Raw genomic sequence first — 57,671 nt, forward strand, 5'->3', positions numbered from 1 at the left:
GTGCCGTGGTCATGGCCTTGGCCTTGTCGCCCGTTTGCTTGTAGGCGTGCGAGAGCTCGGCGAGCACGTCGGCCATCGAGACGTTGCTGCCTTCTTCATCGTGTTCCTGCTTTGCCAGCGCCTCGTAAGTGGCAATGGCCGCCTTCGGCTCGCCCTGGGCAACGAAGAGATGCATGCGCAGCGCGATGGCGTTCTCGATAAACGCGCGCCCGGCCTGCGCCAGATGCGGGCTTTCGAACGTACGGTCGAGCTGGGTCTGTGCCGCGGCGAAATCCCCTTGCCGCGCGAGGGCATTGGCGTGATTGAAATCGACGATCACGAGGTCTTCGTCAGGCGCGCAATTTGCGGCAGCCTCATAGGCTTCGATGGCGGCGGGAAAACGTCCCAGATCGGAGCGGTAGTTGCCGAGCAACTGCCAAAGCAGCCAGACGCCGGGCGCATGGGCGACGCCGGCTTCGAGTACCGCGATGGCCTGCTCGATGTCGTCCAGGTCGGCGTAGGCCATCGCCTGAACTTCATAGGCGCCCGAGTACTGCATCGACTCCAGCCGTTTGCCGATCTCCAGGGCCGTTTCGGGATCGCCGGCTTCCAGGTGGGCGAAGGCTTCCGCCATCAATTCGTCTTTCTCGGACATTGCAATTTCTCCTTCGGGAACAGCTTTGGGGGGAAGGCGTACCGGTGGCGATATCGGGTGGCCGTGCAGCGCGCTGCCGCAGCCGGTAACGTCCCATCATATAACAGGCATCGTGACAGTCCGCGTCGTGCACGGCGAGGTGCGGGGCGGGCATGACGGACGACGCCGGTCGGGCGGGGAGGGGGCGCCTCGGCGCAGGCGCAATGAAAAAGCCGCGACGGGTTGTCGCGGCTTTCTCTCGTGATGCGTGGGGCGTGATCGGTGGGATCAGCCGCCGCGGCGCATCAGGTCGAAGAACTCGGCGTTGTTCTTCGTCTGCTTGATCTTGCCAAGCAGGAATTCCATGGCTTCGGCCTCATCCATATCGTAGATGAGCTTGCGCAGCACCCAGATCTTCTGGAGGATTTCCGGCTTGATGAGCAACTCTTCGCGACGCGTGCCCGACTTGTTCAGGTTGATCGCCGGGTAGACACGCTTTTCCGCGAGACGACGCTCCAGGTGCACTTCCATGTTGCCGGTGCCCTTGAATTCTTCATAGATCACGTCGTCCATGCGGCTGCCCGTTTCGATCAGGGCCGTGGCGATGATCGTGAGCGAGCCACCTTCTTCGACGTTACGCGCTGCACCGAAGAAGCGCTTCGGACGTTGCAGGGCGTTGGCGTCCACACCGCCGGTGAGGACCTTGCCCGATGCCGGGATCACGGTGTTGTAGGCGCGGGCCAGACGTGTGATCGAGTCGAGCAGAATCACCACGTCTTCCTTCATTTCGATCAGGCGCTTGGCCTTCTCGATCACCATTTCCGCGACCTGAACGTGGCGCGTTGCCGGTTCGTCGAACGTCGACGCAATCACTTCGCCGCGCACCGAGCGCTGCATTTCCGTCACTTCTTCCGGACGCTCGTCGATGAGCAGCACGAAAAGCTTGGCTTCCGGGTGATTGGCAGTGATGGCATGTGCAATGTGCTGCAGCATCACCGTCTTGCCGGACTTCGGCGAGGCGACCAGCAGACCGCGCTGGCCCTTGCCGATCGGGGCGATCATGTCGATGATGCGGCCCGTCACGTTTTCCTCGCCGCGAATGTCGCGCTCGAGCAGCAGCGGCTTGTTCGGGTGCAGCGGCGTGAGGTTCTCGAACATGATCTTATGTTTCGAGGCCTCAGGCGGGTGGCCGTTGACTTTGTCGACCTTCACCAGCGCGAAATAACGCTCGCCGTCCTTCGGCGTACGCACTTCCCCTTCGATCGTGTCGCCGGTATGCAGGTTGAAGCGGCGGATCTGCGACGGGCTGATATAGATATCGTCCGTACTGGCCAGATACGACGTTTCAGGCGAGCGCAGGAAACCGAAGCCGTCCGGCAGCACTTCGAGCGTACCGTCGCCAAAGATGGTTTCGCCGGACTTTGCGCGCTTCTTCAGAATGGCGAACATCAGCTCCTGCTTGCGAAGACGGTTGGCGTTCTCGATTTCGAGACCGTTCGCCATTTCTAGCAGCTCGGAGACGTGCTGGGACTTTAGTTCGGATAAATGCATACGGAGGTGCCGTCCGCTGGACGACAAGTGAAGGATCAGGGAAAAGTGAGCGAACGCTCGAAGAACTTTGGGATGCTTTTGGGCGGATTATATAGCAAGCAGCGTCATGCGCAAGCACTGCGCTGCCTGCCCGGCGCCGGGGTGTCGCACTGTGGCGACAAAGGCCCCGGCACTTTGTCCCGTCGACGACTTACAGATTGCCGTCGAGGAAGGAGGTCAGTTGCGACTTCGACAGGGCACCGACCTTCTGGGCAGCCACTGCACCGTTCTTGAACAGAATCAGGGTCGGAATGCCGCGAATGCCGAACTTGGCCGGCACTTGCTGGTTTTCGTCCACATTGATCTTGGCGATCTGCACCTTGTCGCCGTACTCCTTCGAGACTTCGTCGAGGATCGGGGCGATCATTTTGCAGGGGCCGCACCATTCTGCCCAGAAGTCGAGCAGCACGGGCTTGTCGGATTGCAGAACGTCCGCATCGAAGCTGGCGTCGGAGATGTACTTGATAGATTCGCTCATGAGTATTGTTGCCTCGTCTGACTATTCGGAAACGTCCGATGAAAATGGCGCCATACGCCGTTTGCTTTCACCGACGCTGGAGATGTCACCCAGCATTCCCGGGCGTGCATTCTCCATATGGAGGCTGCAATCGCGTGCTTCAATAGCCCTCGCCAATGCAGTTTGTGCTCATCTTAGCGGAATTTACCAATGCTTGCCTGAGGCAACCTCAAGTACGGTGGCCCACCCATAAACAGCGGGGCGGGCGCCACTTCGGGTCATGCCCGGGAACCGGCCGTCGGCTCAGTCCTTGAAATGCTCAATGAGTTTTGTCAGTACCTCACGATCCGGGGGCCAACATTTGGCTACAGTTTTATTCCTCTTGAATAGCATGACGGTTGGCGGTTCGGAGACGTTGTGTGACCTGGAGACGACTTCGCATTCGTCTGCGTCCAGCTGGAGAAACTTCACGCTGTCGGCGTATTTGTTGGCGACATCTTCGAAGTCCTGGGCGAAAGCCCTGCACGATTTGGAATATGTTACATAGAAATACGCCACTTGCAGTGCATTGGATTCGGACAGGCATGCCTGGAAGTGCGCGGCGTCGTTTATGGAGGTAATGTTATTCATGGGAGGTACCTCGTCGCAGATTCTGGAAAGTGGGAAAGCCTCTTCTGAAAAGACGGTCTTCGGTGGCAATGGAATGTTGGCTCACCCGCTCTTGTGAAGCTCAATGAGTTCCGTCAGCGCCTCGCCATTTGGCTCCGAGAATTCGGCCACCTTTTGGTTCTGCACATAGAACACGAACGTGGGCGTACAGCAGATGCGGTGGGCGCGCGCGGTATCTTCGCAACGCTCTATGTCGATCTTGAGGAACTGCACGCTATCTGCGAATTTGTTCGTGACATTGACGAATTCCTGGGCAAACAACTGGCACGATTTAGACCATGGCGTATAGAAATATGCCACCTGTAATGTGCTGAACTCGGAAAGGCAAGCCTCGAAGTGTTTGTGATTCTGGATGGCAGTGACGTTATTCATAGCAAGATTGCCTCGTCGCAAATTTCGGAAAAATCGGGAAGCCGTGTTCTGAAATGACGGCTTTCATGGCAACGGAGATTCCGTTCGCGGTGTGGAGCGATTTCCTGGAGGCTGCCGGAGGGGCGCTTGTCCTCGCCTCTTCAAACAGCGCAATTTCATGCTAGACGCAATGTCGTTGCGTTTGCTCCCATCCTGCGGCTCACGGGAAATCGGCGGCCCTTGAGGTGCTGCGAGCCGGAATTTGGTGCGACGGTCTTCTGTTGGCGCGTCGACTCTGGTAGAATCTGTTCCTGACGGGCCTCCTCGCATGGTGGCGCGGCCAATCTGGTCAGGTCGGGAACGAAGCAGCCACAGCCGTTTTCTACCAGTGCCGAGGGTCAGGCTCGTCACCTACCTCCTTGTCTTATCGATCGTCTCGCGCGTTCTGCGCAAAATTTCTCACCGCTTGAAACGTTGCCGCATCACCCCCATGTCGTTGGGCGCGATGGCACTGGCGTCTTGCGTTCCGGCGTTTTGCCCATCGGGCGCGCGCTATGCACACGCGCCTCGCGTGGGGCGGACGGGCTTGGTAGAATCGCGCAACATTTTTTCCTATCGCATCGATAGCCTGCCGATTCCGGCAGACAATTGGTGCCCGGTCGACGCCTGATCGGGCGTTGACATCGGTGCGGAAGCCCAACGCCGAACTGTTACAATTTGGCATGACCTATCAAGTACTCGCGCGCAAATGGCGCCCCAAAGGCTTCTCGACCCTGGTGGGCCAGGAGCATGTCGTGCGTGCGTTGACGCACGCGCTCGAGCAACAGCGCCTGCATCACGCCTATCTGTTTACCGGCACGCGCGGCGTTGGCAAGACGACGCTTTCGCGCATCCTGGCCAAGGCGCTCAATTGCGAGACGGGGATTACCGCCGAGCCGTGCGGTGTGTGCAAGGCCTGCCGTGCCATCGACGAAGGGCGTTTCGTCGACTATGTCGAAATGGACGCGGCGTCGAACCGTGGCGTCGACGAAATGACGTCGCTGCTCGAGAAGGCGGTCTACGCGCCCGCGGATGCGCGCTTCAAGGTCTATATGATCGACGAAGTGCACATGCTCACGGGCCACGCGTTCAACGCCATGCTCAAGACGCTCGAAGAGCCGCCCGCGCACGTCAAGTTCATTCTCGCGACGACCGACCCGCAGAAAATTCCCGTGACCGTGCTCTCGCGCTGTCTGCAATTCAATCTGAAGCAGATGCCGGCCGGGCACATCGTCTCGCACCTCACGAACATTCTCGGCGAAGAGGGTATCGAGAACGAGCCGCAGGCGCTGCGCCTGCTCGCCAAGGCGGCGGGCGGCAGCATGCGCGACGCGCTCTCGCTCACCGATCAGGCCATCGCGTACGCCGCAGGACCGCTGACAGAGACGGCCGTGCGCGGCATGCTGGGCGCGATCGATCAAAGCGTGCTCGTGCGTTTGCTCGACGCGCTCAAGGACGAATCGCGCACCGACCTGCTGGCCATTGCCGACGAAATGGCAGAGCGCAGCTTCTCGTTCGCCGCCGGGCTGCAGGACCTTGGCAGCTTGCTGCACAAGATCGCACTGGCGCAGTACGCGCCCCAGGCTGTGTCCGACGACTGGCCGGAAGCGGCGGACGTTCGACGTCTGGCCGAGGCGCTCTCGCCGGAAGCGGTCCAGCTGTATTACCAGATCGCCACGCGCGCGCGCGGTGAACTCGGCCTCGCGCCGGACGAATACACCGGCTTTTCGATGGCGCTCCTGCGCATGGCGGCATTCACGCCGTTGCTCGCAGGCGGTACGCTCGCCGAGCCGCCGACGCCGCAGGCCGCACGCAGTGCGGCTGGGGCGTCGGGGGGCACGACGGCTGCGTCGCCGCCGCGTGCGCCGATGGCAGATACGCCACCGCGCGCAGCGTCCTCGTTCTCCTCAGCATCTGCTCCATCTGCGCCGGCCGCGCAGTCCGAAGCGCGCCGCGCGCCCGCCGCACGTAGTAGTGCACCGACCGACGGCGCGCCGATGTCCCCGGCACGTGCCGCGCTCGCCGCCCTCAACGCCGGACGCAAAGGTGCAGGCGGGGCGAGCGGGGCAGGTCGCACCGGTGGCGCTGCGAGTGCCACCCGCGGCAGCGCCGCACGTGCTTCGGACGAAGCGCCGGCGGGCGCGGATCCTGAGCCCGAGCCTGCCGGATCTGCGCCCGCAACGGCGGCATCCATGCCCGCCGAGCCGCCGCGTGCCTGCGTCTATCGCGATGCCGACGGCGTCGCGCCGGTGTTCACTGGCGAATGGCCCGCGCTGGCGGCCGAGCTGCCGGCTCGCGGCCTGGCGCAGCAACTGGCATTCCAGAGCGAGTTGACGGAAGTGGCGGGACGCGCGCTGCACTTGCGCGTGCCCCTGCGCCAGTTGGCAGACGCCGCGACGGCCGACAAGCTGCGACAGGTGCTTTCCGAGCACTTCGGCACCGATGTGCAGTTGCACGTCGAACTGGGGCAGGTTGGCACGACCGCGGCGTCGCTTGCCGCAGAAGCGGCCGCGGCACGCCAGCGCGCCGCAGAGCAAGCGATTGCCGACGACCCCGTCATGCGCGAATTGATCGACGAATTCGACGCCCAGATCCTTCCGGGAAGCATTCGCCCGGTACAATAAGCAAGTTCGCTTTCGTAAATGGACCCGGATTTTCGAATCCGGCACCCAAACATGCGTTTGGCATGTGCGCGGCGTGTTCGGCCTACGACCCAAGTCAGTCGCCGCGCGCCCTTGCATGCCCCGCGTGCGCAATTACGTGGCGATTATGGCGCGATTACGAGTTACGCAACGCGACCGGCACCCCACACGTTTGACACAGGAGTCATGATGCTGAAAGGAAATATCGCGGGTCTGATGAAACAGGCTCAGCAAATGCAGGAAAACATGAAGAAGGCGCAGGAACAGCTGGCTCAGATCGAAGTCGAGGGTCAGTCGGGCGCCGGTCTCGTGAAAATTGTGATGACCTGCAAGAACGACGTGCGCCGCGTGAGCATCGATCCGAGCCTGCTGGCCGATGACAAGGACATGCTCGAAGACCTCGTGGCTGCCGCGTTCAACGACGCCGTGCGCAAGGCCGAAGCCACCGCGCAGGAAAAGATGGGTGGTCTGACCGCGGGTCTGCCGCTGCCGCCGGGCTTCAAGATGCCGTTCTGAGCATCCCCGCCCAGATCTCATCAGAACGACGACGCATGCCCCAGCCCCAGCTCTCGAGCTTGCAGGAACTCGTCGACGCCCTGCGCGCATTGCCGGGCGTCGGTCCGAAGTCCGCACAACGCATCGCTTACCACCTGCTTCAGCGTGACCGTAAGGGCGCCGTGCGGCTGGGCGAGGCGCTGGTGCATGCCTCCGAGCAGATTCGCCATTGCGCGCGCTGCAACACCTTTTCCGAAGTCGAAATCTGCGAGACGTGCCTCGATCCCGAGCGCGACACGAGCCTGCTGTGCGTGGTGGAAACACCCGCCGACCAGAACATGCTCGAGCAGACGATGACCTTCAAGGGCCTTTATTTCGTCCTCATGGGGCACCTTTCGCCGCTCGACGGCGTAGGCCCGGGCGAAATCCATTTCGAGCAACTGATTCGCCGCGCCACCGACGGCGTGGTCAAGGAAGTCGTGCTCGCCACGAACTTCACCAACGAAGGCGAAGCCACGGCGCATTACATCGGACAGACGCTCAAGGCGCGCGGTTTGCGTGTCAGTCGGCTCGCGCGAGGCGTGCCGGTCGGGGGCGAGCTGGAGTATGTGGACGCTGGCACCATCGCCCGAGCCGTGCTCGACAGACATACGCTCTGAGCATGACGCGCACGTGACGACGCTCTCCTCTGCGCGTAGGTACTGGTACTCTCATCCAATCGGATTAGCTGTTATTCGCTATATCTGCGCATATCCCCGTCTTCTAGACTGAACCTGCCGACTTGGGTACCCAACGACACGGGGGAACACCATAACGCCCAGGCGGCGTGGGGCCGTATACCTGTCGCGCGGAACCGGTCATCGACCAAAAAAACCGCGTGCAGGCACTGCTTAGGCAGGGAGTTAAGGTATGGCTAACGATACCGGGCGCACCCTGATTTACGCTTCCCGAAAGCACAACGACGGTTTGTTGTCGTTCTTGGGGGAGCAAGGCTGGCAAGTGGTGCCGGCCAAGAGCGCCAGCGACGTGGGTCGCATTCTCAATCCGGGGATTACCAGTGCAGCACTCATCGACCTGGCAAGCGGTTACAGCGACCGCGAGATGGGTGCCTTCGAGTCCTGCATGCAGCCCGCAACGGTAGGCTGGGTCGCCGCGACAACCCCCGAACAACTTACGACGACGTCGATCCGTCGGCTCATCCGCGACTATTGCTTCGACTACGTCAATGTCCCGTGCACCAACGATCAGCTCGCGCATTCGATCGGCCACGCATGGGGCATGGCCTCGCTCTCGGAAGTCCCCATCATTACGCCGCAAGTCGGGGGCGATCAGGAGATGGTCGGTACGTGCGAGGCGATGCAACAGCTCTTCCGCACCATTCGCAAAGTCGCCAACACCGATGCGCCCGTGTTCATCTCGGGTGAGTCGGGTACAGGCAAGGAACTGAGCGCGGTAGCGATTCACGAGCGGTCCCTGCGAGCGAAGGGACCCTTCGTCGCCATCAACTGCGGCGCGATTCCGCCACACCTGATGCAGTCCGAATTATTCGGCTACGAACGCGGTGCTTTCACGGGGGCCAACGCCCGCAAGATCGGTCGCGTCGAGTCCGCCAACGGCGGTACGCTCTTCCTCGACGAAATCGGCGACCTGCCCATCGAGAGCCAGGCGAGTCTGCTGCGCTTTCTTCAGCAGGGCGCGATCGAGCGTTTGGGCGGCCATGAAGTGATTCCGGTCAATGTGCGCATTATTTCCGCCACGCACGTCGATCTGGAAACCGCGGTGAAAGAAGGCAGGTTCCGCATGGACCTGTTCCATCGTCTGTGCGTATTGCGCGTGGACGAACCGCCGCTGCGCGCACGAGGCCAGGATATCGAGATCCTGGCGCATCACGTGCTGCAACGCTTCAAGGGCGACAACCATCGCAAGATCCGCGGTTTCACGCAGTGCGCGGTGCAGGCGATGTACGAATATCACTGGCCGGGCAACGTGCGCGAGCTGATCAATCGCGTGCGCCGCGCCATCGTGATGGCCGATAGCCGCATGATCTCGGCCAAGGATCTCGACCTGCTTCCGTGGGTACCGACGCTGGTGCGCACGCTGGAAGAAATTCGCGCGGAGGCCGAACGAACGGCCATCGAGCAGGCGTTGCTGCGTCACTGTCACCGTCTCACGGACGTGGCCGCAGAGTTGGGTATTTCGCGCATTACGCTGTACCGCCTCATGTGCCGGTACGGGTTGCGCGGTGACGAATCGGGCGTGCCGGCCTGATATCTTCTGGCGAAGAGAGGGCGACCGTCCTGCGATGAGCAGGGCGGTCGTTTCTTTTTGGGGTCCTGAAGATCAAGAGAGATCTCGAATCGAAGGCGCCAATGTTGCGCTCGGTGTCCCGGAGAATCTCATTGAAAGTGTCATTTCGCTGACCTGTTTTCGTTCGGAAATTTCTCCCCGTCTTCGCCCTCGTTTCCCCACATCCACGCGTTTCGCGACTTCTGCCATCGCCAATAACGACGGGCGATTTCGGCCATTTTCGCATGTGTGTCGACGCGCGCATTTCGTACGCAATGCGTTGCCTCGACTTTCGAAGCAGTTCCCCGTCGTGCGCTCCGAGGGTTGACCCGCAGGCACATCAAAGATGAAACATCCGGCGCGTGCAGCGCCGTCCTCGCAAATTTCCAGCCATGTGACGGCCGCATGTCGTTTCCGTCCGATGCACGCAATGTGCCGCATTTCTGTCACGCGAAACCCTTGTAAACCGGGCGTTTGCAGCACGCGTCTCGACTCGCGTCGATATCGTTCGCAGTTCGGAATGTTTTCGCAGAGCAGCGATGAAAGGGTGGGCAGGGTCGAACACACCTCACGTATCAATGCTGAAACGTTTTCGGCTGCCCGCTTGGGCATGCCAACCTCGCGAAAAAATTAACGCCAATGTTTTCAATCACTTAAGGCAGGTGGCACGGAAGTCGCTTTATTGGTCCGGGCAAGGAGGGCAAAGCGATGCGAATTCTCACCACCGAAATGCAGTACCGCGTACGACAAGGCGCAGGCGCTCTGAGCGCAGTCGTTGTCGTGACACTCGGACTGTGTGCCGCTCCGGCACAGGCGCAGGACCTCTCGCGTTCGCCGTTCATGCAGGTGGCGATGCTCACCGGCTCGATGGTACCGGCATCGTTCAAGACGCCGATGTTGCCGTCGGCGCCGATCTCCGACGCCGACGTTGCCACCGTGGCGGTCACTCCCGTGGCCGACGCCGCGTCGAGCGCGACGGCCACCGACGAGATCGCCGAGAACGGTGACAGTCAGACCATCGGTGCCTCGGGAATGCCGCTTGCGGCAGCCCGTATCGATGACGAACAACTTGGGAGCCAGCGCGGGCGCAATCTTCAGGGCGCCGCGATGGTCAAGTCGCCTGGTATGGCGCTCGCCAATGGCGTGACCTTGTGGGACGAACTGCCCGGTGGCATTGCGCCGACGCCGCGTCCGCAACAAGTGTCGTATGGCGTGGGCAACGTCCAGGTGACGCGTGTGACCTACACCACGCGGTGAACGACATGACCCAACTCACTTTTACGCCGACTGCCCTGGTCACGATGCTCGTGGCGATGGCGCCGGTCATGCTGCCCGGCCACGCGAAGGCCGAACCGGCCACGCCGGGCGATCTGGTGATCGAGCGCAACATCGGCCCGCAGATTGCCTATCGCGGCCTGCCTCGCGAACAGAATCCGATCGGCATCGCTGTCCCGGCATTCCCGACGGGACCTTTCAATACGGCGATGGGCGCAGTGAGTCAGGTCACGGATAACGAACTCACCGGTCGCGCCAACGCGGGACTCATCACGAGCTCCGTGCAGTCGGGCATCAATCCGGTCATGGGCGTGCTCGTCGGCAATGCGCGCGGCGGCAACGGTCTGAATACGACCAACGGTGTCGGCGGTGGCTTCGGCGCCGGCTCGGGCGGCGGTGGCGGTATCGGCAGCATTGGCACGCTGGTGCCGTCCGTCATCAGCTCGGCGCTCGCGCCGCTCACCAGCATCGGTGCAGCAGGAGCCGCGAAATGAGCGCACATCGCAACGCAAGACGCGTCATCGCGCTGACGGCCACCACGGTGTTTGCCGCGATCGCCGGCGCCTCGCAAGCCCAGGATGTGTGGATCGTGAACGGTGAGCTTGCGGGCACCCACGCTACCATCGAAAACGGCGTCGCCGTGGGCGTATCGGGAGCACTCGGGGTGAATCAGGCCGCCGGCGTGAACAACGCGCAGGCCAACAGTGCGGTCGTCGCCAACGGCGGCGGACTCACTACCGGTGCGACGAGCACGAATCAACAGGCGTTCGTTGCGACGACGACGGGCGCGGCAAGCGCAGTAATTCAGGGCAACGCATTTTCGGGCACCTCGGGGCTGATGCAAATCAACCAGACGAGCGGTGCCGGCAATCTTCAACGCAACGCGACCGTCATTGTGAGTGGCGATGCGTCTGGAGTGGCGAGCGTATCGGATACGGCACTATCCGCTGCGATCTCCAAGGGTGGCCCGGCTGGCCACAACAACCTCAACGATCAGTTCCGCACGGCATCGATTTCGAATGATGCCTTCCGTGGGGCGAGCGGTGTGTTGCAAGTGAACCAGTCGGCTGGGATAGGCAATGTAACCGCAAATGTTTTTGTGCTCCGTCCCCCGGCGGGCACATCTTTTTAACTGGGTAACTCTCTCGTCAAGGAGATGGTCATGAAAACGAAAGCAATTGCAGCGGCTGCACTGCTGGTAGCAACGGGTACCGCCATGGCGTCACCCAATCACCAGCAATATAGCTTCTCGTTCATCGGTAACGAGACCAACGTTCTGAACCTGGTCGGCATCTTCGGTCTGATTGGCATTCGCGGTTGCGTAACGGTGGACAACACCGGCAACGCCGTCGTGCAGAGCAATCAGAGTGTGGATGTACACGGCGTGAATCTGAAGGGCCCGCTGCTTGGCAACTATGTCACGGGTCACGTGACGTATGGCGTCAATTCGAAGACGACGACGATCACGGATCAGGGCAGCGCTTATCTGGTCGCGAGCAAGACGACGACGCACTTCGACGACTCCACGTCGTGGGTCAATGCAACGGCCAACGGCCACCTCAACACGAGCCAGTCGTTCCAGGCGGGTGCGGGTTATGTGGCAGCGCAGTCGAGCTCCGGCTCGGGTGGCTTCATCGCCGGCGGCGGGTATCAATATTCGAACTATGCGGCAGGCCTCGGCATCATCGGTGGCGGCGTGATTCCGCTGCCGGGCGGCCTCGCCCTGTATGGCGGATATCTCTTCGCCAACGCCGGCGCAGGTCAGGCTTCGGCATGGGGCGGCTATGCCTACGCACAGCAGGCGCAGCAAGCGGCGGGCTTCCTCGCAGCAGGCTTCCTCAATACGCAGAAGAGCTTCGATGCGGCGTTCCACGCCACGCTCAACCACGGAAATGCCTCCATCGAGAGCGATTCGATTGCTGCCGGCGCGCTCTGGGGCTTCTCGAACACCTACACGAAGTCGTCGGTATGGACGAAGGGCGCGATCACGTATCACTTCAACACCGCCCAGTACCAGACGATGGGCGCAACGCTCGGCAACGGCGCGCTGGCTAACGCCAACGGCAACGTCGGTGTGAACGTGGCGGCAGGTGCCGACAACGCTCAGGCCAACAGCGTCGCGATCGCTTCGCTCAACGCACAGCCGGTGTATGCCTCGGCGCAGGTCTTCGCGAACCAGTCGTCCAAGGGTTCGGCCAGCATCTCGCAGTTCATGGTCAACGCCAGCGTGGGTGATGGTGCCCTCGCAGGTGCGACCGGCAACGTCGGGGTGAACGTCGCATCGGGTGTCGGCAACGTGCAGGGCAACAGCCTGGCTGCGGCCGTCTCGCAAGGTGGACATGGCTGGTACAAGGGCGGCGCTGCCAACTCGACGGCACAAACCGACCAGATGGCCGGCATGCACGCCTCGGGTGACTTCGTCGCCAATGCCTCGCTCGGCAACGGTGCGTTGCAGTGGGCCAGCGGCAACGTGGGTGTGAACGTGGCGGCCGGTATCGGCAACGTTCAGGCCAACAGCCTCGCCATCTCGGCAATCAAGTGATGCAGTCGACCGGTCCGGGAATCTTCCCGGACCGGTTTTTTCATGAGGTGTGTCATGAATGATGCGCGTCGTGCCGCAGTGAGGATCGCTACTGTTTGCGCTCTGGCGTGCGCAAGCGTGGCCGGGCACGCGCAGTATGCATCGGTGAACCTGGAGTCTTCGACCGGAGTACCGGCGGTCAAGAAGATGCGCTCGTTCAAGTCGATGCACTACGTGAATCTGGTCCAGCAGGAATACGACTTCAGTTGTGGGTCCGCAGCACTGGCAACGCTGCTGCGATATGGCTACGGGATCGACATTCCCGAGACCGAAATGATTCAGCGAATGATGGCGTTCTCCAACCCGGAAACGGTCATCAAGAACGGCTTCTCGATGCTCGACATGAAGAAATTCGTGGAGACGCTAGGACTCGAGGGGCGCGGTTTCAAAGTTGACGTCAGCGCGCTTTACGACCTGAAGATCCCGGTCATCGCGCTCATCGATGTCAACGGCTATCAGCACTTTGTGGTCATCAAGGCAGCGAAGGACGGGCGCGTGTTCGTCTCCGATCCGGCGCTGGGCAATCGCATCATCGAGCAGGCCGATTTTGCCAGGCAGTGGAACGGCTTGGTGCTGGCGGTCATCGGCAAGCCGTTTCTGGAGGATTCACCGCTGCTCAAAGGAAACGAATCCCTGGCGTCCAAGCTGCGCGACAGCGCGCTGGCCACCGGGACGTCACCGACCCCGATGGTGGACTTCGGCATCATCCGGGCGGACCTGTTTTGAGACCAGACCATCATGAATCGATATGTCCCGATGCTGGCGATCCCGCTGTTCGCAAGTGCCGTGCCGGCGTTTGCGTCGAGCGTGGTGCCCGAGAGCTGGACGCCTGTGAGCGATGAGGTGCTCTCGCACGCGACCGGCAAGTACGCACAGCAGAACATGATCACGGGCTTTCAGCTCGTCATGCAGTCGCAGTGGCAAATGCCGACCGGCGCCAGCCTGATGGCTACCGGCGTGCTCGGCGTGACCAACGGTCAGGTACAGACCGGCAGTTCGACAACCATCATCCCCGGCGTAGTGAACGCGGTCGCCCCGACCACGCAGACCGTGAGCGGCGCCGCCAAGGTGTTGATGAATGGCGTCGCGCAAGTCACGCAGGTGGCGGGCGACGCAAACAACGCATTGAACAAGGCCATCATCCAGTACGGCCCCGGCGTGGTGGTCGCAACGCTCGTGCCGATCAGCAACCAGAGCAACAGCAGTTCATCGACGACGGTCGGCAATCTGAGCGCCAGCGTGGCGATTTCCTCGGCGGGCATGCAACTCTCGCTCAATACGCCGAATGGCAACCTCGGGCAGAGCATCGCCGGCGGGGCGGGCGGCGCGATGAATCAGATCATGCAGGTCGTGCAGGTCGCAGGCAATGCGCAGCAAGTGATGAACACCCTGCAACTGAACCTGCAAACGAACGCGCTGACGTCTGCCGGTCTGCGTCAACTCGGCATTCAGAACGCGATGGCGAACATGGTCGCCGTGCGGCATTGATAACAACAAGAAGTGGGGCGCCGCCGCAGTGGCTTTGCGGCGTACAAGAAGGTGACGTCGGCAGGACCCGGTCCGGGTTTCGCACGCGTCACCCCGCAGTCGAGCAGCAAGGACAACCGTTGTCGGCTTCACGTGTTGGTTGGATTGCGCGCGGACGCCCGTCCGCTTTTTCACCCGGGGGGGATCATGAACACTCACCGCTTTTTTCCCGTTGCCGCTATTCCGTTGGGGGTACTGCTTTTCACGCTATCGGCCCAGGCTCAGGAGCATACGAACCCATCGCCGGATGACCGTCTCCAGATGTTGATGGACATGGTCGACCGGCAGCAGCGGGAAATTTCTTCTCTCAAGAAGCGCCTCACGGATATCGAGATGGCGCAACGCGGGCGCGGCCTGACCGCATGGGACACCGCGCAGATCGCGCAGGTCTCGCCCGGCGATGGCTCTGCCGCCGGTTCGGCCGGCACCCCAGGCGGCGGCGCTGCCGGGGCGGCCGGACCGCTGTCCGCCACGCCCATCGGCGAGACGCAGCAGATGCAGAAGAGCGAGACGGAATCGCAGCGTACGCCGGCGGAAGAGGCCGTGGTGCAGGCCCAGCATGCGCCGTTGTTCGACCGCAAGCTGACCATCGATGCCGGTATCAGTTACAGCTACTACGACCGGCGTCAGCTGGTGTTGAGCGGTTTCCTCGCGCTGGACGCCATCTTCCTCGGTCAGCTCAATCTCGGCCAGACCAAGGCGAACGTGTGGACGTTCGACGTGAACACGCGCTACGGGATTACCGACCGCATGAGCGTGGCGTTCGACGTGCCGTATCTCTACCGGAATTCGGACTTCATCTCCGGCGGTGTGGGCGGTGCGGCCTCCTCGGTCAGCGACATCAGCAAGAACTCGGCGAATATCGGCGACGTGAACCTGTCGCTGTACTACCAGATCGTCAAGGAGAACGCGAACTGGCCGGACATCGTGGCGTCCTTGCGCGTGACGGCGCCAACGGGAACGTCGCCGTTCGGCATCAAGCTCGGCACGCCCGATCCGACGAACAACAACCTCACGACGCCGTCGCGTCTGCCCACGGGTAACGGCATCTGGGCGATCACCGCCGGTCTGTCGTTCCTGCGCACGTACGACCCGATCGTGTTGTTCGCCAACGTCGCTTACACCTACAACGTGGCCAAGTCCTTCGACGACATTTCGACCATCGAGGGCACGACGCAACCGGCCAAGGTGAAGCTCGGCGACATCGTGCAGGTCGGCGCGGGCATGGCGCTGGCGCTCAACGACAAGACGGCGCTGTCGATCTCGTATTCGACGGCCATCTCGCGTGCCACGAAGACCGCTTCGCCGGGCGCAAGCTGGACGACCGTGGCAGGCAGCACGACCAACGCCGCGTCGCTCAACTTCGGTATCAACTACGCCATCAACAAGCACTGGACAGTGAACGGTTACGTCAACGCGGGCATGTCGCCGGACGCGCCCAACTACGTGATCGGCGTTCGCTTCCCGTACACCTTCTGAGGATCGCTGCCGGTGAAACCCGGCAAATGCGGTGTGGCGTGAGGGAGGAAAACGGCGAGGCGCGTCGCCGGAAGCGCAGGCGCGCACTCGTTCGTTCAGATAAGCATCACGCCGTTTGAAGTGGCAAGCGGGTCGCCGATCGAAGTTTTGCCACGCTGTGGCAAGGCAAGGCCGAGGAACGTGCCGCTCAGCGTGCGCCGGGCGTCATGCGCGCGACGCTCGCGCCCGCACTGGCCGTATTGGACGTATTGAACTTCATGCTCGTCTGCATCAAGGCAGGCGTCGTTGTCGGTATCTGAGCGACGGCGACCGAGGTGCGGGCAAGCGTAGCCGGTTGAGCAGAGGCGGGCGCTGCCGCTTGTGTCGGCTTGGGTGACGGGGCGGGTGGGATGACTTCGTCCCAAAGGCGGACGTTGTTGGCGACGGTGGTCGTCGCATTCACGGGTGCGATCGTGACCTGACCGGCATTGCCGATGCGTGTCACCAGACTCTGTTGCAAATTGGCCGCGCGGGTGCTGGCGAGCAACGTGTCGCTCACGGTCGCGGGTATTGCGCCGCCGCCGATGCCGCCCAGGCTGGTTGCGCCCATGACGTCGGCCTGCGCGGCGCTTGCGAAGCATGCGGCGGCAAGACAAAGCGTCGCGCTGCGCGTCGTACTGACGGTGATCTTGAACATAGCGTGCCCCCCGGCCTGCGCGAACTGTCCTATCAGACTTTTGTATTCTATTGCGCGATTCGAGAAAGGGAAGGGGAAAAGTAATAGCGGAATCACCGAAAATTGAGTAAATAATTTACGCAGATTGCGGTTTGTCGCGCTCAGGCAACAGGGATGGGGCTCCGCGAGTTGCGGACTCGCCAGCATGCGGTCTTCGCGCATAAACTGCCTTGAAAGCAAGGTGACGCCTGATGCGTGAATCATGACGAACGCTGGAGGGTTTCTTCGGTTTTCGTCCCGGGCCGAAAGGATGTCGCGAATGCGACGGACCGGCAAAAAATAGGTGCCGAAGGCGCTGCGAGCATGACAAAAATCGGGGCGGCGGCGTGGGGATCCGACCGGAATGACAGGGGAAATCATGCGTGTGCTGGTCGTAGGTGAAGCGGCCCCCTGGCTGGGCGGGCTGCAAGTCGCGTTGCAAACCGAAGCTAACGTGACGCCACCGGTCTTGCGGCATGTCGATAACGTGACGACGCCGGACTGGGTATGGTTGCGCGAGTTGCCCTCGCGTCGTGCGCTCGTGCTCGATGAGTCCGTGGCGCGTACGCCTGCGATCGATACCTTGTGTGCGCTCGCGGCCGATTGTGTCCCGCCGGTGCCCGTCATCGTGGTTGGCGATGCGGGTTTTCCCGACGAGATCATCCGCTGGTTGCAGGCGGGCGTGGCGGCTTGCCTGCCGTGGCCGAATTCGGTCGCCCGTATCCGCTCGGTGTTCGATCTTGCGTTCTCTGGCGGTCGCTTTGTGCCGGAAGAGGCGCTCTCCGCGTTACTGGTGCTCTGGCGACAGGAGGCATTGGGCGAAGCCCTGCCGCTGTCCCGCCTGCCCGTATTTCCGCTGGGCGGCGACAAGGCGACGCAGCTTGCCGAATCCGCGTTGCTTGGCATTTCTCAGCGCCAGTACGAAATCCTGGCGTTGCTCTCGCGCGGTCTGTCCATCAAGACCATCTGTCAGCAACTGGTGATCTCCGAAGGGACGGCGAAGACGCACGTGTCTGCGTTGTATCGGCGCCTCGGGGCGCGCAACCGTGGCGAGGCGATCTATATTGCAGCGCAGCGTGGCGCGCGCCACCTGTTCGAGACCTGATGCGTCCGGCCTGAGGCGCACAAGCTCGCACGACACCTGGTCCGCCTGGCGGCGGCATCGGATCGGACGACAAAGTCTCTCGGAAGATTCCGGGAATACCTCTGAGGTTATTGGCCGATAGCGACTGTCGAATTACTATACGAACTTCATTTGCCATCCATTTGCCGAGATGCTGCCCAAAGGCGGCGTTTCGAGCGTCGACGGTGATCGCCGTCGACGAGGCTCAGGAGTCCACGCGTTGTCCAAGTCGTCCTCGCCGTTCGCATCTTCGTCGTCGCAGGGTTCTGCTTCGGCGTCAGCGGCATCCGCCGCGCAGTCTTCCCCTTCGCTTCAGGGTTCCGCCACCCCCTCGTCGGGCACGTCGGGCATGCCGGGCTTCGGCGCGCTTGCCGGGGTGAAGGTGCTTGAACTCGGTACGCTGATCGCCGGCCCATTTGCCGCGCGCATGCTCGGTGAGTTCGGCGCCGAAGTCATCAAGATCGAGGATCCGCAGCACGGTGATCCGTTGCGCAAATGGCGCAAGTTGCATCCCGACGCTGGCGGCACGTCGCTCTGGTGGGCGGTGCAGGCGCGCAACAAGAAATCGGTCACGATCAACCTGAAATCCCCCGAGGGGCAGGACATCGTGCGCAAGCTCGCGGCGCAGGCCGACATCGTCGTCGAGAACTTCCGCCCCGGGCTGCTGGAGCGTTTCGGGTTGGGATACGAACAACTGTCGGCGCAGAACCCGGGTCTGGTCATGGTGCGTCTGTCGGGATACGGTCAGACGGGGCCTTATCGGGATCGGCCAGGATTCGGTGCCATCGCCGAATCGATGGGCGGGTTACGTCACATCACCGGGTACCCGGACCTTCCGCCGCCGCGCATCGGCATTTCGATCGGCGACTCCATCGCTGCGTTGCACGGTGTGATCGGCGCGATGATGGCGTTGCACCACCGCAATGTGAACGGCGGGCGTGGTCAGGTCGTGGACGTCGCACTCTATGAGGCGGTTTTCAATCTGATGGAGAGCGTCGTGCCGGAGTACAGCGTGGCGGGCATGGTGCGCGAGCGCACCGGGGCGTCGTTGCCGGGCATCGTGCCGTCGAACACCTATCCGTGTGCCGACGGCATGATCGTGGTGGGGGGAAACAGCGATCCGATCTTCAAGCGACTGATGCAGGCTATCGGCCGCGCCGATCTGGCAGAAGACCCCGGCCTCGCGCACAACGACGGGCGGGTGCCGCGCACGCAGGAAATCGATGAGGCGATCGGTCAATGGACGCAGGCACGATCGATCGACGAGGCGCTTGCTGTACTGCAGGCCGCGGATGTCCCGGCAAGCCGGATCTACACCGTGGCCGACATGTTCAAGGACCCGCAATTCATCGCGCGTCAGATGATTCAGCGCCATACGTTCCCCGACGGCACGCCGATCGATCTGCCGAACGTCACCCCGAAACTTTCCCAGACGCCCGGACAGACCCAATGGCTCGGCCCTGAGCTTGGCGCCCACACGGACGAAGTGCTGGGGCAACTGGGTTATGATGCCGGGCAAATCAAAGCATTGCGCGAGAGCGGTGTCATCTGACACGGCACCATCGCGCGACACACGACGGGATGCGGTTGTGACTGCGGCCCGTCGACGATGCGCGGCGGATCAAGTGTGCCGATCGCGCGCGTCAATCAAGCACGTCGAATAAACAAAGAAAGAACGCTGCAACCACGGAGACAACATCACCATGCAAAGACGTGAATTCGTCACGGCACTGGCCGCCACCGGCCTCATCGGCGCAGGCATTCGTCCGGGCTTCGCACAAGCCAAGCTCGAGAAGACCAAGGTCGCGATTGCGGTCGGCGGCAAGAACCTCTTTTATTACCTGCCGCTCACGATTGCCGAACGTCTGAATTACTTCAAGGACGAAGGGCTCGACGTCGAAATCTCCGACTTTGCCGGTGGCTCCAAGGCGCTGCAGGCGCTGGTCGGCGGCAGCGCCGATGTGGTGTCGGGCGCCTATGAGCACACGATTCTGTTGCAGGCGAAGAATCAGTACATCCGGGCCTTCGTGTTGCAGGGCCGTGCCCCGCAAATCGTCTTTGGCGTGTCGAACAAGACGATGCCCAACTACAAGTCGATTGCCGATCTGCGTGGGAAGAAGATTGGCGTCACCGCGCCGGGTTCGTCGACGAACATCATGGCGAACTTCGTGCTCGCCAAAGGCGGCATCAAACCCAACGAGGTGGCCTTCGTCGGTGTCGGCGCTTCGTCGGGCGCGTTGGCCGCGATCCGCTCGGGCAATATCGACGCCATCGTCAATCTGGACCCCGTGGTCACCATGCTCGAGCGCGACAAGGAGATTCGTGTGATCTCGGATACGCGCACGCTCAAGGAGACCGTGTCGGTGTTTGGCGGCAACATGCCCGCCGGTTGTCTCTACACGAACGAATCGTTTATTCAGAAGAATCCGAATACCACGCAGGCACTGACCAACGCGATGGTGCGGGCGCTGCGCTGGTTGCAGACGGCAGGGCAGGCCGAACTGATCAAGACGGTCCCCGACGCCTATCTGCTGGGCGACCGCGCGCTCTATCTCGATGCATGGAGTCGCGTGAAGGAAGCCATCTCGCCGGATGGCCTGATCCCGGCAGATGGCCCGGCTACGGCGTTGCGCACCTTGCAGGCGTTCGACGAAACGGTTAAGGGCAAGCCCATCGATCTGTCGAAGACGTTTACCAACGAATTCACGAAAAAGGCCGACGCCAAGTACAAATGATGACTGCGCCGGCTCTGAGTTTCGAAAACATTACTTGTACGTTCGTCGCTCGGGACGACCGTTCGAAGCGTTATACGGCAGTTGCCGATACAACGCTCGATATCGCACCGGGCGAGTTTGTCTCGGTTGTCGGACCGACGGGGTGCGGCAAATCCACGCTGCTCAATGTGGCGGCTGGATTGCTCACGCCGTCTTCCGGTTCGATCAAGGTGTTCGGTGAGCCGCTCAAGGGCATCAACGCGCGAGCGGGCTACATGTTCCAGGCCGAAGCGCTGATGCCCTGGCGTAACGCGATCGACAATGTGACCGCCGGGCTGGAGTTTCGTGGCGTCGCGCCCGACGAGGCGCAGGCGCGCGGACACGAGTGGCTCAAGCGGGTGGGGCTGGGGGGATTTGGCGATCGCTATCCGCATCAGCTCTCCGGGGGGATGCGCAAACGTGTCGCGATGGCCCAGACGCTGATCCTCGACCCGGACATTATCTTGATGGACGAGCCATTTTCGGCGCTCGATATCCAGACGCGTCAGTTGATGGAAAACGAGTTGCTGGACCTGTGGGCCGCCAAACGGCGCGCCGTGTTGTTCATCACGCACGATCTGGATGAGGCCATCGCACTGTCCGACCGTGTCGTGGTGCTCGCCGCGGGCCCGGGGACGCATCCCATTGGGGAGTTCCGAATCGATTTGCCGCGCCCACGTGACGTGGCGGAAATACGGAATCATCCGCGCTTCACCGAGTTGCACGCTCAGATCTGGGACGTGCTTCGCGAGGAAGTCCTCAAGGGCTATGCCCAACAGTTAAAGGCGGTCTGAATCGTCATGTGGCAAATCGCAGGCATTCTCACGGTCTCGCTAAGCTGGCTCAACTGGCCGGGTTGGCTCGACTGGATGGACTGGTTCGATTTGCCGGACGGCTTTGGCTTGTTCGACTGGCTTGTCTGATGAGGCCGCCGGTCGCTCGTCTGATATTCCCGGAATTCGTTCGTCATGCGTAATCGTTCGATCATGCGGCACCTGCGCCTTTGGCAATGGCTGCTGCTGGTGGTGGCCTTTCTCGTCTGGTACGTCCTCACGAGCCCCACGCTGCTGCCCGCGTTCTATTTCGACAGCCCCGACAAGGCGGCTTTCTTCTTTGGGGAGCCGCAAAAGGTGCTGCTCCAGATCTGGCAATGGTTCGCCAGTGGCGAAATCTACCTGCACCTGGGGGTGACGCTCCTCGAAACGGTGCTGGCTTTTACGATCGGTACCGTATTCGGGCTGGGTGTGGGGTTGTGGCTGGCCCTGTCGCCGAGTGCCGGCGCGTTGCTCGATCCGTACATCAAGGCCGCCAACTCGATGCCGCGCGTGATCCTCGCTCCGATTTTCGGCGTGTGGTTCGGGCTGGGCATCTGGTCCAAGGTGGCGCTCGGTGTCACGCTCGTGTTCTTTATCGTTTTCTTCAACGTCTATCAGGGCGTGAAGGAAGTTAGCCCGGTCGTGCTGGCCAATGCGCGCATGCTCGGCGCGAATCAGCGTCAACTGTTGCGCCGTGTGTATCTGCCCAGTGCCACGAGCTGGGTGTTTTCGAGCCTGCACAACTCGGTGGGTCTCGCGTTCGTGGGGGCGGTCGTCGGCGAATATCTGGGCTCGTCGCGGGGTGTCGGATATCTCATCTTGCAAGCGGAAGGCACCTTCGACATCAATGCGGTGATCGCCGGGGTGCTGATCCTCACGGCGTTCGCCCTGGTCCTCGACGGTCTTGTGGGTGTCGTGGAGCGACGCTTGCTCGTCTGGCAGCCGCAGGCGGGGGAAACCGAAAAGATGTGATCCCGCGCGGCGACGGCATCAGCGCGCTCGGTGCGCAGCATGCAGCGCGCCGAATGTCCGTCTCCTGTCAGGCACGCTTTGGGCTGCTTTTCCGGGAGGTATCGGCGGGAAATCGACGTCGGATCGCAAGCGCGCCGGGCACGGTCCCGGCGTCGTGTCGCAGGCATGACAATGCTGTGAAGCGAGGGGCGGGGCACGCCAGGAATGCCGACATGGCGTCATATCCGAGCACCTTTCCTCGGTTACAATTGCCGCATGCGAATCCTGCTCAGCAACGACGATGGGTATCAGGCGCCAGGCCTGGCCGCGCTTTACGAAGCGCTGGCACCGCTTGGTGACATTACCGTGGTGGCGCCCGAACAGAACTGTAGTGGTGCGTCCAATTCTCTGACCCTGCAACGGCCGCTTTCCGTCTTTACGTCGGCCAACGATTTCACCTTCATTAACGGCACGCCGACCGATTGCGTTCACGTGGCGTTGACCGGTTTGCTCGATGAGCGGCCCGATATCGTGGTCTCGGGCATCAACAATGGTCAGAACATGGGCGAAGACACGCTGTACTCCGGTACTGTGGCGGCGGCTACCGAGGGATTCCTCTTCGGAATTCCGTCGTTCGCGTTCTCGCAGGTCAACAAGGGCTGGGATCACCTCGATAGTGCAGCGCGTGTGGCGCGTGAGGTGGTCGAGCGATATATGGAGCGGCCCTTGGGCGCGCCCTTCTTGTTGAACGTCAATATTCCCAATTTGCCCTATGAGCGCCTCAAGGGCGCGCTCGCGACCCGATTGGGGAAGCGACATCAGTCGCAGCCGGTTGTCCGACAGGAGAACCCGCGTGGCGAAACGATTTACTGGATCGGTCCTGCCGGCGATGCACGCGACAGCAGCGAAGGCACCGATTTCCATGCCGTGGCGCACGATTACGTCTCGGTTACCCCCTTGCAACTGGATCTGACGCATACCGCACGACTTGGCGTCGTGCACGATTGGCTGGCCAGCGCAGGGGTGGCCCAACGATGACGACACCGCCGAAGCGTTTTCCTCTTCCTCTTGCCGAAGTCATGACGCGCAGGCAGCGCAAGGCGCCCGTGTTGGACAAGGCGTCGCGCGCCAGTCCTGCCGGCGCCCCGCCGGCCGCAATGACGCGTAATGCGCCTGCGGCGACGCCTGCAGGCTCGTCGGCGCATCAAGGGAATGGGAGGACGCCGTCCGGCGGAAATAACAGCTTGCGTCCGGCATCGACGCCGATGGCCGGCGCGTCCGCCCGTCCGGCGGGCGCGCAAACGTCGCATGCCGTGGTACACAAGGGGCTGGCACGCCCTGCCGCAGCGCCGCACGCGCAACCGGCGCCCCACGCGGCGAAGGGCTCGCCGAGGCCCCCCGCAAAGGTGCAAGGCGCCGGTGCCGCGCAAAAGCATGCGGCGCCAAGCGGTGCTGTGGGCAGAAGCCCGGCGCGTGCCGTGACGGCGGGAAAGGCGCTCACAGGGCCCGGGGCGAGTCCGAGCGTGGGCATGACCGCGGGCGTGGGTGTGAGCATGAGCAAGGGCACACGCAGCACGCGCCCGGGCGCATCGTCGAGCAGCGGTTCGCGCGATGGCATCGGGCTCACATCCGAGCGCGTGCGTGCGCGCATGGCTGAACGGGTGGCCGCGTCGGGCGTCAAACACCCGGGCGTGCTGGCGGCGCTGGCCACGGTGCCCCGTCACGGTTTCGTCGACGCCGCGCTCGCCAATCAAGCCTATGAGGACGCAGCGCTGCCGATTGGTCATGGGCAAACGATTTCGAAGCCGTCTGTCGTGGGGCGCATGATCGAGCTTCTGCTCGCAGGCGGACGCCCGCTCGAGAAGGTGCTGGAAATCGGCACGGGATGCGGCTATCAGGCTGCCGTGCTGTCGTGCGTGGCGCGCGACGTCTATTCGATCGAGCGTGTACGACCTTTGCACGAGCGTGCCAAAGCCAATTTGCGGCCATTGCGCGTACCCAATATTCGCCTGCATTACGGCGACGGGCGACTGGGTCTGCCCGCGGTGGCGCCGTTCGACGGCATTGTGATTGCCGCTGCCGGTCTTGAGATTCCGGATGCGCTGGTCGATCAGCTTGCGGTCGGCGCACGTCTTGTCGCCCCTGTGGGCGGCGAGCAACAAATTTTGACCCTCATCGAGCGCATCGGTGCGCGCCAATGGCGCGAGACGCAGCTTGATAGGGTGTTATTCGTCCCCTTAAAATCGGGCATCATCTAAGCCCGACGGGCCTATTCTGCGGAGGATTTGAGTGAATTTGCGAGCGGGTTTCCAACAACGCGTCGCCAGTGTCCTGTTGCTGAGCATGCTGGCAGCGTGCGCATCGCGACAAGTCGGGGCGCCGGTCGTCGACCGTACCGTAGGCGGTACGACGACCGATAGCAGTGTGCCGGGCGTCAGCGCGCCGGTGGTCGACAATTCGCCGGTGCCGCCGGGGTATTACCGGGTTCAGCCGGGGGATCGTCTCTACCGCATCGCGCTGGAGAACGGGCAGAACTACCGCGATATCGCGCGCTGGAACAACATCCAGAACCCCGACCAGATCGAAGTGGGGCAGGTGCTGCGCGTGAAGCCGCCTGTTGGCGATTCCGGCACCCCGTTGCCGCCGCCGGTCGCCAGCGCGCCGTCGAACAACAGTCCGGCGGCGGTACCGCCGGCTGTCGTCGCGCCGCCCGCGAGCGCAGCAGCCTCTGCGCCTTCGGCGGTGTCCAGTGGCGATCTGCGTCTGTCGTGGCCGGCCAAGGGCGATATCGTGGGGCGCTTCGACGACTCGAAGAACAAGGGCGTGAACATCGGCGGGCGTGCGGGGCAGGACGTATTCGCCGCAGGCGCCGGCAAGGTGGTGTACTCGGGGGCGGGCCTGCGTGGCTATGGCAACCTCGTCATCATTAAACACGACTCGACCTTCTTGACGGCGTATGCGCACAACAGCAAACTGTTGGTCAAGGAAGGCGACTCCGTCACGCGGGGTCAGAAAATTGCCGAAATGGGTAACTCGGACGCCGATCGCGTCATGCTGCACTTCGAGGTACGCAAGGACGGTAAACCTGTGGATCCGATGAAGTATTTGCCGCCTCAATAAACTAGGCAGGGTCGAATGCTCAAGAGAAAGCGTCGTACTTCGCAAGAGGAAGACCTCGCTGCCCCGGAGCCAGATCAGGACGTAGACGATCGGCAATCCCGGCAGGACGAGGACGTGGACGACGCTTTCGACGAGCGCGAGGCGGAGGAGGATGACGCGTCGTCATCCGACGCGCGAGACGACGCCGAGGAGGGCGCTCCCTCCTCCGGACGCAAGCGCAAATCTGCCGACGGCGATGACTTTGGTACCGTCCTTCAGGCCGAACTCACGGCTGACACTGTCCAGCATTATCTCAATCGCATCAGCGCCAAGCCGCTCCTGACGCCGGCGGAGGAACTCGACTACTCCACGCGTGCGCAAGCCGGCGAGTTTGCCGCGCGGCAGGTAATGATCGAGCGTAATCTGCGTCTCGTCGTGAGCATCGCCAAGGGGTATCTCAATCGAGGTGTGCCGTTGCTCGATCTGATCGAGGAAGGCAATCTCGGCTTGATGCACGCCATCGAGAAATTTGATCCGGGACGCGGGTTCCGCTTCTCGACCTATGCCACGTGGTGGATTCGTCAGAGCATCGAGCGCGCCATCATGAATCAGGCGCGTACCGTGCGCCTGCCAGTGCATGTCATTCGCGAGCTCAATCAGGTGCTGCGTGCAAAGCGTCACCTGGAAAAGAGCGCCGCGTATATCGACGGCGGCGAGCAGCGCGACGCGAAAATCGAGGATATCGCCGATCTGACGGGGAAGACGCCCGAAGAGATCACCGATATTCTTGCGCTCAACGAGCACGTGGCCTCGCTCGATGCGCCGCTCGAGATCGATCCGGGCAGCAGTTTGCTCGACCTGCTCTCGGACGACCGCAGCGAAGCACCGGAACATGAGGTGCAACATCGTGAGTTGGAAGATCTGATGCGGTTGTGGCTCTCGCGGTTGTCCACCAAACATCGTTATGTCATCGAGCGCCGGTTCGGTCTCAATCGCGTGGAACCCGCCACGCTGGAGGAGTTGGCCGACGAAATGGGGCTGACCCGCGAGCGCGTACGTCAGATCCAGCAAGAGGCGCTCGTCAAACTCAAGCGCTATTTCGCGTCTAACGGCGTGCGCAAGGACGCCGTGCTCTGACATGGGCGCGGGCGACCATATCGTGTTCGCATTGCGTTTCGCCGTCGTCGACATCTCGCTTGCCGCCTGAGTTGGCACTCCGTTCGACGCCGTATGGCGTCACTATCCGATTCTTCTTCTGGTTTTGACCATGGCATCTCCCGTTCTCGTCTTCGATATTGAAACGATTCCTGACGTCGACGGCTTGCGCAAGCTTGAACCCGCGTATGCCGGCCTGACCGATGACGCCGTCGCCGAAGCGGCGTTTGCAGCGCGCCGCGAAAAAGTGGGGCACGACTTTCTGCCACTTCATTTGCATCGCGTTGCGGCCATCTCATGCGTGTTCCGTGATCGCGACGGTTTCCGCGTGAAGTCGCTAGGCACGCTTGAGGACGGCGAAGGCGCGCTCGTCTCCGGCTTTTATCGCACCATCGAAAAGTACGCGCCGCAGCTCGTGTCGTGGAATGGCGGCGGTTTCGACCTGCCGGTATTGCACTACCGGGCGATGATCCACGGCATTTCCGCGCCGCGCTATTGGGATATGGGAGAGGACGACCGCGAGTTCAAATGGAATAACTACATCAGCCGCTATCACCAGCGCCATCTGGATCTGATGGATTTGCTCGCGATGTATCAGGCTCGCGCAAACGCACCGCTGGACGATTTGGCCAAACTGTGCGGCTTTCCCGGCAAGCTGGGAATGGACGGTAGCAAAGTGTGGGAAGCGTATCGCGGCGGTAAGCTCGAAGAGATCCGCAATTACTGTGAGACGGATGTGGTCAACACGTATCTCGTCTATTGCCGCTATCAATTGATGCGCGGCGGTCTGCGCCAGGCCGAGTACGAGCAGGAGATCGAGTTCGTGAAGCGCTCGCTGGCGCAGGAGTCGGCGCCGCACTGGAAGGAATATCTCGACGCGTGGCGGTAGCCCACGCAGATTTCCCCGCTTTCGGGAAGTGGCGGCGCGCGGCAAACATCCGCGAGTGCATACCAGGCGGACGAATCGATTAAAATGCCGGGTTTGCTGTCGCCCATGAGAACAAAGACGTGACCCGCTCCTCCCGAAACTCCTCGCGCAATCGGCCTAGCGCCGAGCCCGGCATTATCGATATCGAATCGCTCGACATGGAAGCGCGCGGCGTTGGCCGCACGGCGCCGGAAGGCGAGCCGGGCACGCCTGAATTCAAGCCCGGAAAGGTGATCTTCGTCGAGGGCGCATTGCCGGGCGAACGTGTCACGTATCTGAGCTATCGCCGCAAGCCCAAATTCGAGCAGGCCGAAACGGTCAGCGTGTTGCGCGCAAGTTCGATGCGCGCCAAGCCGCAATGCCCGCACTTCGGAAAGTGCGGCGGTTGCTCAATGCAGCATCTCGAGGCGCGCGCGCAAATCGCCATCAAGCAGCGCGTGCTGGAAGACAATCTGGCGCGCCTGGGGAAGGTGAAGGCCGACGCGATGCTTCGCCCGATTCAGGGACCCGACTGGGGGTATCGTTTTCGAGCCCGCCTGACGGTGCGTTACGTGCCGAAGAAGGGCGGCGTGCTGATCGGCTTCCACGAGCGCAAGAGCAGTTACGTGGCCGACATGGATTCCTGCGAAGTGTTGCCGCGTCACGTGTCGGACATGCTCGTCCCGCTGCGCCGTCTGGTGGAGTCTCTGTCGATTCGTGAGCGCTTGCCGCAGATCGAACTGGCAATCGGCGCAGACGTCACGGCGCTCGTGTTGCGCATTCTGGAGCCGCTCACGCCTGCTGACGAGGACATCCTTCGTGCCTTCGCAGACGCCCATCGCGTTCAGTTCTGGGTGCAACCCAAAGGGCCCGATACGGCAGTCCCGTTCTATCCGCTGGCGCCGGAGCTTCACTACACGCTGCCGGAATATCAGATCCGGATGCCGTTCAAGCCAACGGATTTCACGCAGGTCAATCACCAGATCAACCGGGTGCTGGTGCACCGCGCGTTGCGCCTGTTGGCGCCGCAATCGAACGAGCGTGTGCTTGATCTGTTCTGCGGTCTCGGGAATTTCACGTTGCCGCTGGCGCGACGCGCCGGAACCGTCATGGGTATCGAAGGCAGCACTGCGCTGACCGAGCGCGCCCTTGCCAATGCGCAACGCAATGGCGTTGCCGAGCGAACCGAATTCGCGTGCCGCAATCTGTTCGATATCACGGCGGACGATATCCGTGCGCTGGGCGCATTCGACCGTTACCTGATCGATCCGCCGCGCGAGGGGGCGCTGGCCGTGTCTAAGGCGCTGGCCGAATTGGCGCAGCAGGGTTATGAAGGGCTGCCCAAGCGCATTGTCTATGTGTCGTGCAGTCCGGCCACGCTGGCGCGTGACGCAGGTTTGCTCGTACATGAAGCGGGCTACCGCCTGACGCTTGCCGGTGTCGTGAACATGTTTCCCCATACCTCTCACGTGGAATCGATGGCCGTCTTCGAACACGAGAGCATCGGCCAGCCATGGGTGCCAAGTGTCCGTGTGTCGGCATCGGATGCGACGGATAGCGTTGGTGGCGAAGGCGATGCCGGTGTCGAGGCGATCGGGGGCGCGGTTGGCGGTGACGGCGTGATACACGAAGACGCCTGATCCCGTAGGACGGGCGCTCGGCTTGCGCGCTCAATCGGGCGGGGAGGCGGCGGGGCGCCGTGGTGTTCGGTGATTGCGAATGGGTCCCCGGAGCGCTAGCCGAACGTCTCCGGCTGAATCGCGACCCAACCCAATGCAAAAAGCCAGTCCCGAGGGACTGGCTTTTTTGTGCCTGACGACCTGGCGGCGCTAGCAGACTGGCGCCACCGCGTGCCCGGTGCTCGGCTCGGGCATCGCTGTCTTAGTTGCGGTTACCACCCAGCACACCGAGGATGGCAAGCAGGTTGGTAAAGATGTTGTACAGGTCGAGGTAGATCGCGAGCGTTGCCGTGACGTAGTTGGTTTCACCACCGTTCACCACGCGCTGCACATCAAACAGGATGTACGCCGAGAAGATGGCAATGGCGAGCACCGAGACCGTCAGCATCAAGGCCGGCAGTTGCAGCCAGATGTTGGCGACCGAGGCCAGCAGAATCACGATCACGCCCATGAACAACCACTTGCCCAGTCCGCTGAAGTCGCGCTTGCTGACCGTGGCGACCGAAGCCATGACCGTGAAGATCACGGCCGTGCCGCCGAACGCCAGCATGATGAGGGATGCGCCGTTCGAGAAGCCGAGCACGAAGCTCAGCAGGCGTGTGAGCATCAGGCCCATGAAGAACGTGAAGCCCAGCAGCAAGGCCACCCCGACACCGCTATTCTTGAATCGCTCGATTGCGAACATGAAACCGAAGGCGACGGCGAGGAACAGGATGACGCTGATCATCGGGCTGCCTGCGAACAGTGCGAAGCCGTAAGTCACACCCAGCCAGGCCCCTGCAATCGTCGGCAGCATCGACAGCGCGAGCAGCCAATACGTATTGCGCAGTACCTTGTTGCGCACCTGGGCGGTCGAGACGCCGCCCGTGCCGCCGTATCCGAAGCGTTGGAAATCCTGGTTCATATATTGTGTTCTCCGTGGTCGTTGTGCCTGTTGGCGGGGCCGGCAGGCGCCAGATGACGCGTACGATGACCGGCATCATAGTTGCCGGCTAGTCCCCCGCAGCCGTTGGTCCGGCTTGTCGTCGAAGTTCAAGGATACCGAAAGATATCCCGGAAGACGTTCGGACGATTCTCGAAATTTCAGGGCAATCGCCCGAAATTCAATCCTTCGCCACCCGTCAAACCTTTCCATTATGGAAAGGAAAGAGGAACGCCACCTCATATCAACTTCGCGAAAAGCCGAACAGTCCCGGCCGTCCTGCGTTTGAGCGGTACGCGCACTGTAGGTTCCATCCCCATCATAACAGCCTTCGTGCTACAATTACGGGTTCATGTTGGTTATATAACTGCTTAATTTTTTGGAGTTTTTCATGGCAGTCGAACGCACTTTGTCGATTATCAAGCCCGATGCCGTTGCCAAGAACGTGATCGGCCAGATTTACAGCCGTTTCGAAGCCGCCGGCCTGAAGATCGCCGCTGCCAAGCTGGTGCACCTGTCGCGCGCTGAAGCCGAACAGTTTTACGCCGTGCACAAGGAGCGCCCCTTCTTCAAGGATCTGGTCGACTTCATGATCTCGGGCCCGGTGATGATCCAGGCGCTCGAAGGTGAGAACGCCATCGCGAAGAATCGCGAACTGATGGGCGCCACCGATCCGAAGAAGGCAGAAAAGGGCACGATCCGCGCCGACTTCGCCGACAGCATCGACGCCAACGCCGTGCACGGCTCGGACGCCGCTGAAACGGCCGCCGTGGAAGTGGCTTTCTTCTTCCCGGGCATGAACGTCTACTCGCGCTAAGCCGCGTATAGTCGCTCAATCGCAGGAAGATACCGAAGGGATGTTGACGGACCAGGGCCATGACCAACCTCACGAATCTGCTTGATTACGATCCGGACGGTCTGGCCGCCTATTGCGGCACGCTCGGTGAGAAACCGTTCCGTGCCCGCCAGCTCCAGCGATGGATCCACCAGATGGGCGCCGCCGATTTCGATGGCATGACCGATCTGGCCAAATCGCTGCGCGAGAAGTTGAAAACGCGCGCGAACATCGTTGCGCCTGCTGCGATCACCGACCATCTGTCGGCGGATGGCACGCGCAAATGGTTGCTGGACGTGGGTAACGGCAATGCCGTCGAGACCGTCTACATCCCGGAGGAGACGCGTGGCACGCTTTGCGTTTCGTCGCAAGCGGGCTGCGCCGTCAACTGCCGGTTCTGTTCGACCGGCAAGCAGGGTTTCTCTCGCAATCTGTCGCTTGGCGAGATCATCGGCCAGTTGTGGATGGCCGAATTTGCATTGCGCCGCGACCTCGGTCGCGAAGGCAAGAACGAGCGTGTCATCACCAATGTCGTGATGATGGGCATGGGCGAGCCGCTGCTCAATTTCGATAACGTGGTAGGTGCCATGCGCCTCATGCTCGATGACAACGCTTATGGGTTGTCGCGTCGTCGCGTGACGTTGTCGACCTCCGGTGTGGTGCCGATGATGGATCGCCTGGGCCAGGAGTTGCCCGTCGCGCTGGCCGTCTCGCTGCACGCGCCGAACGATGCACTGCGTGACGTGCTCGTGCCGCTCAACAAGAAATACCCGTTACGCGAACTGATGGGCGCGTGCGAGCGCTACCTGGAAGTGGCGCCGCGCGATTTCATTACATTCGAGTACTGCATGCTCGACGGTGTGAACGATACCGAAGCGCATGCGCGCGAGCTTGTCGCACTGACGCGCGACGTGCCGTGCAAATTCAATCTGATCCCCTTCAACCCTTTCCCCGAGTCAGGTCTGCTGCGTTCGAAAGATCCGCAGATCAAGCGTTTCGCGCAGATTTTGCTCGACGCAGGTCTCGTCACGACCGTGCGCAAGACGCGCGGAGACGATATCGACGCCGCATGTGGTCAGCTTGCCGGCGAGGTGCAGGATCGCACGCGACTTGCGCAGCGTGGCAAATTCGGGAAAATCGCGGTCGAGGTGCGTACCGTATGACGTTGCGCATGGGCGGGCGCGGACCGTGGCGAGGGCCGTCGGCCCCGCGCGTGCCATGCCGCCCGTCGGATCAGTCTTGCACTACAGCATTCCTTGCGCAGGGCGAGTGCATCGTCCGGCGCGATTCCGTCAGTTCCTCGTCGACGCTTCCGATGCACCGCGCAGATTTTCATGCCGCGTGCACGGCGGATAAGGCAGCGGAGCTGTCGTCAGCATATCCTCAGCCGCTGCGGGCGGCTGCTTACGAACGGGGGCGTATCGATGGATAACCAGAATCAGGCGGATGCAGGCGGACAAGCCGAGGCTCAGGGCCAGGGATTGCCGCAGGGAGCACCTGCCGGATGGGCTGAGCTGGGCGCGCAAGTGGGAGCGCAACTGGCCGCATTGCGCGAGAAGCGCGGCATGTCGATCGAAGACGTGTCGGCGCGCCTGAAAGTCTCCGTGCAAAAGCTCAAGCGTCTTGAAGCCGGTGAGTGGGATGCCTTGCCGGAGATGCCTTTCATTCAAGGCGTGGTGCGCAGTTATGCCCGAATGGTCGGGGGAGACCCCGAGCCGATGATCGAATCGCTGCGCCGTGTCGGCGGTCCGGCGTCGGTCGCCATCGATATTCCGCAACCGCAGGCGGGGCAGCCGAGCATTCCGAAGAGCCCGGTACGTTTCCGTTCGCCGGTCGCCGCATCGCAGGCGAAGTGGCCATGGGCGCTGGCCGCCCTGGTCGTGATCGCCGGTGCCGCCTGGTACTTCGGCAATTCACACAAGAGCGGTCGGGGTGCGACCGAGCCGGCCGAGCTGGCCAGCGCAGCCACCGCGCAAGGGACGGCAGACGCCGCCGAGCCGGCCAGCCAGCCGGTCGTCGCCGATGCCAACGGCACGCCGCCGGGGGCGGACGGCGCGAATGCCACGAACGCTCCGAATGCCACAAACAATGGCAACACGGAAAGCACAGTCAATAACGCAACGGCCAGCGCGGCGGCCGCAGGGCCTGGCCTGATCGCCGCCGTCGATCCGACGCACGTGGTCGCTGGAATCGCAAGTGCCGCCACGGCGCCGGCAGCCGCACCGGTTGCGCCGATCGACGCGAAGGCGTCGAGCGCGGGTGCGCCGGGCAATGGCAAGATTGCGTTGCGCCTGAAGGCGGATAGTTGGGTCGAAGTTCGTTCGAAGGACGGCAAGGTGCTGTTCTCCCAGCTCATGCGCGCAGGTGCCGAACAGGATATTACGGGCGACGCACCGTTCAAGATCGTTGTGGGTAACGTCGCGGGCGTCGAATCGCTGGAATTCAACGGTAAACCGGTCGAGATCAAGTCCCGCAATGCGGGCAACGTGGCGCGTCTGACGCTCCAGTAAGACCGAAAGAGGGTAATCATGGCTTCTGTAGAATGCATGCCGATCATCGGTGGTCCGGCGCCTCGTCGTCAGTCCCGCAAGGTCGGGATTCGCTGGGGCGGCCAGCTCGTGACGGTCGGTGGCGATTCGCCGATTCGCGTGCAGTCGATGACCAACACCGACACGGAAGACGTGATCGGCACGGCCATCCAGGTGAAGGAACTGGCGCAAGCCGGCTCGGAGTTGGTGCGTATTACGGTGAATACGCCGGAAGCGGCGGCCGCCGTGCCGGAGATTCGCAACCAGCTCGACCGCATGGGCGTGATGGTGCCGCTCGTCGGCGACTTTCATTACAACGGTCATACGCTGCTTGCCGATTATCCGGACTGCGCCGAAGCCTTGTCCAAGTACCGCATCAACCCGGGTAACGTCGGCAAGGGCGCGAAGCGCGACACGCAGTTCTCGCAAATGATCGAGATGGCGATCAAGTACGACAAGCCGGTGCGTATCGGTGTGAACTGGGGCAGCCTGGATCAGTCGTTGCTGGCACGCATCATGGACGAGAACGCAGCGCGTGCCACGCCGTGGGACGCGCAAAGCGTGATGTACGAAGCGCTGATCACGTCGGCGCTCGAATCGGCCGAGCTCGCGCAGCGCGTGGGCTTGTCGGCCGACAAGATTTTGCTCTCGTGCAAGGTGAGCGCGGTGCAGGATCTGATCGCCGTGTACCGCGAGCTTGCCAAACGTTGCGACTACGCGCTTCACCTTGGCCTGACCGAAGCCGGTATGGGGTCGAAGGGAATCGTTGCATCGACGGCTGCCCTGTCGGTGCTGCTGCAAGAGGGGATTGGCGACACCATCCGTATTTCGCTGACGCCCGAGCCGGGTGGCGCGCGTACGGGCGAAGTCGTGGTCGCGCAGGAAATCCTTCAGACGATGGGCCTGCGTGCCTTCGCACCGATGGTGATCGCTTGCCCGGGTTGCGGGCGCACGACCAGCACGGTGTTCCAGGAACTGGCTGCGAGCATTCAGAAATATCTGCGTGAACAAATGCCTGTGTGGAAGGCTCAATATCCGGGCGTCGAGAACATGAACGTCGCCGTGATGGGCTGCATCGTGAATGGCCCGGGCGAGTCGAAGCACGCCAACATCGGCATCAGCTTGCCGGGGTCGGGCGAATCGCCCGCTGCGCCGGTTTTCGTCGATGGTGAAAAGGTGCGTACGCTGCGCGGCGAGCACATCGCCGAAGAGTTCCAGCAGATCGTCGACGATTACGTGAAGACGCATTACGGCCAAACGCAAGGCGCGGTTGCCGCGTAACACGGCAATTCGGCAGGAGGCGGGCAGCGAGCGGGCTGCCCGCCGGCAGAACACAAGAGAATATGACTGACGCAAAGAAGAATCGCCCCGCCAAACTGGCCGGGGTCAAAGGCATGAACGATATCCTCCCGCAGGACGAAGCCCTGTGGGAGTTCTTCGAGGAATCGGTGCGCGCGATGCTGCGCGCTTACGGCTACCAGCAGATTCGTACGCCGATTCTCGAACACACGCAGCTGTTCACGCGCGGCATCGGTGAGGTCACCGACATCGTCGAGAAGGAGATGTACAGCTTCACCGATTCGCTCAATGGTGAGCAGCTCACGATGCGCCCCGAAGGCACGGCGGCGGCCGTTCGCGCGACGCTCGAACACAACTTGCTGTACGGTGGCCCGAAGCGCCTGTGGTACTTCGGCCCGATGTTCCGTCACGAGAAGCCGCAGCGCGGGCGCTATCGTCAGTTCCACCAGGTTGGCGTCGAGGCGCTCGGCCTGGCAGGGCCCGATGCGGATGTCGAAATCATTCTGATGTGTCAGCGCCTGTGGGACGATCTCGGCCTGACCGGTATCCATCTGCAACTGAATTCGCTGGGGCAGGGCGAAGAGCGTGCGCGTCATCGTGCCGATCTGATCGCCTACCTCGAGAAGCACGCCGATTTGCTGGACGAGGACGGCAAGCGTCGTCTGTACACCAACCCGCTGCGTGTGCTCGATACGAAGAACCCGACGATGCAGGCGATGGTCGAAGGTGCGCCGAAGCTCATCGATTACCTCGGCGAAGCATCGATCAAGCACTTCGAAGGCGTACAGTCGCTGCTCAAGGCGAACAACATTCCGTTCACGATCAATCCGCGTCTGGTGCGCGGGCTGGATTATTACAATCTGACCGTGTTCGAATGGGTGACCGACAAGCTCGGTGCGCAGGGTACGGTGGCCGGTGGCGGTCGTTACGACCCGCTCATCGAGCAACTGGGTGGCGATGCCACGCCGGCGTGCGGCTGGGCGATGGGCGTTGAACGCATTCTCGAACTACTGCGCGAAGACGATCTGGTGCCGCAGGCCGAAGGCGCGGATGTCTACGTCGTGCATCAGGGCGAGTCGGCCGTTGCGCCCGCGCTGATCGCCGCTGAGCGCATGCGCGATGCCGGTCTGAACGTCGTCTTCCATTGCAGCCCGGATGGCAAGAGCAGCAGCTTCAAGTCGCAGATGAAGCGCGCGAATGCGAGCGGCGCGAACTTCGCGGTCATCATCGGTGAAAACGAGGTGGCTTCGGGGACTGCCGAGGTCAAGCATCTGCGTGCGGCCGATCAGACGAACAATCAGGCGAGCGTGCCGTTCGACGGGCTGGCCGAGTACCTGATCGACGCCATTGTCGCGAGCGCGGACGAGAGCGTGAACGAAAGCCTGGGCGATAACGGCCCGGGCAACGAAACCCTTCATTAATTCAAGACGCCAGACACGGAGAATACCGGCGAATGAGCAGCTATCACGAGGAACAGGAACAGATCGAGAACGTAAAGGCCTGGTGGAAGCAGTACGGCAATTACGTTATCTGGACGCTCGTCGTCATCATGCTGGCCTATGGCGGCTGGAATCTGTGGCGCTATTACGAACGCAAGCAGACGGTGGAAGCCGGTGTGCTCTATGGCGAACTGGAAAGCGCGGTCGATGCGAAGGACAAGGCGAAGGTCGCGCGAATTGCTTCCGACATGGAGAGCAAGTTCAGCGGCACGCCGTACGCTCAGATGACAGCGCTGCTTGCCGCGAAGACGCTCGCGGATGCTGGCGACGCCGCAGGGGCGAAGGCACAACTCCAATGGGCCGTGTCGAACGCCCGGGACGACGAGTACAAGCAACTGGCCAAGCTGCGTCTGGCCGGCGTGCTGCTCGACGAGAAAGCGTATGACGAGGCGCTCAAGTTGCTCGACAACCCGCCAGCACCTTACGCCGGACTGTTTGCCGATCGTCGTGGCGACGTGCTCGTCGCACAGAGCAAGGTGGCCGACGCCAAGACCGCTTACAAGCTTGCGCTCGACAAACTCGACAAGCAGGATTCGGGCATGCGTCAGTTCGTGCAATTCAAGCTCGACGCGCTGGGGGCCTGACGCGCGTCGGCATTCCGTTGGCAAGTATTACCCTCCCATAACGCATAACCGGGTACATGATGATCCTTAACGACTTCCGTCGATCGATGCCGCAAACGATGGCTACGTCACAGTCCGTGCAGGTTGCGCCGACGGTCTCGCGCCGTGGCATTTTCAAGCGTGCGGGCACCGCCGTGATGACGCTCGCCGTGCTGGGCACGCTGGGTGGTTGCGGGCTCTTCGGCAGCAAGCCGGCGCACGAACCGACGCCGCTCACGGAGATCAAGCAGGCCTTGACCGTCAAGCAAATCTGGACGGCAAGCGTGGGCAAGTCCGGTGCGTACAGCTTTGCCCCGGTCGCGGTGGGTAGCGCCGTGTTCGCGGCGGGAGCGAACGGCAGCATCGTGCGCGTGGATGCGGAAACGGGAGCGTCGAACTGGTCGGCCAAGGCAGATACGAATATCACCGCAGGCCCGGGCAGCGACGGCGAGACGACGGTCGTTGCCACGCATAAAGGTGACGTGATCGCGTTCGATCACGATGGCAAGGCGTCTTGGAAGGCGAATGCCGGCAGCGAAGTGCTCACCGCGCCGTTGGTGGGGCGTGGTCTCGTGGTGGTGCGCGCCATCAACAACCGTGTGACGGCGTTCGACGCGGGCACCGGTTCGGTGCGCTGGTCGTATGCACAACCGGCCACGACGCTCACGTTACGCACGGGCACGGGGATGACGTTCGTGGGTGATCGCTCGGTCATCACGGGCTTCCCCGGCGGCAAGCTGGTCGCGCTTGACGCGAACACGGGCAACCCGCAATGGATTACGCCGCTGTCGTACCCGAAGGGCGTGACCGAAGTCGAGCGTGTGAATGACGTGACGGGGTCGCCGGTCGTGTTCGGGCGTCAAGTGTGCGGTGCGACGTTCCAGGGGCGTGTTGGCTGCGCCGACGTGCAGACGGGCAACGGCCTGTGGGCGCGTGATTTCTCATCCCCTAACGGGGTGTCGCAGGATGAGCGCGTGGTGGCGGCGGTGAATACCGACGGTGCCGTGTACGCGTTCAACGCTGCCGATGGCAGTACACTGTGGCAGAACGACAAGCTCAAGTACCGCGACCTGTCGGCGCCGCTGGCGCTCGGCCGCGTTGTGGTAGTGGGCGACAAGCAGGGTTATCTGCATTTCCTGTCGCGTGACAACGGTGAGTTCCTCGCCCGCGTCAAGCTGAGCGGAGCCATCAGCGCGCAGCCGGTCATCGCCGGTCAGACGCTGGTTGTGCAAACCCGCGACGGCAATATTTATGGCTTCCGTCCGGAATAACCGGTAACCGGCAAGCACCCGGGCATTTTCCGGGAACGGCCGGCAGCGCGCCGGCCGTATTCGTTTTTAGGGCTTATTCATGAAACCCGTGATCGCGCTCGTAGGGCGCCCCAACGTCGGCAAATCGACGCTATTCAACCGTTTGACCCGCTCGCGCGACGCACTCGTCGCCGACATGCCCGGGCTCACGCGCGACCGTCACTATGGCGAGGGGCGTGTTGGCGAGCATCCCTATCTGGTGATCGATACCGGCGGCTTCGAACCCGTGGCCAAGGAAGGTATCTTCCACGAGATGGCCAAGCAGACGCGTCAGGCGGTGGTCGAGGCTGACGTCGTGATCTACATCGTGGACGGCCGTCAGGGACTCACGCCGCAAGATCAGATCATCGCCGACTATCTTCGCAAGACGGGACGCAAGATCATGCTCGTGGTCAACAAGGCCGAGGGCATGAAGTACACGACGGTCGCCAACGACTTCTACGAGCTGGGTCTCGGCGACCCGCTGGCGATTTCGGCTGCGCACGGCGACGGCGTGAAGGAAGTCATCGATGAGGCGATCGCGCCGTTTTACGCGAATCCTGATGAAAACGAGGACGACGACAAGCACGATGGGCGCGTGAAGATCGCCATCGTCGGGCGTCCGAACGTCGGCAAATCGACATTGGTCAATACGCTGCTCGGCGAAGAGCGCGTGATCGCCTTCGACATGCCGGGGACCACGCGCGATTCGATTCATATCGACTTTGAGCGTCAGGGCAAGAATTACACGCTCATTGATACGGCAGGCTTGCGCCGCCGCGGCAAGGTGTTCGAAGCGATCGAGAAGTTCTCGGTTGTGAAAACGCTGCAATCGATTGCCGACGCGAACGTCGTGATTCTCATGCTCGATGCTCGCCAGGACATTTCCGACCAGGACGCCCATATCGCCGGCTTCATTCTGGAGTCGGGCCGAGCAGTCGTCGTGGGCGTGAACAAGTGGGACGGGCTGGACGAGTACACCCGTGATCAGGCCAAGCAGGAATTGGAGCGAAAGCTCAAATTCCTCGGGTTTGCGAACTTCCACTTCATTTCGGCGGCGAAAGGCACGGGCATTGGTCCGCTCATGCGTTCGGTGGACGAAGCTTACGCGGCGGCGATGAGCAAGCTGCCCACGCCGAAGCTGACCAAGGCGCTCATCGAAGCGGTGGAGCACCAGCAACCGCGCCGTTCCGGTTTCTCCCGCCCCAAACTGCGCTACGCACACCAAGGGGGCTCGAACCCGCCGATTATCGTCATCCACGGGAATAGTCTGGATGGCGTGACCGATAGCTATCGCCGGTATCTCGAGAACCGGTTCCGCGAAACTTTTAAGTTGAAGGGCACTCCATTACGCATAGAGTTCCGCAACAGCGCGAACCCTTACGCCAAGGGCGAGTGAAAGCCAGTCCAGGGCGGGGTTTTGCTGGCGACGCTAGCAAAATCGGCTATAGTGTGGAGGTCAGGGTGGGAAGCGCGCACACGCCCTGGCTTACGGTCATTTGCTAAAAATACAATGGAGTAACTTATGAGCAACAAAGGGCAACTTCTACAAGACCCGTTTCTGAACGCCTTGCGTAAGGAGCATGTTCCCGTCTCGATCTATCTGGTCAACGGTATCAAGCTGCAGGGAAACATCGAGTCGTTCGACCAGTATGTCGTCCTGTTGCGCAACACGGTCACCCAAATGGTTTACAAGCATGCCATTTCGACGGTCGTTCCTGCGCGTCCGGTGAATTTCCATCCGGAAGCCGAGCAGTCCTGATTCAGGCTCGCCCGACCGGGAGTCTCTCCGGCCGGGCGAATTTCTTCTCCCTGTCGCCCGCTCTTGTCCAACAGTCCCAACACCCATTCCCAGCGTAGCTTGACCACCAACGCCGCGCTCGTCGGCATCGATTTCGGCAAACTCGATTTCGAAGCCAGTCTCCAGGAACTCGACCTTCTGACGCAATCCGCAGGCGCCACGCCTGTCGTGACCATTACCGGTCGTCGCCACAGCCCGGACGCCAAGCTGTTCATCGGCAGTGGCAAGGCGGAAGAGTTGCGCGAAGCCATTGCGGAATTCGATGTCGAACTGGTGATTTTCAATCATGCGCTGACGCCAGGTCAGCAGCGTAACCTGGAACATCTTCTGCAACGTCGCGTCGTCGACCGTACCAGCCTGATCCTCGATATTTTCGCCCAACGCGCGAAGAGTCATGAAGGCAAGCTGCAGGTTGAACTTGCGCAGTTGCAGTATTTGTCCACGCGTCTGGTGCGCGCCTGGACCCACCTCGAACGTCAAAAGGGGGGTATCGGCCTGCGCGGGCCGGGTGAGACGCAATTGGAAACCGACCGTCGTTTGCTGGGCGAGCGAGTGAAGTCGCTCAAAGCGCGCCTCGAGAAGCTCCAGCGCCAGCACGACACGCAGCGTCGCGCGCGTCAGCGCAGCGGCACGATGTCGATCTCGCTCGTGGGCTACACGAACGCGGGCAAATCCACTTTGTTCAACGCGATGACGAAGGCCAATGCCTACGCCGCGGACCAGCTGTTCGCCACGCTGGATACGACTTCGCGTCGTGTTTATCTTGGCGATGTGGGGAACATCGTGCTGTCTGATACTGTCGGATTCATCCGCGAGTTGCCTCACCAGTTGGTGGCGGCATTCCGGGCGACCCTCGAGGAGACGGTGCACGCCGACATGCTGCTGCATGTGGTGGACGCGTCGAGTCAGGTGCGCAAGGAGCAAATGGCCGAGGTCAATGCCGTACTGGCCGAGATCGATGCGGCCGACATCCCGCAGATTCTCATCTGGAACAAGATCGACGCGGTGCCGGAACTGGCCGCGCAGGGACCGAGAATCGAACGGGACGAGGCCGGGCGTGTCACGCGTGTCTTTCTGAGCGCGCGTGCCGGCCAGGGCCTTGACCTGCTGCGCGAGGCCATCAGCGAGGCGGTTGTGGCTGGCACCGGTGGGTTACAATCGCAGCACGAAGCGCCCGATGTCCGGCTCATCGACCGTTGGGACGATGTGCCGCGCGCAGAAGACAGATAACACGAGACGTCGCACCGTGAAGGACGGGTTGCCACGGGGAATACCGGCAGCACCATCCGACGCGGGTGACGAACTGGCAAGAGACTAGACGGAGGCCGGGCAAGGTCGCCGATCGGCAAACCAGATTCGGGAACCACGCGCGAACCGGCAACATGCGCGCTCCGATGCGAGGCGCGCCGATCGCAACATCCAACCCGCTTCAGTCACCACGCTTCTACCTATGCTTCCAAGAGCTTTGATGAGACGAGTTGGCTTGATTTTCTCCCTGAACGACCCGCGCTGGGGGCGGGACGGCGGCGGTGATACGCCGTCCGGCAATCAGGAGCCGAACCGCCCGGATCGTGCGAATAATCCAAATTCGCAGGATCAAAAGGAGCCGCAGCGCGGACCGCAAGGCCCGCAGCAGGATGGCCCTCCCGATCTCGACGAACTATGGCGCGATTTCAATCGTCGCCTGAATCGTATCTTTGGCCGCAAGAATGGTGGCGGCGGTAATGGCGGCTCGAACAATTTCTCGGGTGGTTCACGCGGGTCGGGCATCGGTGTCGGCGTCGTCGTCGCACTGGCGTTTCTGATCTGGCTGGCGACGGGCATATTCATCGTCCAGGAAGGTCAGGTCGGGGTTGTGACCCAGTTCGGCAAGTACAAGTACACGACGACTTCGGGCATTCAGTGGCGCCTGCCGTACCCCTTCCAGTCGGTCGAGGTCGTGAACATGTCGCAGATTCGCTCGGTCGAAATCGGTCGTTCGAATACGATTCGCGACACCGATCTGAAGGACTCGTCGATGCTCACGGGCGATGAGAACATCATCGATGTTCGCTTCGCCGTGCAGTACCGCATCAAGGATGCGACCGAATTCCTCTTCAATAACGTGGACGCCGAATCGTCCGTCAATCTGGCGGCGCAGACGGCGGTGCGCGAGATCGTCGGCAAGAGCAAGATGGACTTCGTGCTCTATGCCGGTCGTGAGGAGATCGCCAACGAACTCGTTACTTCGATTCAGCGCATTCTGGACAGCTACAAGACGGGCATTCTCGTCACGAGTGTGACCATGCAGAGCGTGCAGCCGCCCGAACAGGTGCAGGCCGCCTTCGACGACGCCGTGAAAGCCGGTCAGGATCTGGAGCGTGCAAAGAATGAAGCGCAGGCCTATGCCAATGACGTGATTCCTCGTGCCAAGGGTACGGCGTCGCGTCTGACGGAAGAGGCCGCGGGTTACAAGGCGCGTGTGGTATCGCAGGCACAAGGGGATGCGGATCGCTTCAAGTCGGTGCAGGAAGCCTATGCCAAGGCGCCTGGCGTGATCCGCGAGCGCATGTATCTCGATACGATGCAACAGATCTACTCACGCACCACCAAGATCATGGTGGACTCGAAGAACAACAGCCTGTTGTATCTGCCGTTGGACAAGATCATGGAGCGCTCGCGTAGCGACGCGTCGACCCCTGCGCCGGCCTCCGGTGCGGCGACGGGGCCGGCAGCGGGTACGTCGGCTGCTGATGACAACAACGATGTCGACCATGATCGATCGCGCGCGGCACTGCGCAACCGCGACCGCGATTCACGCTAAGGGGATAAGCGCATGAACCGTATTGGAACCGTTATCGTCGCGCTGATCGTCTTGTTGATCGTGCTCGCCTCGACCATGTTTGTCGTGGATCAGCGCCGTTATGCCGTCGTGTTCTCGCTGGGCGAGATCAAGGACGTCTACAACCAGCCAGGCCTGAAATTCAAGTTGCCGCCGCCGCTCCAGACCGTGTTGTATCTGGACAAGCGGATCATGACCATCGACAACCCGGAGCCGGAGCGCTTCATCACGGCCGAGAAGAAGAATCTGATCGTCGACTCGTACGTGAAGTGGCGCATCATCGACCCGCGCAAGTTCTACGTGAGCTTCAAGGGCGATAACCGGCTGGCTCAGGACCGCCTGACGCAGCAGATTCGATCGGCATTGCAGGAAGCCTTCACCAAGCGCACCGTGACCGAAGTGGTCTCCACGCAGCGTGACCAGGTGATGCAGTGGGTCAAGCAGAAGGTTGGCGACGAGGCCGCACAGGTGGGTATCGAGATCGTTGACGTGCGTATGCGCCGGGTGGACCTGGCGGCCGGCATCAGTGATTCGGTGTACAGCCGCATGGCCGCTGAGCGCAAGCGTGTCGCGAACGAACTGCGTTCGACCGGCGCCGCCGAGGCCGAGCAGATTCGTGCCGATGCGGACCGTCAGCGCGACGTGGTTGTGGCTGAGGCGTATGCCAAGGCTCAGCAGGTCAAGGGTGAGGGCGATGCCGCTGCCGCCAATATTTATGCGCAGGCATTTGGCCGCGATCCGCAGTTCGCGCAGTTCTACCAGAGTCTGGAAGCGTACAAGGCGACATTCCGAGACAAGAAAGACGTGATCATTGCTGACCCGAACAGCGATTTCTTCCGATTTATGCGCGGTTCCGGTGGCGCTGGCGCATCCGCCGGAAAAGCGGGAAAATAACGCCTCTGACAACCGAGTAGCTGCCACCGCCCGCGTCAACGCGGGCGGTGGCGTTTTGGCCGAGTCCCCCAGTGACCAGCAGCACAATCATTCTCGCCTTTGCCCTCATGCTGATCGTCGAGGGCCTGTTTCCGTTCGTCGCGCCAGACCGGTGGCGGCAAAGTTTTCGTAAAATAACGGAAATGCCGTCCGGCCAGATTCGCTTCTTTGGTCTGGCCGCCGTTCTGCTGGGGCTGATCCTGATGCTGCTGGCCGATTAAAAAAGGCGCGCTCTCGCGCCGTCTGAATCCGAAATACCCATGCCGAACTGGCTACTTCCTGAAAATATCGCCGACGTGCTGCCGTCCGAGGCGCGCAAGATCGAAGATCTGCGCCGTCTCATGCTCGATCGCTTCCGTACCTATGGCTACGAACTCGTGATGCCGCCGATGCTCGAGTACGTCGAGTCGCTGCTCACCGGTACCGGCCATGACCTCGATCTGCGCACGTTCAAGCTCGTCGACCAGCTTTCGGGACGCACGATGGGCCTGCGCGCCGACATTACGCCGCAAATCGCCCGCATCGACGCTCACTTGCTGAACCGCAAGGGGGTGACACGTCTATGCTATGCGGGCAGCGTGCTGTTTACGCGTCCGCGCAATTTGCTTGCCACGCGCGAACCGTTCCAGATCGGTGCCGAAATTTTCGGTCACAGCGGTCTGGAAGCCGATCTCGAGATTCAGGAATTGCTGCTGTTCTGCCTGCAACTGGCCGGTCTGAAGCAAATTCGTATCGACCTCTGCCATGCTGGCGTGCTCGAAGCACTGCTGGAGGGGGTGCCGGCGGCGGAAGCGATCGAGAGCCAGTTGTTCGGGGCGCTCGCGACCAAAGACGTACCGCAACTGCAGGAACTCACCCGGGATCTCCCCGCGCATGTGCGCGATGCGCTGCTGAGTCTGACCACGTTGTATGGTGAGCCGGCCGATACCCTCGCCCGTGCCCGTAAGGTGTTGCCGGATCTCCCGGGCGTAACGTCCGCACTGGACGACCTTGCCTATCTGGCGGATTCGCAGGGCAAGGTCGGTCCGGCAGTGCTGTCCATCGACCTGGCCGATCTGCGCGGCTATCAGTACCACAGCGGGGTCATGTTCGCGGCGTACGTGGATGGCATTCCGAACGCGATTGCGCGTGGCGGCCGCTACGACAAGGTCGGTCAGGCGTTCGGTCGGGACCGCCCGGCAACGGGTTTTTCGCTCGATTTGCGTGAGTTGGCTGCAATTTCGCCGGTAGAAGCGCGCAGTAACGCGATTTTGGCGCCTGCGGACGACGTGCCGGGTCTGCGTGCCAAGATCGATAGCCTGCGCGATGCAGGGGAGGTGGTCATTCGGATGTTGCCGGGCCATGCACAGGATTTCGAGGAGTTCACGGGAGACCGCGTTCTCGTCGAGAAAGATGGCCAGTGGGTGGTGACGCCCCGGTGAGTTCGCTGAAAAAAGCGGCACTCGCCTGCGCCAACACGGGTAGAATACGTTTTTAACCAAACCAACTATTGTTATGTCCGGCAATGCTTTGAATCAGGGACGCAACGTCGTCGTTATCGGAACCCAATGGGGCGACGAAGGTAAGGGTAAGGTCGTCGACTGGCTGACCGATCATGCGCAAGGCGTGGTGCGTTTCCAAGGGGGCCACAATGCCGGACATACGCTCATCATTGGCGGTAAGAAGACCATCCTGCGTCTGATTCCGTCGGGCATCATGCACAAGGATGTGACGTGCTACATCGGCAACGGTGTGGTGCTGTCGCCCGAAGCCCTGTTCAAGGAAATCGAAGAGCTCGAGAGCGCCGGCCTTAACGTCTGCGGCCGTCTGCGCATTTCGGAAGCTTGTACCCTGATCCTCCCGTACCACGTCGCCATCGACCAGGCACGCGAAGCCCGTCGCGGTGCCGGCAAGATCGGTACGACCGGTCGTGGCATCGGTCCGGCATATGAGGACAAGGTGGGCCGCCGTGCCCTTCGCGTTCAGGATCTTTTCGATCCGAAGGCTTTTGCTGAGCGTCTGCGCGAAAACCTCGACTATCACAACTTCGTTCTGACCCAGTATCTGGGCGCACAAGCTGTCGACTTCCAGGAAACGCTGGACAAGATGCTGAGCTATGTCGAGCGTCTGCGTCCGATGATCGCTGACGTGTCGCAAGAGCTCTATGCGGCAAACGCTGCGGGCAGCAAGCTGCTGTTCGAAGGTGCGCAAGGCACGCTGCTCGACATCGATCATGGCACTTATCCGTTCGTGACCAGCAGCAACTGCGTTGCAGGCGCTGCCTCGGCGGGCGCTGGCGTTGGTCCGCAACAATTGCACTATGTGCTGGGCATCACCAAGGCCTATTGCACGCGCGTTGGCGCCGGTCCGTTCCCTAGCGAACTGTACGACGCTGATAATCCCGCGCGTCAGGAAGCCATTGGCCTGCAGTTGGCGACGGTCGGCAAGGAATTCGGCTCGGTGACCGGTCGTCCGCGTCGCACGGGTTGGATGGACGCCGCCGCGCTCAAGCGCTCGATTCAGATCAACGGTGTCACCGGCCTGTGCATGACGAAGCTCGACGTGCTCGACGGTCTCGAAACCGTGCGTCTTTGCGTGGGTTACAAGATCGATGGCAAGTCGGTCGACATCCTGCCGCGCGGCGCTGTGGACGTCGCTCGTTGCGAGCCGGTCTACGAAGATTTCCCGGGCTGGTCGCAGAGCACCGTCGGTGTGACGTCGTGGGACCAATTGCCGGTCCAGGCGCAGAATTACCTCAAGCGTATCGAAGAAGTGAGCGGTATTCCGATCGACATGGTGTCGACCGGTCCGGACCGCGACGAGACGATCCTTTTGCGTCACCCCTTCAAGAACTGAAAAACAGCAGGACTGGCAAGACACACCATGAATCAGCCCCAAAACGACGACAAGAACCTCTGGGTCTCGTGGGACGAATACCACCGCCTGATCGAGCGTCTGGCGCTCGCAGTCTACGAGTCCAACTGGAAGTTCGACAAGATCCTGTGTCTGGCCCGTGGCGGCTTGCGTGTGGGCGATCAGCTCGCGCGCATCTACGACGTGCCGCTCGCGATTCTGGCGACGAGTTCGTATCGTGAGGCAGAAGGCACCGTTCGTGGCGACCTCGACATCGCTCAGTACATCACCATCACGCGCGGCGAGCTGGAAGGCCGCGTTCTGCTGGTCGACGATCTGGTCGATTCGGGCGTGACGCTCGAGCGCGTTGGCAAGCATCTGAAGGAGCGTTTCCCCAAGGTGACGGACGTGCGCTCGGCGGTGCTCTGGCACAAGGCCTGCTCGAAGGTGGCGCCGGACTATGCTGTCGATTTCCTGCCGACGAATCCATGGATTCATCAGCCGTTCGAAGAGTACGACACGCTCCGCCCGCATAATCTGTCGGCTTGGATCAAGCGGGGGACCTGACCGGGTCTGAAGTATCGGGCGCGCCTCTTCGGGGTACGCCATTGGCCGGGGAGCCTCCCTCGGGCCGCATTCAGGCGGTGACATCGGAAGATGCACCGCCTGTTTTGTTTTGGTCGTTCGGCGTGTCTTGTCCCCTTGCTGTCCGTTCTCGCAGGAACCTGCACTCGTATCGAGATGACCGATGCCGAGACGCGTAAGGCGCCTCACTGCCCGAGAGACATCATAAGGACGGCAATTTCCCCTTTGCTCGGCGCTTCAGGTGTGATCCCACTGTGGTGAGATGGGGCATCGCTCCCGCCATCTCTGGAATCCGTGCCATTCATTTCTTCATGATCCGGTTGTTTCGACTTTTTCACACGGTTTGCATCGTCGGCGTCGCTGGCCTGATGGGGATGGCGAGCGCATCGAGTCATGCCGCATCTGCGGTCGCCGGCGTGCGATCAGTGAGCGGGATGCAGTACCTGTTCGTGATGAACCAGACGTCGATGGCGAAAGCCAAGCTGGCAGCCCTGGAGCGATGCAGATCCCGATTTGCGTCGGGTAGCCGAGGCGGCCGATGCGAGGTGCTGATGGCGGGAAACGGTCCGGCCTACTGGGCGGTCGTGCGTGCCAGTAACGGTGAAATTGGAATGGCGCTCGGCGACACAGAGGAAGCCGCCGTACAGGATGCACTCATCGCGTGTCAGCGGGGAGGGCAGTGTTCGCTGGAAGGCGTGCAGGTGTGGTTCGATAGCGGTCAGCGTCCTGGAAAGCGTTTGCCCCCGCCGAAAGTGGCGCAGTCGTCTCCGGTGCAGTGCAGAATCCCAACGGGCCAGGTGGTCCGAACCCGAACCCAGTGCGTCAACGGGGAGTGCATCCGAACGTACGAGAACGGTTGCACCGTTCGCTTTCAGGCCGCGAAATGTCTCGACAAGGAGACGCACAGTTACGTTTGGCGGCCGAACGGTTGTGACGACGACAGTTGAATCGGGGTGCGCCGCCGCTTCCCATTCTTGTATCGCTCTCCATACAAAGCGCGGGCGCCGACTCACGTCGAACGCCCGCTTTCGTTGGCGAGTTGCCGGCTTTAGCTTGCCGACATGCCGCTATGACGCAGCAGGGCATCGACCTGCGGCGCGCGACCGCGGAACGCGATGAACGACTCCATGGCTTCGCGGCTGCCGCCAACCGCAAGAATTTCATCGCGATAACGGGCGCCCGTTGCCGTATCGAGAACGGATCCGCTTACCTTGGCGGCTTCCTCGAATGCGGCGTAAGCGTCTGCGGACAGCACTTCAGCCCATTTGTAGCTGTAATACCCCGCTGCGTAGCCGCCGGCGAAGATGTGGCTGAACGTATTGGGCCAGCGCGAGAACTCCGCCTGCGGGGTGACATGCAGACGATCGTTGATGCGACGCGACAGCTCCAGTACGGATTCCTTGCCACGCGGGTCGAAGTCGTAATGCAGATGCATGTCGAAGTCGGAGAAAACCAACTGACGCAGCATCATCAGGCCGCTTTGGAAATTGCGGGCAGCGATCATTTTGTCGAATAGCGCGCGCGGCAATGGAGCGCCGGTATCGACGTGCGCAGTCATGTGCTCGAGTACATCCCATTCCCAGCAGAAGTTCTCCATGAATTGCGACGGCAACTCGACGGCATCCCACTCGACGCCATTGATACCTGCGACGCCGGCATCTTCGACCTGCGTCAACATGTGGTGCAGGCCGTGACCGAATTCGTGGAACAACGTGATGACGTCATCATGCGGCAGCAACGCTGGCTTGTTGCCCACCGGTGCCGGGAAGTTGCAGACAAGGTAGGCAACCGGCGTCTGCAGCTTGCCGTCGTGAAGACGCTTGCGCGTACGCGCGCTGTCCATCCATGCGCCGCCTCGCTTGCCTTCACGAGCGAACAGATCCATGTAGAACTGCGCCACCAGTTCGCCGTCGCGTTCAATACGGAAAAAGCGTACGTCCGGATGCCAGGTTTCCGCCTCTTGCGGTTCAATCGTAACGCCGAACAATGTCCCTGCCACGCGGAACAGACCTTCCAGCACCTTGGGCAATGGGAAATACTGGCGAACTTCCGTTTCCGAAAATGCGTATCGTTGCTGGCGCAGCTTCTCGGAAGCGTAGGCGGTATCCCACGGTTGCAGCGTCTCGATGCCAAGAGACTTGGCTGCGAAAGCCTGGAGCTCTTCCCAGTCTTTCTCGGCGTATGGGCGCGCACGGCGGGCAAGGTCCTCGAGGAACTCAAGGACCTGTGCCGGCGATTCAGCCATTTTGGGTTCGAGCGAGACTTCTGCGTAATTCTTGAAGCCAAGCATCTGGGCTTCTTCGCGACGCAGGGCAAGTTGCTCTACGACGATTTCGGTGTTGTCCCACCCAGGTTCGCCATCGCCGAATTTCGGGCCCAGCTCCGAGGCACGTGTGACGTTGGCGCGGTACAGCTTCTCGCGAAGCGCTCGATTGTCGGCGTATTGAAGGACAGGGAAATACGAGGGGAAATGCAGGGTGAATTTCCAGCCTTCGACGCCGTCGCGTTCAGCGGCAGCGCGGGCCGCAGCCTTGTCGTCCTCCGGAAGTCCAGCGATCTCCTGCTCGTCGGTGACGACCAGAGAGAACTTGTTGGTCGCGTCGAGAACGTGGTCGGAGAAATTCTTGGCGAGGCTCGCCTGTTCCTCTTGAATTTCGGCGAATCGAGGCTTCTTGTCCTCGGGGAGTTCTGCGCCACCCAGGCGGAACCCGCGCATTTCGTTGTCGAGGATTTTCTTACGGGCAGCCGATAGCCCGGCAAATTCAGGGCCAGCGGCAATCGCCTTGTATTTTTCGAAGAGCGCCAGGTTTTGCCCGACGCTCGCCGAAAATTCGGTCACTCGCGGCAGATTTTCGCTGTAGGCGGCACGCAGCGCCGGGGTGTCTGCGACGGCATTCAGGTGCCCAATGATCTCCCATGCGCGCCCGAGGCCTTCGGTGCCGTCTTCCACGGCGTCAAGTATGTTGGCCCAGGTTGCCGGCGTGGCCGGGTCCGCTGCTCGGTCCACCGCGGCGCGCGCTTGCTCCAGCAAGACGTCGATGGCTGGCGTCACGTGCTCGGGGCGGATGTCGGCAAAGCGGGGGAGTCCTTCGGTGTCGAGAAGAGGATTGGTTTGCGGCGTATTCATGCGTTCGTTATCCACTTGAAGGGGCTTACGAAGAGTGTGGGGGCAACCTGTGGATTTTTCCAGTCGTTTTTTTCAACTGGAACGATTGGTTGCCACGAGGGCGGAAACGCGGCGCAGCCTTGTCGGGCAAGGCATTCGCCGTCATCGCCTGACCATCTTCGCGTAATGGCGTGATGATTTGTCACTCGCTACAAACGCCTTTTTCGGGATGATCCGAGACCAGACTCGGCGTTGTCCGTCGTTCCCCGGCCAGGTTCACGGGAAACTGCCGAATGAAAAAGGCGCGCCGGCCGGTGGGCCATGCGCGCCTTGAAGAACGGCGACTAACGCGTGCCGATGATGGACGGCAGGTTAGCCCAATGCGCGTTCTGCAGCTTCGATCGTGTTGACGAGAAGCATGGTAATGGTCATAGGACCGACGCCGCCCGGCACCGGGGTAATGAAACCTGCGACGTCCTTGACTCCCTGGAAGTCGACATCACCGCAGAGCTTGCCTTCGTCGTCACGGTTCATTCCAACGTCGATCACGGCAGCGCCCGGTTTGACCATGTCGGCGGTGACGATATTGCGCTTGCCCACGGCCGCCACGATCACGTCCGCGTTGCGGGTGTGTGCGGCTAGATCGCGCGTCTTGCTGTTGCAGATCGTGACGGTGGCGCCGGCTTGCAGCAGCATCATCGCCATCGGCTTACCCACGATATTCGACGCGCCGATCACCACCGCGACAGCGCCCCGGAGGGGGAACTGCACCGACTCCAGCATCTTCATGCATCCGTACGGCGTGCAGGGGCGGAATAGCGGCGCGCCTGTCATTAATGCACCAGCGTTCGACACGTGAAAACCGTCGACGTCCTTTTCCGGGGCAATCGCTTCCAACACCTTGTGGCTGTCAATGTGCTTCGGCAGCGGCAGTTGCACGAGAATGCCGTTGATCTTCGGATCGCGATTCAATTCGTCAATGCGAGCGAGCAGAGCGCTTTCGGTCAGGTCGGCCGGATAACGGTCGAGTGAGGAATACAGCCCGTTGTCTTCGCAGGCCTTGACCTTGTTGCGTACATAGACCTGACTGGCCGGATCATCGCCGACGAGGACGACGGCGAGGCCCGGTTGATGGCCGCGAGCGGTGAGGGCAGCAGCGCGTGTGGCGACTTCGGCGCGAATGCGTTTGGCGAGGGCGTTGCCGTCGATGAGGGTGGCAGTCATGATGCGTGGGTGTCGTATGAAGAATGGGGGCTGGCCATGGGCCGGGTGCGGCGGTGCGCGTCAAGCGGCGGTGACGAACGCAAAGACCGTATTATAACGGCGCGCGGAGGTGCGCGGGAGAGCCCGGCGCAAGGGGCACGACGGAAGCATCTCGATGCTCATCAAGGCAGACGACCGGCATTGCACCGGTCGGTCGGCTGGTTCAGGCGCTGGCCGAAGGACGGACGCAGCGCCGACTCAGCGGCACATCAGAAAACTCAAGGGCGAGGCGACCCGCTGGAGCGCTTGGACAGGGCGAGGCGAAGCAGATCGGCAACGGTGTTGACGTTCAGCTTCTCCATAATGTTGGCGCGGTGCGCCTCGACCGTCTTGATACTGATACCCAGATCATCGGCGATCTGTTTATTCAATCGACCAGCGATGATGCGTTCCAGCACCTGATGCTCGCGGCTGGTGAGTTTCCTGAGTAATTCTTCCGCGGCTTGTTGTTCCCGATGGCTGCTCGCTTCCTGCCGAGCCTTCGACAGCATCTTTTCGACCTGCAGGCGCAGTTCGGCTTCGTCGAAGGGCTTCTCGATGAAGTCCATGGCCCCTTTCTTCATCGTTTCGACAGCCATCGGCACATCGCCGTGGCCCGTCACGAAAATGATCGGGAGATTGATGTTTTGCTCGATCAGCGCGTCCTGGAGTTCCAGGCCGCTCATGCCGGGCATGCGTACGTCGAGAATCAGGCAACCCACCAGATTGTTTGGCCGGTTGCTTTGCGTGACGTCAGCGCAGAACCGCAAGAAATCGTCTGCACTGCCAAATCCTCGCACGTGATAGCCGTTGGCTTCCAATAGCCAGCGAAGCGAGTCGCGGACCGCCTCGTCGTCATCGACGACAAAGACAGTTTCTTGATCAGTATTGATGTTGGGTGTCGTCATAGTCCTCCCCCGGATCCGGATGTCGTATCGCTTTCTAACGGTAACAGAATACAAAAAGTACAACCATTCCGCACGCCGTCGATTTCATTGTTTTCTACCCACAGACGGCCGTGGTGCGATTCGATGATCGAGCGGCAAATGTTCAGGCCCATGCCCATGCCGTCCGATTTAGTGCTAAAGAAAGGTTCAAACAGTCGTTCGATCGTCGCCTCGTCGACGCCCGGTCCGTGGTCGGATACCTGGAACTCGATGGACTTGTCGCGTCGTTCTACGTGTAAACGGACGGTCGGATCACGGCGTTGACCGGGCGGAGGCGTGTACCCGTGCATGGCCTCCGCGGCATTCTTGAGCAAGTTCATGAGGACCTGTTCGATCAGCACCGGATCGACGTTGATCTGTGGCAGTCCTGCCGGAAGTTCCGTCACGATGCGAATGCGACGCTTGCGTGCCTCGATCTCCGCCAGACCGACTGCGTCCGCCACGATTTCATAGATGGAAGACGGTTGACGCTTCGGTTCGCTGCGTTTCACGAACGCGCGAATGCGTTTGATGATCATGCCCGCGCGAACTGCCTGCTGTGACGTTTTTTCGAGGGCGGGAAGCAGCGTTTCCGGTGATGTTCTTCCCGCGCGCACCAGCGCAGCGGTGCCCATGCAATAGTTATTGATGGCCGCGAGTGGCTGGTTGAGCTCGTGAGCGAGCGAAGAGGCCATCTCGCCCATCGTCGTCAGACGTCCCGTGAATTGCAGTCGCTCTTCTTCCTGACGCGCCAGTTCTTCCGCGTGACGACGTGCGGTAATGTCCGTAGCAACCTGCAATTGCGCGAGATGCCCGTCCACCCACTGAATGTACTGGCGTCGGACTTCAAACCATTTCTGATGCGTCGGCAGGTAAATTTCCTGCGTTTCCGCAGCCGTGTCCGTCAGCGAGGCGGCGGGCAGACCGGCGAATGCGTCGACCATGTCGATGTGATCGAGCGAGGTCGGGGAAAGCTCTCCGCCGCCTGACAGTTCGAGGTGACCTTCCGGTCGTGTGCCGAACAATTGTCGGTAGTAGCGGTTGGCGAAGAGCAACTCCGCTTTGTCGACGGCAAGCACGGACACCGACGCGTCGAGGCTCTCGAGCACGGTCGTGAATCGCTCATGGGCGGCGGCGAGTTCCTCGCGCGCTCGCTTGGGTTCGCTGATGTCGGTGAGTGACGACATCCAGCCGGTCTGGCGGCCATGCGCGTCCACGAGCGGCGAGACGAACATGCGGGCATAGAAAATCGTGCCGTCCTTGCGCTGAACGCGAATCTCGAAGCCATGGGACGGGGCTTTGCCGCGCAGTGTCATGTCGATACGGCGCTGCATCTCGTGAATGTCGTCCTTGGGCCAATAAGGATAGGGCGGCGCACGGTTCATCAGGTCGGGTTCGTCCCAGCCCGTCATGCGGCAAAACGCAGGGTTCACGTACGTGATATGTCCCTGAAGATCGAGCACCCGCATGCCGATCACGATGGAGTTTTCCATCGCCCGGCGGAATGACGTTTCGTTGAACAGCGCCTGCTGCGCCTCGAATCGCTGGCGCGTGTGACGCCAGAGACTCCACAGACTCCAAAGCACGAAGCACGACAAGCCGGCGATAAGCCAGACCAGCGTGTTGTTCACGAAATTGCCGACGGCGGGATAAGAGTAGATGCGTACCGCCAGGCTGTGCCCCGGCGGGTCAAGCAGCAATTCGTAGGAGACGTCGCGCGGCAATGGTGGCCGGGTGGACGTGGTGGCCAGCTCGTTGTTGTGCGTGTCGATGAACGACACTTTGAACTTGTCGCCCAACTCTTGTGGAAGCTCGTGGATCAACAAGCCCTCGACGGAATACACCGCGCTGATCGTGCCGAGAAACTCCCGCTCTCGCAGCACGGGGACTTGCACCACGATGTAACTGGCGCCGGACGCGTCGTAGATGAGCGTCGAGTATGCAGATCGGCGTGAATCGCGTGCGGCGCGAAACGCGACCAGCAGTTCGTCTTCCATCGGATGCTGCGCGGATCCTTGGAGACGAGAGGCGAAAGGCGAGTCCGCCGGAACTGCCCACCTTGGCCGTTGCGAGGCGTCGAGCCAGTTCATGAAGACAATGTCTGCATGATTCTGCATCAGCTCGCTCGCCGTATTCTGGAAATGCGCGATGTCCTGCGGTTTGGCCGCCGTATCGCGGGCCAGGGAACTGATCTGGTCCTGAATGGCCAGCATGTTCAGGCGTATCTGCTGCTGGGCCCACGCAACGTTTCGATAAAGCGTGTCCTGCTGTTGCTCCGTCTCCCGGCGATTCAGGCTCCAGAGGATCAAACTCATGACGACGAGGAAGATCACAATGGAGACGAGCGGCACCAACAAGTAGTAGTGCGACTCCGCGAACCCCTGCAACCAGCGGTTGGAACGGGCGGGCGTAGCAGCGGACCGGGACGGTGGGGAGGAGTTTGCGAGGCGTGGCGAAAGCATGGCGAGATTGTAGCGCAGGCCGGCACGTTTCCCGCTGTCATAGTGGGTGGTGCGCCGCTTTTCGGAAGTGTCCGATCTTTTTGGTAAGAAGGCCGCTCAAAGTCGTGATGAGACCGATCGGTACGGCTGAAATTCGTGGTCTGATGGTTTCGGCAACCTATTGATTTTATGTGCACTGCAGCAGAATTCCGCATTATGAAAATTGCTATCGTAATCTGAAATTTCGCTTGCGAAGGCAGGAAAATCCTTCGTACAATGCCCCGGTAAAAAATGCCGGTAGGCCCGTCCATGAAGCGGGTTACGACCATTACGCCAACCCGCTAACGACAGACAAGGAGACACCATGTCCGCCGTACCTGAAGAAGCCCTGAAGATCGTATCCCCTGCGGACGCCGATCCCCAAGAAACGCAAGAATGGCTGGCCTCGCTCGAAGGCGTGCTGGCTGCCGAGGGACCGGAGCGTGCACACTACCTGCTCGAGAAGCTGATCGAGTTCGCCCGCATCAACGGCGAACACCACCCGTTCTCGGCCAACACCCCCTACATCAACACCATCCCCGTCGACCAGCAGGCGCGTATCCCGGGCGATCAGGACATCGAGCACAAGATCCGCTCGTATACGCGCTGGAACGCGATCGCGATGGTGCTGCGTGCGGGCAAGGACACGAACGTCGGTGGTCACATCGCCTCGTTTGCCTCGGCCGCAACGCTTTACGACGTTGGTTTCAATCATTTCTGGCACGCGCCGTCCGACAAGCACGGTGGCGACCTGGTGTTCGTGCAGGGTCACTCGTCGCCTGGCGTCTATAGCCGCGCGTTCCTGCTCGGTCGTCTCGAAATGACCCAGCTCGAGAATTTCCGCCAGGAGGTGGATGGTGGCGGTCTGTCGTCGTACCCGCACCCCTGGCTGATGCCGGACTTCTGGCAGTTCCCGACGGTCTCGATGGGCCTGGGCCCGATCATGGCGATCTACCAGGCGCGTTTCATGAAGTACCTCGAGTCGCGCGCGATCGTGAAGACCGAAGGCCGCAAGGTCTGGGCTTTCCTCGGCGACGGTGAAACCGACGAGCCGGAATCGCTGGGCGCGATCGGCATGGCGGGTCGTGAGCAACTCGACAACCTCGTGTTCGTGATCAACTGTAACCTGCAGCGCCTGGACGGCCCGGTGCGCGGTAACGGCAAGATCATCCAGGAACTCGAATCGGAATTCCGTGGCGCAGGCTGGAACGTCATCAAGGTGATCTGGGGCAGCCGCTGGGATTCGCTGCTCGCCCGCGACAAGCAAGGGCTGTTGATGAAGCGCATGATGGAATGCGTGGATGGCGAATATCAAACGTACAAGTCGAAAGACGGTGCTTACGTTCGCGAGCATTTCTTCAACACGCCGGCGCTCAAGGCCATGGTTGCCGACTGGTCGGATGAAGACATTTGGGCGCTGAACCGTGGTGGCCACGATCCGCACAAGATCTACGCCGCCTATCAGGCCGCCACGACCCACAAGGGGCAGCCGACCGTCATCCTCGCCAAGACCATCAAGGGCTATGGCATGGGTGAAGCCGGTCAGGCCATGAACATTACCCACCAGCAGAAGAAGATGCCGGTGGAGTCGCTCAAGAAGTTCCGCGATCAGTTCAAGCTGCCGATCTCGGACGACCAGATTGCCGACGTGCCGTATCTCAAGTTCGAGGAAGGCTCGAAGGAACTGGAATACATGCGTGCGCGCCGTATGGAGCTGGGCGGCTACCTGCCGCAGCGCCGTACTAAGGCGGCTTCGCTGCCGGTGCCGGCACTGAGCGCGTTCGATGCACTGCTCAAGGCCACCGCCGAAGGCCGCGAAATTTCCACGACGATGGCGTTCGTGCGCATTCTGAACGTACTGCTCAAGGATAAGGCGTTGGGTCAGCGTATCGTCCCGATCGTGCCGGACGAATCGCGTACCTTCGGCATGGAAGGTCTCTTCCGTCAGATCGGTATCTGGAGCCAGGTCGGTCAGCGCTACATTCCGCAGGATCAGGACCAGCTGATGTTCTACAAGGAATCTGAGAATGGTCAGATTCTGCAGGAAGGCATCAACGAAGCGGGGGGTATGTGTGACTGGATCGCTGCCGCAACGTCGTATTCGACGCACGGCGAGACGATGATCCCGTTCTACATCTTCTATTCGATGTTCGGCTTCCAGCGTATCGGTGATCTGGCCTGGGCGGCAGGCGATATGCGCGCTCGCGGGTTCCTCGTGGGCGGCACGGCCGGGCGTACGACCCTGAACGGCGAAGGTTTGCAGCACGAAGACGGTCACTCGCTGCTGTGGGCGTCGTCGATTCCGAACTGCCTGCCGTACGATCCGACGTTCGCCTATGAACTCGCCGTGATCGTGCAGGACGGTCTGCGTCGCATGGTGCAGGATCAGGAAGACGTGTACTACTACTTGACGGTGATGAACGAAAACTACGCACACCCGGCAATGCCGGAGGGTGTGGAGAACGACATCCTGAAGGGCATGTACGCGTTCCGTCGCGGTACCGACAATGCCAAGGCGCCGCGCGTGCAGCTGCTCGGTTCGGGCACGATCTTCAACGAAGTGATTGCTGCTGCCGAGATGCTCAAGAACGATTGGGGCGTGGAATCGGATCTGTGGAGCTGCCCGAGCTTCACGGAACTGGCGCGCGAAGGCAACGACGTGGCCCGCCATAATCTGCTGCACCCGACCGAGACGGCCCGTCTGTCGCACGTCGAGAAGTGCCTTAACGATACGCGTGGTCCGGTTATCGCTTCGACCGATTACATCCGTACGTATGCAGAGCAGATTCGT

Annotated in this window: 51 protein-coding genes, 1 other RNA gene and 1 pseudogene (2 of these 53 only partly in view); 42 read left to right on the plus strand and 11 right to left on the minus strand. The window is 61.5% G+C overall.

All coding sequences use genetic code 11. From position 1 onward, the window contains the following. The 5 genes from PCA31118_RS14690 to PCA31118_RS14710 form a co-directional block, all read right to left on the minus strand. Window positions 1–634 carry the 5' portion of a tetratricopeptide repeat protein gene (locus PCA31118_RS14690; RefSeq protein ID WP_150625899.1) on the minus strand. It extends 383 nt beyond the left edge of the window, so only the first 634 of its 1,017 coding nucleotides appear in the window; its start codon is at window positions 632–634; its stop codon lies off the left edge, out of view. Between the two features lie 267 nt (window positions 635–901). Next, a complete protein-coding gene (gene rho, locus PCA31118_RS14695; protein WP_023596554.1) occupies window positions 902–2,164 on the minus strand; it encodes a transcription termination factor Rho in 1,263 nt (420 codons plus the stop codon). A 190-nt stretch (window positions 2,165–2,354) separates the two neighbouring features. Next, on the minus strand, window positions 2,355–2,681 hold the full coding sequence (gene trxA / locus PCA31118_RS14700; RefSeq protein ID WP_044455367.1) for a thioredoxin TrxA: 327 nt from the start codon (window positions 2,679–2,681) through the stop codon (window positions 2,355–2,357). A gap of 282 nt (window positions 2,682–2,963) precedes the next feature. Continuing rightward, entirely contained in the window at window positions 2,964–3,290 is a 327-nt protein-coding gene (locus PCA31118_RS14705; RefSeq protein ID WP_150625900.1) for a thioredoxin family protein, read from the minus strand. Window positions 3,291–3,371: 81 nt separating this feature from the next. Further along, window positions 3,372–3,701, minus strand: coding sequence for a thioredoxin family protein (locus tag PCA31118_RS14710; RefSeq protein WP_150625901.1), 330 nt, complete (start codon window positions 3,699–3,701; stop codon window positions 3,372–3,374). A gap of 292 nt (window positions 3,702–3,993) precedes the next feature. Between PCA31118_RS14710 and ffs the strand changes: the two genes are divergently transcribed. From ffs to PCA31118_RS14770, 12 genes are all read left to right on the plus strand, one after another. After that, window positions 3,994–4,092, plus strand: an RNA gene (gene ffs / locus PCA31118_RS14715) — signal recognition particle sRNA small type. A 310-nt stretch (window positions 4,093–4,402) separates the two neighbouring features. After that, window positions 4,403–6,343 (plus strand): DNA polymerase III subunit gamma/tau, encoded by a 1,941-nt coding sequence (dnaX, locus tag PCA31118_RS14720; RefSeq protein WP_150625902.1) that lies wholly within the window; start codon window positions 4,403–4,405, stop codon window positions 6,341–6,343. A gap of 207 nt (window positions 6,344–6,550) precedes the next feature. Then, complete coding sequence (locus PCA31118_RS14725; RefSeq protein ID WP_150625984.1) at window positions 6,551–6,877, plus strand: YbaB/EbfC family nucleoid-associated protein; 327 nt, start codon at window positions 6,551–6,553, stop codon at window positions 6,875–6,877. Window positions 6,878–6,912: 35 nt separating this feature from the next. After that, window positions 6,913–7,515, plus strand: a complete 603-nt coding sequence (recR, locus tag PCA31118_RS14730; RefSeq protein ID WP_150625903.1) for a recombination mediator RecR — start codon at window positions 6,913–6,915, stop codon at window positions 7,513–7,515. A gap of 250 nt (window positions 7,516–7,765) precedes the next feature. Further along, the gene (locus PCA31118_RS14735; RefSeq protein ID WP_044455370.1) at window positions 7,766–9,124 is read left to right on the plus strand and encodes a sigma-54 dependent transcriptional regulator; all 1,359 of its coding nucleotides are present in this window, start codon (window positions 7,766–7,768) and stop codon (window positions 9,122–9,124) included. A 726-nt stretch (window positions 9,125–9,850) separates the two neighbouring features. Next, window positions 9,851–10,399 carry a hypothetical protein gene (locus PCA31118_RS14740; RefSeq protein WP_150625904.1) on the plus strand — a complete coding sequence of 183 codons (549 nt, stop codon included), beginning with the start codon at window positions 9,851–9,853 and terminating at the stop codon, window positions 10,397–10,399. Between the two features lie 5 nt (window positions 10,400–10,404). Continuing rightward, entirely contained in the window at window positions 10,405–10,911 is a 507-nt protein-coding gene (locus tag PCA31118_RS14745) for a hypothetical protein (protein WP_150625905.1), read from the plus strand. Further along, window positions 10,908–11,549, plus strand: a complete 642-nt coding sequence (locus tag PCA31118_RS14750; protein WP_150625906.1) for a hypothetical protein — start codon at window positions 10,908–10,910, stop codon at window positions 11,547–11,549. The genes PCA31118_RS14745 and PCA31118_RS14750 overlap by 4 nt, the downstream gene beginning before the upstream one ends. A 30-nt stretch (window positions 11,550–11,579) precedes the next feature. Further along, window positions 11,580–12,959 carry a hypothetical protein gene (locus PCA31118_RS14755; protein ID WP_150625907.1) on the plus strand — a complete coding sequence of 460 codons (1,380 nt, stop codon included), beginning with the start codon at window positions 11,580–11,582 and terminating at the stop codon, window positions 12,957–12,959. Between the two features lie 54 nt (window positions 12,960–13,013). Then, window positions 13,014–13,724, plus strand: coding sequence for a C39 family peptidase (locus PCA31118_RS14760; protein ID WP_246190234.1), 711 nt, complete (start codon window positions 13,014–13,016; stop codon window positions 13,722–13,724). A gap of 12 nt (window positions 13,725–13,736) precedes the next feature. After that, complete coding sequence (locus PCA31118_RS14765; RefSeq protein WP_150625908.1) at window positions 13,737–14,486, plus strand: peptidase C39; 750 nt, start codon at window positions 13,737–13,739, stop codon at window positions 14,484–14,486. A 186-nt stretch (window positions 14,487–14,672) separates the two neighbouring features. Then, on the plus strand, window positions 14,673–16,004 hold the full coding sequence (locus PCA31118_RS14770) for a hypothetical protein (protein ID WP_174990475.1): 1,332 nt from the start codon (window positions 14,673–14,675) through the stop codon (window positions 16,002–16,004). A gap of 187 nt (window positions 16,005–16,191) precedes the next feature. On the opposite strand, the gene PCA31118_RS14775 is transcribed toward PCA31118_RS14770, so the two are convergent. Then, window positions 16,192–17,079, minus strand: a complete 888-nt coding sequence (locus tag PCA31118_RS14775) for a hypothetical protein (RefSeq protein ID WP_150625910.1) — start codon at window positions 17,077–17,079, stop codon at window positions 16,192–16,194. Here PCA31118_RS14775 and PCA31118_RS14780 point away from each other — a divergent pair. From PCA31118_RS14780 to rlmD, 12 genes are all read left to right on the plus strand, one after another. Then, complete coding sequence (locus tag PCA31118_RS14780; protein ID WP_246190235.1) at window positions 17,063–17,803, plus strand: helix-turn-helix transcriptional regulator; 741 nt, start codon at window positions 17,063–17,065, stop codon at window positions 17,801–17,803. The two genes, PCA31118_RS14775 and PCA31118_RS14780, sit on opposite strands and share 17 nt — an antisense overlap. Before the next feature lie 367 nt (window positions 17,804–18,170). Further along, window positions 18,171–19,373: a CaiB/BaiF CoA transferase family protein gene (locus PCA31118_RS14785; RefSeq protein ID WP_150625987.1), complete on the plus strand. Its 1,203-nt coding sequence runs from the start codon at window positions 18,171–18,173 to the stop codon at window positions 19,371–19,373. A 151-nt stretch (window positions 19,374–19,524) separates the two neighbouring features. Then, window positions 19,525–20,556: an ABC transporter substrate-binding protein gene (locus tag PCA31118_RS14790; protein WP_150625911.1), complete on the plus strand. Its 1,032-nt coding sequence runs from the start codon at window positions 19,525–19,527 to the stop codon at window positions 20,554–20,556. Next, window positions 20,556–21,368 (plus strand): ABC transporter ATP-binding protein, encoded by an 813-nt coding sequence (locus tag PCA31118_RS14795; RefSeq protein WP_150625988.1) that lies wholly within the window; start codon window positions 20,556–20,558, stop codon window positions 21,366–21,368. Before PCA31118_RS14790 ends, PCA31118_RS14795 begins: the two co-directional genes overlap by 1 nt. Window positions 21,369–21,374: 6 nt before the next feature. Then, window positions 21,375–21,497, plus strand: a complete 123-nt coding sequence (locus tag PCA31118_RS27510) for a hypothetical protein (protein ID WP_257786678.1) — start codon at window positions 21,375–21,377, stop codon at window positions 21,495–21,497. Window positions 21,498–21,542: 45 nt separating this feature from the next. Then, on the plus strand, window positions 21,543–22,361 hold the full coding sequence (locus tag PCA31118_RS14800) for an ABC transporter permease (RefSeq protein ID WP_044455375.1): 819 nt from the start codon (window positions 21,543–21,545) through the stop codon (window positions 22,359–22,361). Between the two features lie 255 nt (window positions 22,362–22,616). Further along, window positions 22,617–23,378 (plus strand): 5'/3'-nucleotidase SurE, encoded by a 762-nt coding sequence (surE, locus tag PCA31118_RS14805; protein WP_044455376.1) that lies wholly within the window; start codon window positions 22,617–22,619, stop codon window positions 23,376–23,378. Window positions 23,379–23,584: 206 nt separating this feature from the next. Continuing rightward, the gene (locus PCA31118_RS14810) at window positions 23,585–24,598 is read left to right on the plus strand and encodes a protein-L-isoaspartate(D-aspartate) O-methyltransferase (protein ID WP_425495361.1); all 1,014 of its coding nucleotides are present in this window, start codon (window positions 23,585–23,587) and stop codon (window positions 24,596–24,598) included. A gap of 85 nt (window positions 24,599–24,683) precedes the next feature. Continuing rightward, a complete protein-coding gene (locus PCA31118_RS14815; protein ID WP_150625989.1) occupies window positions 24,684–25,460 on the plus strand; it encodes a peptidoglycan DD-metalloendopeptidase family protein in 777 nt (258 codons plus the stop codon). Window positions 25,461–25,475: 15 nt separating this feature from the next. Continuing rightward, window positions 25,476–26,576: an RNA polymerase sigma factor RpoS gene (rpoS, locus tag PCA31118_RS14820; protein ID WP_150625913.1), complete on the plus strand. Its 1,101-nt coding sequence runs from the start codon at window positions 25,476–25,478 to the stop codon at window positions 26,574–26,576. Window positions 26,577–26,706: 130 nt separating this feature from the next. Then, complete coding sequence (locus PCA31118_RS14825) at window positions 26,707–27,483, plus strand: 3'-5' exonuclease (RefSeq protein ID WP_150625914.1); 777 nt, start codon at window positions 26,707–26,709, stop codon at window positions 27,481–27,483. Window positions 27,484–27,602: 119 nt separating this feature from the next. Next, window positions 27,603–29,141, plus strand: coding sequence for a 23S rRNA (uracil(1939)-C(5))-methyltransferase RlmD (gene rlmD / locus PCA31118_RS14830; RefSeq protein ID WP_281356254.1), 1,539 nt, complete (start codon window positions 27,603–27,605; stop codon window positions 29,139–29,141). A 241-nt stretch (window positions 29,142–29,382) separates the two neighbouring features. Here the strand turns inward: rlmD and PCA31118_RS14835 are convergent, their stop codons facing one another. Beyond that, entirely contained in the window at window positions 29,383–30,084 is a 702-nt protein-coding gene (locus tag PCA31118_RS14835; RefSeq protein ID WP_150625915.1) for a Bax inhibitor-1/YccA family protein, read from the minus strand. Between the two features lie 409 nt (window positions 30,085–30,493). On the opposite strand from PCA31118_RS14835, the gene ndk reads away from it, so the two are divergent. From ndk to PCA31118_RS27670, 17 genes and pseudogenes are all read left to right on the plus strand, one after another. After that, on the plus strand, window positions 30,494–30,919 hold the full coding sequence (gene ndk / locus PCA31118_RS14840) for a nucleoside-diphosphate kinase (protein ID WP_039399079.1): 426 nt from the start codon (window positions 30,494–30,496) through the stop codon (window positions 30,917–30,919). A 59-nt stretch (window positions 30,920–30,978) separates the two neighbouring features. Continuing rightward, window positions 30,979–32,100, plus strand: a complete 1,122-nt coding sequence (gene rlmN, locus PCA31118_RS14845; protein WP_044455382.1) for a dual-specificity RNA methyltransferase RlmN — start codon at window positions 30,979–30,981, stop codon at window positions 32,098–32,100. Between the two features lie 261 nt (window positions 32,101–32,361). Continuing rightward, window positions 32,362–33,447, plus strand: a complete 1,086-nt coding sequence (locus PCA31118_RS14850) for a RodZ domain-containing protein (protein ID WP_174990476.1) — start codon at window positions 32,362–32,364, stop codon at window positions 33,445–33,447. A gap of 18 nt (window positions 33,448–33,465) precedes the next feature. Then, window positions 33,466–34,746 (plus strand): flavodoxin-dependent (E)-4-hydroxy-3-methylbut-2-enyl-diphosphate synthase, encoded by a 1,281-nt coding sequence (gene ispG, locus PCA31118_RS14855; RefSeq protein WP_150625917.1) that lies wholly within the window; start codon window positions 33,466–33,468, stop codon window positions 34,744–34,746. 62 nt (window positions 34,747–34,808) lie between these two features. Then, window positions 34,809–36,185 (plus strand): histidine--tRNA ligase, encoded by a 1,377-nt coding sequence (gene hisS, locus PCA31118_RS14860; protein WP_150625918.1) that lies wholly within the window; start codon window positions 34,809–34,811, stop codon window positions 36,183–36,185. A 32-nt stretch (window positions 36,186–36,217) separates the two neighbouring features. After that, complete coding sequence (locus PCA31118_RS14865; protein WP_044455385.1) at window positions 36,218–36,847, plus strand: tetratricopeptide repeat protein; 630 nt, start codon at window positions 36,218–36,220, stop codon at window positions 36,845–36,847. 98 nt (window positions 36,848–36,945) lie between these two features. Next, complete coding sequence (gene bamB / locus PCA31118_RS14870) at window positions 36,946–38,136, plus strand: outer membrane protein assembly factor BamB (RefSeq protein WP_174990477.1); 1,191 nt, start codon at window positions 36,946–36,948, stop codon at window positions 38,134–38,136. Window positions 38,137–38,215: 79 nt separating this feature from the next. Further along, window positions 38,216–39,553 carry a ribosome biogenesis GTPase Der gene (gene der / locus PCA31118_RS14875; protein WP_044455386.1) on the plus strand — a complete coding sequence of 446 codons (1,338 nt, stop codon included), beginning with the start codon at window positions 38,216–38,218 and terminating at the stop codon, window positions 39,551–39,553. 126 nt (window positions 39,554–39,679) lie between these two features. Continuing rightward, complete coding sequence (hfq, locus tag PCA31118_RS14880) at window positions 39,680–39,916, plus strand: RNA chaperone Hfq (protein WP_010807283.1); 237 nt, start codon at window positions 39,680–39,682, stop codon at window positions 39,914–39,916. Window positions 39,917–40,015: 99 nt separating this feature from the next. Then, window positions 40,016–41,095, plus strand: a pseudogene (hflX, locus tag PCA31118_RS14885) (GTPase HflX); the annotation flags it as partial. Between the two features lie 310 nt (window positions 41,096–41,405). After that, window positions 41,406–42,758: an FtsH protease activity modulator HflK gene (gene hflK / locus PCA31118_RS14890; protein ID WP_174990478.1), complete on the plus strand. Its 1,353-nt coding sequence runs from the start codon at window positions 41,406–41,408 to the stop codon at window positions 42,756–42,758. A 12-nt stretch (window positions 42,759–42,770) separates the two neighbouring features. After that, a complete protein-coding gene (gene hflC, locus PCA31118_RS14895; protein WP_044455388.1) occupies window positions 42,771–43,670 on the plus strand; it encodes a protease modulator HflC in 900 nt (299 codons plus the stop codon). A 71-nt stretch (window positions 43,671–43,741) separates the two neighbouring features. Next, entirely contained in the window at window positions 43,742–43,930 is a 189-nt protein-coding gene (locus PCA31118_RS14900; protein ID WP_052810974.1) for a DUF2065 domain-containing protein, read from the plus strand. A gap of 39 nt (window positions 43,931–43,969) precedes the next feature. Beyond that, window positions 43,970–45,130 (plus strand): ATP phosphoribosyltransferase regulatory subunit, encoded by a 1,161-nt coding sequence (locus PCA31118_RS14905; RefSeq protein WP_150625922.1) that lies wholly within the window; start codon window positions 43,970–43,972, stop codon window positions 45,128–45,130. Window positions 45,131–45,203: 73 nt separating this feature from the next. Beyond that, entirely contained in the window at window positions 45,204–46,544 is a 1,341-nt protein-coding gene (locus PCA31118_RS14910; RefSeq protein ID WP_150625923.1) for an adenylosuccinate synthase, read from the plus strand. Window positions 46,545–46,571: 27 nt separating this feature from the next. Next, window positions 46,572–47,108, plus strand: a complete 537-nt coding sequence (locus tag PCA31118_RS14915; protein ID WP_044455391.1) for a phosphoribosyltransferase — start codon at window positions 46,572–46,574, stop codon at window positions 47,106–47,108. 452 nt (window positions 47,109–47,560) lie between these two features. Next, window positions 47,561–48,073 (plus strand): DUF4189 domain-containing protein, encoded by a 513-nt coding sequence (locus PCA31118_RS27670; protein WP_174990479.1) that lies wholly within the window; start codon window positions 47,561–47,563, stop codon window positions 48,071–48,073. 101 nt (window positions 48,074–48,174) lie between these two features. On the opposite strand, the gene PCA31118_RS14925 is transcribed toward PCA31118_RS27670, so the two are convergent. The 4 genes from PCA31118_RS14925 to PCA31118_RS14940 all read right to left on the minus strand — a co-directional run bounded on the left by PCA31118_RS14925 (window position 48,175) and on the right by PCA31118_RS14940 (window position 54,862). After that, entirely contained in the window at window positions 48,175–50,253 is a 2,079-nt protein-coding gene (locus PCA31118_RS14925) for a M3 family metallopeptidase (protein WP_150625925.1), read from the minus strand. Between the two features lie 351 nt (window positions 50,254–50,604). Continuing rightward, window positions 50,605–51,456, minus strand: coding sequence for a bifunctional methylenetetrahydrofolate dehydrogenase/methenyltetrahydrofolate cyclohydrolase FolD (gene folD, locus PCA31118_RS14930; RefSeq protein ID WP_150625926.1), 852 nt, complete (start codon window positions 51,454–51,456; stop codon window positions 50,605–50,607). A gap of 257 nt (window positions 51,457–51,713) precedes the next feature. Next, window positions 51,714–52,382: a response regulator transcription factor gene (locus PCA31118_RS14935; protein ID WP_150625927.1), complete on the minus strand. Its 669-nt coding sequence runs from the start codon at window positions 52,380–52,382 to the stop codon at window positions 51,714–51,716. Beyond that, entirely contained in the window at window positions 52,379–54,862 is a 2,484-nt protein-coding gene (locus tag PCA31118_RS14940; protein WP_246190236.1) for a PAS domain S-box protein, read from the minus strand. Before PCA31118_RS14940 ends, PCA31118_RS14935 begins: the two co-directional genes overlap by 4 nt. Before the next feature lie 343 nt (window positions 54,863–55,205). Between PCA31118_RS14940 and aceE the strand changes: the two genes are divergently transcribed. After that, on the plus strand, window positions 55,206–57,671 hold the 5' portion of the coding sequence (gene aceE, locus PCA31118_RS14945; protein ID WP_150625928.1) for a pyruvate dehydrogenase (acetyl-transferring), homodimeric type. Its footprint extends 222 nt past the window's final position; the window shows 2,466 of its 2,688 coding nt (coding positions 1–2,466); the start codon lies at window positions 55,206–55,208; its stop codon lies off the right edge, out of view.

The organism is Pandoraea captiosa, from assembly GCF_902459775.1.
GTDB classification, from domain to species: Bacteria; Pseudomonadota; Gammaproteobacteria; order Burkholderiales; family Burkholderiaceae; genus Pandoraea; species Pandoraea captiosa.

Excerpts from the sequence above, each read along its gene's own strand:
- PCA31118_RS14725 (WP_150625984.1), top strand. The coding sequence starts at position 6,551 with ATGCTGAAAGGAAATATCGCGGGTCTGATGAAACAGGCTCAGCAAATG.
- PCA31118_RS14800 (WP_044455375.1), top strand. The coding sequence starts at position 21,543 with ATGCGTAATCGTTCGATCATGCGGCACCTGCGCCTTTGGCAATGGCTG.
- PCA31118_RS14710 (WP_150625901.1), bottom strand. The coding sequence starts at position 3,701 with ATGAATAACGTCACTGCCATCCAGAATCACAAACACTTCGAGGCTTGC.
- hflK (WP_174990478.1), top strand. The coding sequence starts at position 41,406 with ATGCTTCCAAGAGCTTTGATGAGACGAGTTGGCTTGATTTTCTCCCTG.
- PCA31118_RS14825 (WP_150625914.1), top strand. The coding sequence starts at position 26,707 with ATGGCATCTCCCGTTCTCGTCTTCGATATTGAAACGATTCCTGACGTC.
- PCA31118_RS14750 (WP_150625906.1), top strand. The coding sequence starts at position 10,908 with ATGAGCGCACATCGCAACGCAAGACGCGTCATCGCGCTGACGGCCACC.
- PCA31118_RS14865 (WP_044455385.1), top strand. The coding sequence starts at position 36,218 with ATGAGCAGCTATCACGAGGAACAGGAACAGATCGAGAACGTAAAGGCC.
- PCA31118_RS14905 (WP_150625922.1), top strand. The coding sequence starts at position 43,970 with ATGCCGAACTGGCTACTTCCTGAAAATATCGCCGACGTGCTGCCGTCC.
- rlmN (WP_044455382.1), top strand. The coding sequence starts at position 30,979 with ATGACCAACCTCACGAATCTGCTTGATTACGATCCGGACGGTCTGGCC.
- ispG (WP_150625917.1), top strand. The coding sequence starts at position 33,466 with ATGGCTTCTGTAGAATGCATGCCGATCATCGGTGGTCCGGCGCCTCGT.
- PCA31118_RS14765 (WP_150625908.1), top strand. The coding sequence starts at position 13,737 with ATGAATCGATATGTCCCGATGCTGGCGATCCCGCTGTTCGCAAGTGCC.
- der (WP_044455386.1), top strand. The coding sequence starts at position 38,216 with ATGAAACCCGTGATCGCGCTCGTAGGGCGCCCCAACGTCGGCAAATCG.
- PCA31118_RS14925 (WP_150625925.1), bottom strand. The coding sequence starts at position 50,253 with ATGAATACGCCGCAAACCAATCCTCTTCTCGACACCGAAGGACTCCCC.
- bamB (WP_174990477.1), top strand. The coding sequence starts at position 36,946 with ATGGCTACGTCACAGTCCGTGCAGGTTGCGCCGACGGTCTCGCGCCGT.
- ndk (WP_039399079.1), top strand. The coding sequence starts at position 30,494 with ATGGCAGTCGAACGCACTTTGTCGATTATCAAGCCCGATGCCGTTGCC.
- surE (WP_044455376.1), top strand. The coding sequence starts at position 22,617 with ATGCGAATCCTGCTCAGCAACGACGATGGGTATCAGGCGCCAGGCCTG.
- PCA31118_RS14735 (WP_044455370.1), top strand. The coding sequence starts at position 7,766 with ATGGCTAACGATACCGGGCGCACCCTGATTTACGCTTCCCGAAAGCAC.
- hfq (WP_010807283.1), top strand. The coding sequence starts at position 39,680 with ATGAGCAACAAAGGGCAACTTCTACAAGACCCGTTTCTGAACGCCTTG.
- rpoS (WP_150625913.1), top strand. The coding sequence starts at position 25,476 with ATGCTCAAGAGAAAGCGTCGTACTTCGCAAGAGGAAGACCTCGCTGCC.
- PCA31118_RS27670 (WP_174990479.1), top strand. The coding sequence starts at position 47,561 with ATGCAGTACCTGTTCGTGATGAACCAGACGTCGATGGCGAAAGCCAAG.
- hflC (WP_044455388.1), top strand. The coding sequence starts at position 42,771 with ATGAACCGTATTGGAACCGTTATCGTCGCGCTGATCGTCTTGTTGATC.
- trxA (WP_044455367.1), bottom strand. The coding sequence starts at position 2,681 with ATGAGCGAATCTATCAAGTACATCTCCGACGCCAGCTTCGATGCGGAC.
- PCA31118_RS14935 (WP_150625927.1), bottom strand. The coding sequence starts at position 52,382 with ATGACGACACCCAACATCAATACTGATCAAGAAACTGTCTTTGTCGTC.
- PCA31118_RS14915 (WP_044455391.1), top strand. The coding sequence starts at position 46,572 with ATGAATCAGCCCCAAAACGACGACAAGAACCTCTGGGTCTCGTGGGAC.
- PCA31118_RS14745 (WP_150625905.1), top strand. The coding sequence starts at position 10,405 with ATGACCCAACTCACTTTTACGCCGACTGCCCTGGTCACGATGCTCGTG.
- PCA31118_RS14850 (WP_174990476.1), top strand. The coding sequence starts at position 32,362 with ATGGATAACCAGAATCAGGCGGATGCAGGCGGACAAGCCGAGGCTCAG.
- PCA31118_RS14835 (WP_150625915.1), bottom strand. The coding sequence starts at position 30,084 with ATGAACCAGGATTTCCAACGCTTCGGATACGGCGGCACGGGCGGCGTC.
- PCA31118_RS14770 (WP_174990475.1), top strand. The coding sequence starts at position 14,673 with ATGAACACTCACCGCTTTTTTCCCGTTGCCGCTATTCCGTTGGGGGTA.
- PCA31118_RS14760 (WP_246190234.1), top strand. The coding sequence starts at position 13,014 with ATGAATGATGCGCGTCGTGCCGCAGTGAGGATCGCTACTGTTTGCGCT.
- PCA31118_RS14940 (WP_246190236.1), bottom strand. The coding sequence starts at position 54,862 with ATGCTTTCGCCACGCCTCGCAAACTCCTCCCCACCGTCCCGGTCCGCT.
- PCA31118_RS14705 (WP_150625900.1), bottom strand. The coding sequence starts at position 3,290 with ATGAATAACATTACCTCCATAAACGACGCCGCGCACTTCCAGGCATGC.
- PCA31118_RS14780 (WP_246190235.1), top strand. The coding sequence starts at position 17,063 with ATGACAGGGGAAATCATGCGTGTGCTGGTCGTAGGTGAAGCGGCCCCC.
- PCA31118_RS14910 (WP_150625923.1), top strand. The coding sequence starts at position 45,204 with ATGTCCGGCAATGCTTTGAATCAGGGACGCAACGTCGTCGTTATCGGA.
- dnaX (WP_150625902.1), top strand. The coding sequence starts at position 4,403 with ATGACCTATCAAGTACTCGCGCGCAAATGGCGCCCCAAAGGCTTCTCG.
- PCA31118_RS14790 (WP_150625911.1), top strand. The coding sequence starts at position 19,525 with ATGCAAAGACGTGAATTCGTCACGGCACTGGCCGCCACCGGCCTCATC.
- PCA31118_RS14785 (WP_150625987.1), top strand. The coding sequence starts at position 18,171 with ATGCCGGGCTTCGGCGCGCTTGCCGGGGTGAAGGTGCTTGAACTCGGT.
- rho (WP_023596554.1), bottom strand. The coding sequence starts at position 2,164 with ATGCATTTATCCGAACTAAAGTCCCAGCACGTCTCCGAGCTGCTAGAA.
- hisS (WP_150625918.1), top strand. The coding sequence starts at position 34,809 with ATGACTGACGCAAAGAAGAATCGCCCCGCCAAACTGGCCGGGGTCAAA.
- PCA31118_RS14740 (WP_150625904.1), top strand. The coding sequence starts at position 9,851 with ATGCGAATTCTCACCACCGAAATGCAGTACCGCGTACGACAAGGCGCA.
- recR (WP_150625903.1), top strand. The coding sequence starts at position 6,913 with ATGCCCCAGCCCCAGCTCTCGAGCTTGCAGGAACTCGTCGACGCCCTG.
- PCA31118_RS27510 (WP_257786678.1), top strand. The coding sequence starts at position 21,375 with ATGTGGCAAATCGCAGGCATTCTCACGGTCTCGCTAAGCTGGCTCAAC.
- PCA31118_RS14795 (WP_150625988.1), top strand. The coding sequence starts at position 20,556 with ATGACTGCGCCGGCTCTGAGTTTCGAAAACATTACTTGTACGTTCGTC.
- folD (WP_150625926.1), bottom strand. The coding sequence starts at position 51,456 with ATGACTGCCACCCTCATCGACGGCAACGCCCTCGCCAAACGCATTCGC.
- PCA31118_RS14775 (WP_150625910.1), bottom strand. The coding sequence starts at position 17,079 with ATGATTTCCCCTGTCATTCCGGTCGGATCCCCACGCCGCCGCCCCGAT.
- PCA31118_RS14755 (WP_150625907.1), top strand. The coding sequence starts at position 11,580 with ATGAAAACGAAAGCAATTGCAGCGGCTGCACTGCTGGTAGCAACGGGT.
- PCA31118_RS14815 (WP_150625989.1), top strand. The coding sequence starts at position 24,684 with ATGCTGGCAGCGTGCGCATCGCGACAAGTCGGGGCGCCGGTCGTCGAC.